The 57671-nt window shown below is 63.2% G+C and carries 43 protein-coding genes (1 of these 43 running past the window's edge); 15 read left to right on the plus strand and 28 right to left on the minus strand.

Annotated features, from left to right (window positions below; genetic code table 11):
* Positions 1 to 82: 82 nt before the first annotated feature.
* A complete protein-coding gene (locus ACOVRJ_RS15820; RefSeq protein ID WP_422044793.1) occupies positions 83 to 844 on the plus strand; it encodes a DUF4145 domain-containing protein in 762 nt (253 codons plus the stop codon).
* 199 nt (positions 845 to 1043) lie between these two features.
* Positions 1044 to 1805 carry a hypothetical protein gene (locus ACOVRJ_RS15825; protein WP_422044794.1) on the plus strand — a complete coding sequence of 254 codons (762 nt, stop codon included), beginning with the start codon at positions 1044 to 1046 and terminating at the stop codon, positions 1803 to 1805.
* A gap of 333 nt (positions 1806 to 2138) precedes the next feature.
* Here ACOVRJ_RS15825 and ACOVRJ_RS15830 read toward each other — a convergent pair whose 3' ends face one another.
* Positions 2139 to 3164 carry a zinc-binding alcohol dehydrogenase family protein gene (locus ACOVRJ_RS15830; RefSeq protein ID WP_422044795.1) on the minus strand — a complete coding sequence of 342 codons (1026 nt, stop codon included), beginning with the start codon at positions 3162 to 3164 and terminating at the stop codon, positions 2139 to 2141.
* Positions 3165 to 3330: 166 nt separating this feature from the next.
* On the opposite strand from ACOVRJ_RS15830, the gene ACOVRJ_RS15835 reads away from it, so the two are divergent.
* Positions 3331 to 4242 carry a LysR substrate-binding domain-containing protein gene (locus tag ACOVRJ_RS15835; protein WP_422044796.1) on the plus strand — a complete coding sequence of 304 codons (912 nt, stop codon included), beginning with the start codon at positions 3331 to 3333 and terminating at the stop codon, positions 4240 to 4242.
* Here the strand turns inward: ACOVRJ_RS15835 and ACOVRJ_RS15840 are convergent.
* From ACOVRJ_RS15840 to ACOVRJ_RS15850, 3 genes are all read right to left on the minus strand, one after another.
* Positions 4239 to 7988 (minus strand): hydantoinase B/oxoprolinase family protein, encoded by a 3750-nt coding sequence (locus ACOVRJ_RS15840; protein WP_422044797.1) that lies wholly within the window; start codon positions 7986 to 7988, stop codon positions 4239 to 4241. The two genes, ACOVRJ_RS15835 and ACOVRJ_RS15840, sit on opposite strands and share 4 nt — an antisense overlap.
* A gap of 122 nt (positions 7989 to 8110) precedes the next feature.
* A complete protein-coding gene (locus tag ACOVRJ_RS15845) occupies positions 8111 to 9046 on the minus strand; it encodes a LysR family transcriptional regulator (RefSeq protein ID WP_422044798.1) in 936 nt (311 codons plus the stop codon).
* Positions 9047 to 9188: 142 nt separating this feature from the next.
* Complete coding sequence (locus ACOVRJ_RS15850) at positions 9189 to 11597, minus strand: hypothetical protein (protein WP_422044799.1); 2409 nt, start codon at positions 11595 to 11597, stop codon at positions 9189 to 9191.
* A 364-nt stretch (positions 11598 to 11961) separates the two neighbouring features.
* On the opposite strand from ACOVRJ_RS15850, the gene ACOVRJ_RS15855 reads away from it, so the two are divergent.
* The 4 genes from ACOVRJ_RS15855 to ACOVRJ_RS15870 all read left to right on the plus strand — a co-directional run bounded on the left by ACOVRJ_RS15855 (position 11962) and on the right by ACOVRJ_RS15870 (position 15683).
* The gene (locus ACOVRJ_RS15855) at positions 11962 to 12336 is read left to right on the plus strand and encodes a DUF2946 family protein (RefSeq protein ID WP_422044800.1); all 375 of its coding nucleotides are present in this window, start codon (positions 11962 to 11964) and stop codon (positions 12334 to 12336) included.
* Positions 12337 to 12523: 187 nt separating this feature from the next.
* Positions 12524 to 13966: a hypothetical protein gene (locus ACOVRJ_RS15860; RefSeq protein ID WP_422044801.1), complete on the plus strand. Its 1443-nt coding sequence runs from the start codon at positions 12524 to 12526 to the stop codon at positions 13964 to 13966.
* Positions 13967 to 13989: 23 nt separating this feature from the next.
* Positions 13990 to 14934, plus strand: coding sequence for a metal ABC transporter substrate-binding protein (locus tag ACOVRJ_RS15865; RefSeq protein ID WP_422044802.1), 945 nt, complete (start codon positions 13990 to 13992; stop codon positions 14932 to 14934).
* Complete coding sequence (locus tag ACOVRJ_RS15870) at positions 14931 to 15683, plus strand: metal ABC transporter permease (protein WP_422044803.1); 753 nt, start codon at positions 14931 to 14933, stop codon at positions 15681 to 15683. The genes ACOVRJ_RS15865 and ACOVRJ_RS15870 overlap by 4 nt, the downstream gene beginning before the upstream one ends.
* 11 nt (positions 15684 to 15694) lie before the next feature.
* On the opposite strand, the gene ACOVRJ_RS15875 is transcribed toward ACOVRJ_RS15870, so the two are convergent.
* The 8 genes from ACOVRJ_RS15875 to ACOVRJ_RS15910 all read right to left on the minus strand — a co-directional run bounded on the left by ACOVRJ_RS15875 (position 15695) and on the right by ACOVRJ_RS15910 (position 24857).
* Positions 15695 to 16870 (minus strand): patatin-like phospholipase family protein, encoded by a 1176-nt coding sequence (locus ACOVRJ_RS15875; protein WP_422044804.1) that lies wholly within the window; start codon positions 16868 to 16870, stop codon positions 15695 to 15697.
* A gap of 33 nt (positions 16871 to 16903) precedes the next feature.
* Positions 16904 to 18913, minus strand: coding sequence for a tetratricopeptide repeat-containing protein (locus ACOVRJ_RS15880; RefSeq protein ID WP_422044805.1), 2010 nt, complete (start codon positions 18911 to 18913; stop codon positions 16904 to 16906).
* 286 nt (positions 18914 to 19199) lie between these two features.
* Positions 19200 to 19844: a class I SAM-dependent methyltransferase gene (locus ACOVRJ_RS15885; RefSeq protein ID WP_422044806.1), complete on the minus strand. Its 645-nt coding sequence runs from the start codon at positions 19842 to 19844 to the stop codon at positions 19200 to 19202.
* Complete coding sequence (locus tag ACOVRJ_RS15890; protein ID WP_422044807.1) at positions 19841 to 20356, minus strand: methyltransferase domain-containing protein; 516 nt, start codon at positions 20354 to 20356, stop codon at positions 19841 to 19843. Before ACOVRJ_RS15890 ends, ACOVRJ_RS15885 begins: the two co-directional genes overlap by 4 nt.
* Before the next feature lie 27 nt (positions 20357 to 20383).
* On the minus strand, positions 20384 to 21280 hold the full coding sequence (locus tag ACOVRJ_RS15895; protein ID WP_422044808.1) for a glycosyltransferase family 2 protein: 897 nt from the start codon (positions 21278 to 21280) through the stop codon (positions 20384 to 20386).
* 434 nt (positions 21281 to 21714) lie between these two features.
* The gene (locus ACOVRJ_RS15900) at positions 21715 to 22887 is read right to left on the minus strand and encodes a hypothetical protein (protein ID WP_422044809.1); all 1173 of its coding nucleotides are present in this window, start codon (positions 22885 to 22887) and stop codon (positions 21715 to 21717) included.
* 75 nt (positions 22888 to 22962) lie between these two features.
* Positions 22963 to 24177, minus strand: a complete 1215-nt coding sequence (locus ACOVRJ_RS15905) for a methyltransferase (RefSeq protein WP_422044810.1) — start codon at positions 24175 to 24177, stop codon at positions 22963 to 22965.
* A gap of 122 nt (positions 24178 to 24299) precedes the next feature.
* The gene (locus ACOVRJ_RS15910; protein ID WP_422044811.1) at positions 24300 to 24857 is read right to left on the minus strand and encodes a single-stranded DNA-binding protein; all 558 of its coding nucleotides are present in this window, start codon (positions 24855 to 24857) and stop codon (positions 24300 to 24302) included.
* A 184-nt stretch (positions 24858 to 25041) separates the two neighbouring features.
* Between ACOVRJ_RS15910 and ACOVRJ_RS15915 the strand changes: the two genes are divergently transcribed.
* The 4 genes from ACOVRJ_RS15915 (at position 25042) to dgt (ending at position 29353) form a co-directional block, all read left to right on the plus strand.
* On the plus strand, positions 25042 to 26166 hold the full coding sequence (locus tag ACOVRJ_RS15915) for a sensor histidine kinase (protein ID WP_422044812.1): 1125 nt from the start codon (positions 25042 to 25044) through the stop codon (positions 26164 to 26166).
* Positions 26163 to 26939, plus strand: a complete 777-nt coding sequence (locus tag ACOVRJ_RS15920) for a LytR/AlgR family response regulator transcription factor (protein ID WP_422044813.1) — start codon at positions 26163 to 26165, stop codon at positions 26937 to 26939. Before ACOVRJ_RS15915 ends, ACOVRJ_RS15920 begins: the two co-directional genes overlap by 4 nt.
* Positions 26936 to 27799 carry a head GIN domain-containing protein gene (locus tag ACOVRJ_RS15925; protein WP_422044814.1) on the plus strand — a complete coding sequence of 288 codons (864 nt, stop codon included), beginning with the start codon at positions 26936 to 26938 and terminating at the stop codon, positions 27797 to 27799. The genes ACOVRJ_RS15920 and ACOVRJ_RS15925 overlap by 4 nt, the downstream gene beginning before the upstream one ends.
* Positions 27800 to 27991: 192 nt before the next feature.
* The gene (gene dgt / locus ACOVRJ_RS15930; RefSeq protein WP_422044815.1) at positions 27992 to 29353 is read left to right on the plus strand and encodes a dGTP triphosphohydrolase; all 1362 of its coding nucleotides are present in this window, start codon (positions 27992 to 27994) and stop codon (positions 29351 to 29353) included.
* A 116-nt stretch (positions 29354 to 29469) separates the two neighbouring features.
* Here the strand turns inward: dgt and ACOVRJ_RS15935 are convergent, their stop codons facing one another.
* Positions 29470 to 30102 carry a PEP-CTERM sorting domain-containing protein gene (locus ACOVRJ_RS15935; RefSeq protein ID WP_422044816.1) on the minus strand — a complete coding sequence of 211 codons (633 nt, stop codon included), beginning with the start codon at positions 30100 to 30102 and terminating at the stop codon, positions 29470 to 29472.
* A gap of 39 nt (positions 30103 to 30141) precedes the next feature.
* Positions 30142 to 32337 carry a PhoX family protein gene (locus ACOVRJ_RS15940; protein ID WP_422044817.1) on the minus strand — a complete coding sequence of 732 codons (2196 nt, stop codon included), beginning with the start codon at positions 32335 to 32337 and terminating at the stop codon, positions 30142 to 30144.
* A 232-nt stretch (positions 32338 to 32569) separates the two neighbouring features.
* On the opposite strand from ACOVRJ_RS15940, the gene recQ reads away from it, so the two are divergent.
* Positions 32570 to 34453: a DNA helicase RecQ gene (gene recQ, locus ACOVRJ_RS15945; protein ID WP_422044818.1), complete on the plus strand. Its 1884-nt coding sequence runs from the start codon at positions 32570 to 32572 to the stop codon at positions 34451 to 34453.
* Here the strand turns inward: recQ and ACOVRJ_RS15950 are convergent.
* The 9 genes from ACOVRJ_RS15950 to ACOVRJ_RS15990 all read right to left on the minus strand — a co-directional run bounded on the left by ACOVRJ_RS15950 (position 34450) and on the right by ACOVRJ_RS15990 (position 48574).
* Complete coding sequence (locus ACOVRJ_RS15950; protein WP_422044819.1) at positions 34450 to 35991, minus strand: DUF1501 domain-containing protein; 1542 nt, start codon at positions 35989 to 35991, stop codon at positions 34450 to 34452. The genes recQ and ACOVRJ_RS15950 overlap by 4 nt on opposite strands.
* Before the next feature lie 10 nt (positions 35992 to 36001).
* Complete coding sequence (locus ACOVRJ_RS15955; RefSeq protein WP_422044820.1) at positions 36002 to 37801, minus strand: DUF1800 domain-containing protein; 1800 nt, start codon at positions 37799 to 37801, stop codon at positions 36002 to 36004.
* Positions 37802 to 37974: 173 nt separating this feature from the next.
* Positions 37975 to 39975 (minus strand): hypothetical protein, encoded by a 2001-nt coding sequence (locus ACOVRJ_RS15960; RefSeq protein WP_422044821.1) that lies wholly within the window; start codon positions 39973 to 39975, stop codon positions 37975 to 37977.
* A gap of 141 nt (positions 39976 to 40116) precedes the next feature.
* The gene (locus tag ACOVRJ_RS15965) at positions 40117 to 40335 is read right to left on the minus strand and encodes a hypothetical protein (protein WP_422044822.1); all 219 of its coding nucleotides are present in this window, start codon (positions 40333 to 40335) and stop codon (positions 40117 to 40119) included.
* 175 nt (positions 40336 to 40510) lie between these two features.
* Positions 40511 to 41866 carry a Gfo/Idh/MocA family protein gene (locus ACOVRJ_RS15970; protein WP_422044823.1) on the minus strand — a complete coding sequence of 452 codons (1356 nt, stop codon included), beginning with the start codon at positions 41864 to 41866 and terminating at the stop codon, positions 40511 to 40513.
* Between the two features lie 90 nt (positions 41867 to 41956).
* Entirely contained in the window at positions 41957 to 44995 is a 3039-nt protein-coding gene (locus ACOVRJ_RS15975) for an adenylate/guanylate cyclase domain-containing protein (protein WP_422044824.1), read from the minus strand.
* A 64-nt stretch (positions 44996 to 45059) separates the two neighbouring features.
* Positions 45060 to 46280 carry a hypothetical protein gene (locus ACOVRJ_RS15980; RefSeq protein ID WP_422044825.1) on the minus strand — a complete coding sequence of 407 codons (1221 nt, stop codon included), beginning with the start codon at positions 46278 to 46280 and terminating at the stop codon, positions 45060 to 45062.
* A gap of 239 nt (positions 46281 to 46519) precedes the next feature.
* Positions 46520 to 46774, minus strand: a complete 255-nt coding sequence (locus tag ACOVRJ_RS15985; RefSeq protein WP_422044826.1) for a hypothetical protein — start codon at positions 46772 to 46774, stop codon at positions 46520 to 46522.
* Positions 46775 to 46930: 156 nt separating this feature from the next.
* On the minus strand, positions 46931 to 48574 hold the full coding sequence (locus tag ACOVRJ_RS15990; protein ID WP_422044827.1) for a hybrid sensor histidine kinase/response regulator: 1644 nt from the start codon (positions 48572 to 48574) through the stop codon (positions 46931 to 46933).
* 178 nt (positions 48575 to 48752) lie between these two features.
* Here ACOVRJ_RS15990 and uvrA point away from each other — a divergent pair, with 178 nt between their 5' ends.
* Positions 48753 to 51671, plus strand: a complete 2919-nt coding sequence (uvrA, locus tag ACOVRJ_RS15995) for an excinuclease ABC subunit UvrA (RefSeq protein ID WP_422044828.1) — start codon at positions 48753 to 48755, stop codon at positions 51669 to 51671.
* Positions 51672 to 51745: 74 nt separating this feature from the next.
* Here the strand turns inward: uvrA and ACOVRJ_RS16000 are convergent, their stop codons facing one another.
* Entirely contained in the window at positions 51746 to 52549 is an 804-nt protein-coding gene (locus ACOVRJ_RS16000) for an MHFG family PEP-CTERM protein (RefSeq protein ID WP_422044829.1), read from the minus strand.
* Positions 52550 to 52924: 375 nt separating this feature from the next.
* Here ACOVRJ_RS16000 and ACOVRJ_RS16005 point away from each other — a divergent pair, with 375 nt between their 5' ends.
* Positions 52925 to 53317 (plus strand): response regulator, encoded by a 393-nt coding sequence (locus tag ACOVRJ_RS16005; protein ID WP_422044830.1) that lies wholly within the window; start codon positions 52925 to 52927, stop codon positions 53315 to 53317.
* A gap of 112 nt (positions 53318 to 53429) precedes the next feature.
* On the opposite strand, the gene ACOVRJ_RS16010 is transcribed toward ACOVRJ_RS16005, so the two are convergent.
* From ACOVRJ_RS16010 to ACOVRJ_RS16020, 3 genes are all read right to left on the minus strand, one after another.
* On the minus strand, positions 53430 to 53852 hold the full coding sequence (locus ACOVRJ_RS16010; protein WP_422044831.1) for an SWIB/MDM2 domain-containing protein: 423 nt from the start codon (positions 53850 to 53852) through the stop codon (positions 53430 to 53432).
* Between the two features lie 339 nt (positions 53853 to 54191).
* Positions 54192 to 54725 carry an energy transducer TonB gene (locus ACOVRJ_RS16015; protein WP_422044832.1) on the minus strand — a complete coding sequence of 178 codons (534 nt, stop codon included), beginning with the start codon at positions 54723 to 54725 and terminating at the stop codon, positions 54192 to 54194.
* 609 nt (positions 54726 to 55334) lie between these two features.
* A complete protein-coding gene (locus ACOVRJ_RS16020) occupies positions 55335 to 56309 on the minus strand; it encodes a TerC family protein (RefSeq protein ID WP_422044833.1) in 975 nt (324 codons plus the stop codon).
* 319 nt (positions 56310 to 56628) lie between these two features.
* Here ACOVRJ_RS16020 and ACOVRJ_RS16025 point away from each other — a divergent pair, with 319 nt between their 5' ends.
* Positions 56629 to 56985 carry a phage holin family protein gene (locus ACOVRJ_RS16025; protein ID WP_422044834.1) on the plus strand — a complete coding sequence of 119 codons (357 nt, stop codon included), beginning with the start codon at positions 56629 to 56631 and terminating at the stop codon, positions 56983 to 56985.
* Positions 56986 to 56992: 7 nt separating this feature from the next.
* Here the strand turns inward: ACOVRJ_RS16025 and ACOVRJ_RS16030 are convergent, their stop codons facing one another.
* Positions 56993 to 57671: the final stretch of a M48 family metalloprotease gene (locus ACOVRJ_RS16030; RefSeq protein WP_422044835.1), read on the minus strand. 932 nt of this gene lie beyond the right edge of the window; the window shows 679 of its 1611 coding nt (coding positions 933-1611); its start codon lies beyond the right edge, outside the window; its stop codon occupies positions 56993 to 56995.

Consider the following 57671-nt stretch of genomic DNA (forward strand, 5'->3'; position numbering starts at 1 on the left):
CCGCATTGGGCTGTTCGGCCACCGCCGTGCGGCGGCAGATAAACGCTAACTGTTATGCAGTAAACCATTGAAGGAGTGCTCCTTGGATAGAAAACTACTCAAACTCCCATTTCGCAAGGAAAACAGCCCGGACTGGGTATGCCCCACTTGCAATAAAGGTATTCTGCGAATCAAAGAAGGAACTTTTCACGAAGCAGAACTACGCAACTCGCGCGAAGCTCACTCGCACGAAGCATGGGAGCCTGAGTGGATTAATTATGTTTACACATGCATGCTTGTTTGCTCGAATGACAAATGCAAAGAGATTGTCGTCGGTAGTGGAACCGGGTCGGTAGATTGGGACATAGTTGAGGATGAGAACGGCGTGCCAGATCAGGTGTACGAGGACTATTTTCGCCCCAAGCACTTTGAACCACACTTACGTCTAATTCATATACCTGACGACTGCCCTGAAACAGTTACCTCGCTGCTGAACGAGTCGTTCAAACTATTCTTCTCAAGCCCGAGTGCGGCTGCAAATAATGTTCGCGCAGCTATAGAAGAGTTGCTAACCGAGTTAAATATAAAAAGGTTTTCCACATCCAACGGCAAACGTAGATTCATAAACCTTCACCAGCGAATCGGTCTACTTCCACCAAAGTATGCGCCATTTAAAGACATGATTCTGGCAATAAAGTGGCTTGGAAACGCAGGAAGCCATGGCCATAGCGAGGTCACCATGGATGATGTAATGGATGCATATGAGCTAACCGAACATATTCTTCAAGAAATTTACGAACCAAAACTCAAGAAGCTCAAAGCCATTGCAAAGAAAGTCAACAAGAAAAAAGGGCCGGCCAAATAGTGCATAACAAGTCCGTCAAGCGGACCGTCGGCAAGCGGTGCTTTCTGACTTCCGGTTTCGTCCAACGATAGGTTTTCAGACAAACGCTGTGCTCTCCCAAACGATCGCCTCCTCACCACTGCTAAAGCGCCTACTTGGCGTGTGCCTAGTGCTTGCCTATCCGGTTAAGTTGCTAGTTAGCACGTCGTTCGGCTGGCTCTTGAGTTCTATTGCGATCTACTTCGCCACGCCCCTTCTCACAACCGTCCAGCCTTGGTCGTTCGGTCAACTCATTCTGTGGTTTGAAGAACTTGACGTCGAAGCCAAGGTGGGAATTTCAAGCAGCCTAGTGACAGTGCTAGGTTTCTTTGTCGCTCTGCATACGACCATGCATAGTTGGCAGCGACAGACGACAGCGTCAATGCGTATGTCAGCAGCGGATTCTGTAGATCGGCTGATCAGCGAAGTCAACGCCATCATCCTTCAGATTGAGATGTTTGCTGAAGCTCTGGCCAGAGAAGTCTCAACCGTTCGTGCACAACGAATTCCACCCGAAGCCGCTCCAATCTTGTCTCCGCTTTCGGAAGACGTCATCGCATTCCGAGCCAACCGTCAACGCTTGCTCCAGCTAGAGCAAGAACTTCTAGCGCTACCAGGAAGATACGCGCTCCTCTTCATGCCACTGTCAGACGTTCCAGCCGCACTTGACGCGATTACAAAGCAAGTTAGCAGTGTCACCAAGAAAGTCTGGATCAGCACTCCGATCGGAGGGACTGAACATCCTGAACATCGCAGCCTGCTCGCGGAAGTAGTTGATCCCGTCAAGTTTGATGAACTCGCCAGCGTGTGCAGTTCAGCACATGGCGCTATTGCCCGACTTCATGGTTCTGCGAGAGGTGTTCTCCTTGGTCCGATCATCGAAATGAACCCCAGAGCCTTTGTCCGTACCTTACAGGTCCTCTTTGGCAAAGATGGTGACTGAAGTCGCGCATTGCGCGCAGGGAGGCGTGCCGCATCTACAAGGACTTCCCACCATTTCAAGCCCCAATAGCAAGACCTGACCCTTAGGGGCCTTTTTCCTTTCTAGACCTGTGTTCTGAACAGCGGCAACGCAAAGAGGTACAGACTGAACTTCTGCAAACGGCCCTGCAGGTCGCGGCAAGCCAGAGCCTTGCCCTTTCGCTAGGCACAGACCGTCATCAAGACTCCCTGTGTCCGGGCTCAGCTTGATGCGGAGGACAGTGCCGCTGCCCTATGGCCGCCGCCCCGCCCGTCGATAGAATCGCAAGCACATCGCCGCAAGCCTTAAAACCCCTCAAAACCCCTCCAACACGATCTTCCCCCTTGCCTTGCCGCTCTCCAACAAGGCATGCGCGCGGCGCAGGTTCTCGGCCGTGATGCGGCCGAAGTGTTCGCCCTGGGTGCTGCGCAGCAGGCCGGCGTCGACCAGCCTTGATACTTCGCTGAGCAGGCGGTGTTGTTCGATCTGGTCGGGGGTGTCAAACAGCGAGCGGGTGAACATCAGCTCCCAGTGCAGAGAGACGCTCTTGCGCTTCAGCTTGCCGATGTCGATGCTGCCTGGAGCGGGGTCGTCAATCAGGCCGAAGCGGCCTTGCGGGGCGATCAGCTCGGCGATTTGATCGAAGTGTTGGTCGGTCTGCGTCAAGCTGACCACATAGTTCGGCGCGGGCAGGCCGGCGTCTTTCAGCGCTTGAGCCAGAGGCTGGCTGTGGTCCAGCACCTGGTGGGCGCCCAAGTCACGCACCCATTGCGCCGTCTCGGGCCGCGAGGCGGTGGCGATGACTTGCAGGTCCGTCAGCTGACGGGCCAGTTGGGTCATGATGGAACCCACACCACCGGCTGCGCCGATGATGAGCAGGCTTTCTTTGCCGCGAGTCGCCTCGCCCGCGCGAGGCACACCCAGGCGCTCGAACAGCATTTCCCAAGCGGTGATGGCGGTCAGCGGCAAGGCAGCGGCCTCGGCATCCGACAAGGACTGCGGGGCCAGGGCCACGATACGCTCGTCCACCACATGCAACTCGGCATTCGCGCCGGCGCGATGCAAAGCGCCTGCGTACCAAACCCGGTCGCCCGGCTTGAACAGGCTGACTTGCGCGCCGACGCTCTTGACGATGCCCACCGCATCCCAACCCAAGATCTTCCACTGACCGGGCTCGACGCTCACGCCCTTGCGGACCTTGGTGTCCACCGGATTGACGGCAATGGCTTTCACCTCGACCAGCAGATCACGCGGGCCGGGCTGCGGCGCCGGCAGCTCCACCTCTTGCAGAGCCAGCGGGTCGCTGATGGGCAGGGCGTTTTGATAGGCAATGGCTTTCATGGCGTGGTTTCCTGAAAAATTGAATGAGGGCGCTAAGGGTGTTGAGGGCGATCTGTGTGCCGCCTTTCGGCAGGCAAGCCGCTGAATGGCATGCCGCCAGTGTGCGCAAAAAAGCTCGCGCAATACAGGCCGATCGGCGCGATTCACTTTCAATGAAAATCGAACGATGAGTCGAATTGCTGATCTGGAATTGCTGCTGCGCACTGCCGAGCTGGGCAGCCTCACCGCGGCGGCCAAGGCCATGGACCTGTCGCCGGCCGGGGCCAGCGCCGCCATCAAGCGGCTGGAAGCGCAGTGGGGCGTGGCCTTGTTTGTGCGCAGCACCCGCAGCCTGCGGCTTTCGGCCGAGGGCGAGCGCCTGCTGCCGCACTTTCGCCAGGCGCTGGATGCGATTGCCGCTGCCCGCGAGCTGGCCTCGGGCACGCGGCGCGGCGCCGTCTTGCAAGGCGAGCTGCAAGTGGCCCTGCCCTCGGACCTGGGCCGCAATGTGCTGCTGCCGCACTTAGAAGCTTTTCAACAACGCCACCCGCAACTGGCCCTGCGCCTGCACTTGTCCGATCGCAATGCTGATTTGATGCGCGCGCCGGTGGATCTGGCCCTGCGCTATGGCGCGCCCAGCGACTCCGCCCAGGTGGCGCTGCCACTGCTGCCTGGCAACCGCCGTCTGCTGGTGGCCTCGCCGGCCTACATCGCCCGTAACGGGCTGCCAGCCTCGGCGGCCGAGCTGGTGCAGCATGAGGCGCTGCGATTCATGCTGCGCGATGAACTGCCCAAGACCTGGAGGCTGCAAATCGGCGGCCAATGGCAGGACGTGCCGGTACAAGGCCGCCACTCGGCCAATGACGGCGAGCTGGTGAAGCGCTGGGCCCTGGCCGGCATTGGCATTGCCTACAAATCGCAGCTGGACGTGCACGCTGAGTTGCGCAGCGGCCAGCTGCTGCATCTGCACCCCGACTGGCTGGGCGAGCCCTCGCCGCTGTATTTGGTGGTGCCCGGCCGGCGCCAGCTGACACCGGCTGCGCGTGCGCTGCGCGACTGGCTGCTGCCGCGCTTGGAAGCCCTGCAGATGGCGAGTTAGCGGCTGGCCTTGTCTTGCGCCCGCCCATAGCCGCCCCCGCCCGGGGTGCGAATCGCAAACACATCGCCGGGCTGCATCTCGACCTGGCCCAGATGCGGCAGCGGCTCAAGGCTGCCATCGGCACGCTGCACCCAGTTCAAACCCGGCGCACCGGCTTCGCCGCCGGCCATGCCAAAGGCACCTGACTTGCGACCATTGCTGAGGATGGAGGCGGTCATGGGCTCCAGGAAGCGGATCTTGCGCAGGCCGCCATCGCCGCCGCGCCATTGGCCGGCACCGCCGCTGCCGGCGGCAATCTCATACGACTCCAGCCGCACCGGGAAGCGCCACTCCAGCACCTCGGGGTCGGTCAGGCGTGAGTTGGTCATATGGGTTTGCACGACGCTGGTCCCGTCAAAGCCAGGCCCCGCGCCGGAACCGCCGGAGATGGTTTCGTAGTACTGGTGCTGCGCGTTGCCAAAGGTGAAGTTGTTCATCGTGCACTGGGCCGCCGCCATCACGCCCAAGGCGCCGTAGAGCGCGTTGGTGACACAAGACGAGGTCTCCACATTGCCGGCCACCACCGCCGCAGGGGCGCAAGGGTTGAGCATGCAGCCCGCAGGCACGATCACGCGCAGGGGCTTCAAACAACCGGCATTGAGGGGAATCTGGTCGTCCACCAAGGTGCGGAACACATAAAGCACCGCGGCCATGGTGATGGATCGTGGTGCATTGAAATTATTCGTTAGCTGCTGCGCACTGCTGCCGCTGAAGTCGATGACGGCGCTGCGCTGCGCCTGGTTCACCTGGACCGCCACCTGGATCTGCGCGCCGTTGTCCAACGCCAGCGTGAAGGCGCCGTCCTGCAAACGGGTGATGGCGCGGCGCACCGATTCCTCGGCGTTGTCTTGCACATGCTGCATATAGGCCGCCACGGTGGCGGCGCCATACTGCTCGACCATGGCCTGCAACTCTTGCGCGCCCTTTTTATTCGCAGCAATCTGGGCGCGCAGATCGGCCATGTTCTGCGCTGGGTTACGCGCCGGATAGGGGCCACTGGCGAGCAATGCCAGCATCTCGGCCTCGCGCAGCTGGCCACGATCCACCAGCTTGAAGTTGTCGATCAAGACGCCTTCTTCCTCGATACGGGTCGAGAACGGTGGCATCGAGCCCGGCGTGATACCGCCGATATCGGCATGGTGGCCGCGCGAGGCGACATAGAAGTCGGGCTTGTCCGACAGCACCTCGCCCTCGGCATCGCCGCTGGCCTTGTGCAGGAACACCGGCGTCACCACGGTGATGTCGGGCAGATGGGTGCCGCCCTGGTAGGGGTCGTTCAAGACATACACATCGCCCGGCGCCATCGCCGGGTTTCGCGCCATCACCACCTGGATGGACTCGCTCATTGAGCCCAGATGCACCGGGATGTGCGGCGCATTGGCGATCAACTCGCCGCGCGCGCTGAACAAGGCGCAGGAGAAGTCCAAGCGTTCCTTGATATTGACCGAGTGCGCCGTGTTCTGCAGTCGCAGGCCCATTTGCTCGGCGATGTTCATGAAGAGGTTGTTGAAGACCTCCAACATTACCGGGTCCACCTGGGTGCCGATGGCGTGGCGGCTGCTGCGCGGCAGGACGCGGCGCATCTCCAAGCCGCCGTCGCTCAGTAGCCGCGCTTGCCAGCCGAGGTCCACCACGGTGGTGGCGTTCTGCTCGGCCAGGATGGCGGGGCCGTCGATCAAGGCGCCGGGGCGCAGGTGTTCGCGGCGATGCAAGGCCGCAGGCCGCCAGCCGGCCGGGCCGGCGTCATCGGCCGGGCAGTACATGCGGCGCAGCGCGGCGGGCTCAGGCTGGTAGGGCTCCGCCTTGGAAGCCGCGTCCACATGAGCGCTTGCATGCGGCGTCGGGTCGATCGCTGTGCACTCCAGCGCCACCGCCTCGATCACCAGGGCGCGGCCCGGCATCAGGAAGGCAAAGCGTTGCCGATAGGCGGCTTCAAACGCAGCCCTCAGCTCATCCACCCCGGTCTGCGGCAGCAACTCGCAAGGCAAAGCGGTGTCGGTGCCCTGGTAGCGCAGCAGCAAGCGGGCTAGGCTGCGCAAGGCTGGGGCCGGCGCGCCCTGTGCCAGCAACTCCGCTTGCGCCTCTTGATCCAGCAGCGTCGACTGCGCGCGAGCCGCCGCGAGGCCGGCCTCGTCCAGCGGCCGCTCTACCGAGGCTTCGCGCAGCGCGCCTTGCTCGGCCAGGCCCATGCCATAGGCGCTCAAGACACCAGCGAGTGGATGCGCCAACACCCGGCTCATGCCCAAAGCATCGGCCACCAAGCAGGCCGCCTGGCCGCCCGCGCCGCCAAAGCACTGCAAGGTGTAGGCCGTCACGTCATAGCCACGCGCCACCGAGATGCGCTTGACCGCATTGGCCATGCTGCCCACGGCAATTTGCAACGCGCCGCTGGCCAGCTCTTCGGCCGAACTGGGGCCACCCACCGAACTGCTCGCCTGGGCCAGCTCGGCAAAGCGCGCTGCCACGGTGTCGCGGTCCAAGGGCTGATCGGCCGCCGGGCCGAAGAGTGCCGGGAAGAAGTCAGGCTGGATGCGGCCCAGCATCACATTCGCATCGGTCAGCGCCAGCGGCCCGCCGCGCCGGTAACTGGCCGGGCCGGGGTTGGCGCCGGCGGACTCAGGGCCAACGCGCAGGCGTGCACCGTCAAAACGGATGATGCTGCCGCCGCCGGCCGCCACCGTGTGGATGCTCATCATCGGCGCACGCATGCGCACGCCGGCCACCTCGGTGTCAAAGGCGCGCTCATAACTGGCCGGATCGGCGGTGATATCGCCTTCGTGTTTGTAATGGCTGACGTCGGTGGAGGTGCCACCCATATCGAAGCCGATCAGCTTGGCCTGCCCCGCCGCCAGCCCGGTGCGAACCATGCCGACAATGCCGCCGGCCGGGCCGGACAAAATCGCGTCCTTGCCTTGGAAGCGGTGCGCCTCGGTCAAAGCGCCCGAGCTTTGCATGAAGAACAGCGGCACACCCGGCATCTGCTCGGCCACCTGCTCGACATAACGCCGCAGGATAGGGGACAGATAGGCGTCCACCACCGTGGTGTCACCACGCGGCACCAGCTTCATCAGCGGGCTGACCCGGTGCGAAACCGAAACCTGGGTGAAGCCGATCTCGCGGGCCAGCGCCTCGGCGCGCAACTCGTGCACCGGGAAGCGGTAGGCATGCATGAAGACGATGGCGCAGGCGCGCAGGCCGGCATCAAAAGCAGCCCGCAGCTCGCAGCGCAGCGCCGCCTCATCCAACGCTGTCAAGCATTCGCCCTGGGCGCTCAAGCGCTCCTGGGCTTCGATGACACGGCTGTAGAGCAACTCGGGCGGCACGATCTTGCGATCGAACAAGCGCGGCCGTGCCTGGGTGGCGATGCGCAGCGCATCGCGAAAGCCGCGGGTGGTAATCAGCAGCGTGGCGTCGCCCTTGCGCTCCAGCAAGGCGTTGGTGGCCACCGTGGTGCCCATCTTCACGCACTCCACCTGCTGCGGCGTGATCGCTTCGCCGGGCCTCAAGCCCAGCAAACGGCGAATGCCCTCGACGGCCGCGTCGCGGTATTGCTCGGGGTTCTCAGACAGCAGCTTGAGGGTGCGCAGCGCGCCATCGGGCGCGCGGCCGACCAAGTCGGTGAAGGTGCCGCCACGGTCGATCCAGAACTGCCAGCGCTGGGCGGCAATAGGCGTGGAGATGTCAGAGTTGGCGTCGGCAGGGCACATGGGCGAAGGCCTCAGATAAAGGCATCAAATCGGTTTCGACAGCCATTGTGCGAGCCGATGGCGCGGCAATCAAACAACAAAAATTCTGTTGGACTGATCGAGTTTTTTGATGACTCAGCCGTTCAGCCTTGCTCCGCAAAAGGCAGCGCCGAGGCCAGCAGCTCCTCAATCAAGCCCGAGGCTGGGTCCGGGCGGTAGCTGGCATGCATCAGCAAAGGCGCCAACTCAAAATTGCAGGGCAGGATCTGCAGCGCCACCGCAGGCATCTGCTGCTGCACGACCCGCTGCGCCACCGCCAGCGGCAAGGTCGCAATGCCAAAGCCGGCCTGTACCAGCTGCAGCATGGCCGCAATCGAGGAGATGGTGTGAATGCGCGGCGGCTCCAACGCCGCGTCTTGGAACAGCTGCAGCAAGGCTTGGTGCGGCTGCGAACCGCGCTGAAAGGTCAGCAACTCCTGGCCAGCCAGGTCTTTCAGACGGTAGCGGCGGCGCCGCCCCGGCAAGGGCGGCAGACTTTGCGGCCCCAGGCAAGCCATGGGCATGCTGGGCAGCGGCCGGCTGCGCAGCGCGGCGGTATCGGCGGCAGGCAAGGAGGCGAACACCAGGTCGAGCTGCCCGCGCCGCAGCTGTTCCACCAGCTCCAGCGAGGTCTCCACCGTCAGCGCCAACTCAAAATCGGGCAAGGTCTCGCGCACGCTCAGCAGCCAGTCGCTCAGCCAGCTGTGCAGCACCGACTCGATGGCGCCAATGCGCAGTGGCACCGGGCGGCGCGGGCCGGCCTCCTTGTCGGCGCCCTCGCCATGGCGGCCCATTTCTTCCTTCACCTGGCGTTGCAAGCGCAGCATCTGTTGCGCCAAGCCATGAAAGCGCTGCCCGGCCTGGGTCAGGCGGAACTGCTGCTTGTCGCGCCGGTCCAGCAAGACCACGCCCAACTCCTGCTCCAGCGCCGCAATCCGCGCCGACAAGGCCGACTGGGTGAGGTGCAAGCGCTCGGCAGCGCGCGTCACGCTTTGCAAGGACACGGCCCAGTGGAAGGCTTCGAGAAAACGGAGGTTCATGGCGATGGGATTGTGGCGGAACCCACACTGTCCATCCGCTCCTCGCTCCCTCGTCCATCAGACCAAATTCACGGCACTCAAAACCGCCTCATGAACCAGATGTGACTCGCAGCTTTTGAAGGCAACACGTGGGCAAAACGGCTCAAGGGCTCGAGGTGACAGAGTTCCATCGCCCAACCCGAACGACAAAACCGTTGACCAGCAAAGTCGAGTCATCCAAGAACCGAGGACTTCTGAGAATCGAGTTTGAAATCCTGAAGTCTGGATTCGATTGCGACCAACTGCGCAAATAAGAGCCGAGGCCCGCCTTGCCCTGCACAGACAAGGTGTCAATATCTATTTTGACAAGCTGATCTTCCCCCGAGTCCACACACACGAGCACAGCCTTACCCACAGCACATTCGTCCATTTTGTACGGCAGTTTGGGCCCCGGGCTGCCATCACTGACGCGAACGGTACTACCGTCATTCAGATGGAGGAAGTTTTTGCTTGCGAACCAAAAGTTCGAGAAGAAGCGACCCGAGCGAATCGTGCGAATCGACCGTTGATCGACTCCGTCGGCGGTAGAAAACGACCGAACATACAAGTCCAAGGGATCAACGTTTTGATTCGAATAGAGCTGACCACTGCTCCAATCAACACCCAGCAGGATTTCATTGGCGACCCGAGCCACGGGACTCGCAACTGCGGGCCCAAGCACCTGGATGTATCGGTCAAGCCCAGATGTCGATGAACCGTAGCCCTTTTTGACGTAGGCCGCGATGAAACGTCCGCTGCCATCAGGTGCAGCGAAGAGGGCGGTCAGTGCAGCGGGCCAATACTTTGATGGCTGGGAGACATCGGGGACAGCAGCCAAGCGATAGGTCGCCATATCCGAGAGGTCTTTGGCACTGACCTTGTGAACCAGCTCGCTGAGAGCCAAAGCCGCTGCTTCCGTCTTGGGCCAGGCGTCGCTCGCATCAAGTGGAGATAAATGTTCCGCCGCCAACAAACTCATCTCGTCCCCTGACGGCACCGGGCATGTCGACCTAAAGCCTGAAAAATTCCTTGTCGCGCCAATTTGGAGGCCTGTGTCAATGTCCCACAGCGCCAGCGCCAAGGTGGGCGAACTTTGTACGACGGGGCCATACTCCACCGTCACTGCACGCCGCAAGTTCGAGAAAATAATTGGTAGGCAGTACCAGTTATTCGAAGCCCACGTGCCCTTGCCCGCATTGATTGTCAGTTGGGCAGGCCAAACCGTCTTGTTGGCATATGCGCTTTTCAGTTCCAAGTTCAACGCGCCAGCCTTGTCCTCAATGCCATCGACAAATACCTGATCCCTCTCCTTCAAAATGCCGACGCCAGGTGCGACCCACACCGTCGATCGCAAAACGGTCGTCGAGACGGTGGAGGCGGACTTTGGAAGAACCAATTGCTCCTCTGTCACGATAGGAACCGCTCTGAAGCTGCCTATCCCCAGGGAAATGGTCTCTACCGCGCCAACAATCTGATTCACTGAAAACGCCAAGGGTTGAATGTCAGAACCCCCAGTGAAGTTCAACTTGGTATCCGTGATTCTGCGAGCATCGAGTTGGCGGGCACCCGGTTGAACGGGAAAGCTCTGCGATGGAAATTCTCCGACTACATAGGACACAAGCGCCAATTGCGGGTCTGAGATGGGGAGTCGTTGATAGCCGCGACTTGGGCTGAGTCGCCCCCGTCCGCCGGAACTCGGCACCGCTTGCCATTGCCCATCTTTAAGCACAGATGCAGTGCCGTTGTATTCCCATGTCCCATTGACTGCCATCTGATAGCCGTACTCATCCTTAAGCACCAACTGCAATTGCCGTCCCGTGTCATCCGCAAAGATGGCCGCGTACGTGTTCGACATGGCGTAAAACGCACCGATATCGCCAGTGCCTTCACTTGGTAAGCTGCCGGATTTGCGAAGCGTGCTGGCAACAAAGTCCAATGCGCGGTCGTTTGAAAGCGCGCTCAGCAGTTGATCCGCTGCCGCTCCTAGCGCCAGTGAGGCGCGTTGATCGCCGGTGGCATCGGCGATCAAACCGAAGGCAGCTGCGATCTGACTCACGACGGACAGATTCGCATCGGGGAAGGCCAAGATTCGACCAGCAGCGGCTGCGACTTGGCGAACCCAGGCCTCTGAACTCACGTCCACCCTTACCGAGCCTGGGTAGAGATATGCGCGAAGACCAACGCCGTCAACTTGGGCCACCAACATCCAGCTCCCGTCGGCGGTCGACCCCCCGGTTGGAAGGTCGATTGAAAAGCTACCATCGGCCGCCGTACTCGCAACACCTTTGACAGCACCGAGCGTGCCATCCCCCTGAATGGGCCGCAACTCGACTGACACACCTGCCCTGCGCCCCAAAGGCGCCAAGGTGTCAGCGGCGACTGATACAAAGCCACTGGCTCGACTTTTGTCGATAGATGGCGACACGGGTGCCATCGCTGGCTGGACCAAGGCATAAGGCGTCGGCGTCGGCGTTGGCGCCACCTCACTGCCGCCCCCAGCCCCCCCGCCGCCGCATGCGGCCAGAATCAACATCGAAGCGCAAACGCTTATCCATGATCGCCAGACTCCCATGATCTTTTTCCTTAATTTTTGCTTTGCGCACTTTAGCTTTGTGTTTCAGCTAAGCGATCCCCCCAAAATTGGGGTTAGGGAAAGCGAGAGAGACCAAGATCTTCTCAGGGGAAATCTGCCAGTAGACCTGACGCCGTCTGAAATTCCAGGGGTGCGCACTGGTCCCATTTCAATGAGGATCGAATGCCCCTTTTCTGTCGAGAAAGGAGCCCCTCAGGCTCAACAGCGCAGCGCTCGGCCTTTTGATGCAACAGGCCTCAGTGCTCTCAGGCCGAGCACCCATGAATCGGCCGTCAAGGACCCTGGGCTAAGATCGCGCCCCATCGTGAACGCACGCCACACCCTCCTCGCCAACATCAAGCCCCGCCGCATGGACCGCCGCGTCCTGTGGGTCTTGTGCTTGGCCCTGCTCGTGCCGATGGCACAGGCTTGGTCGGGCTGGCATGCGTTCTCGCACCTGAGTTCCACACAAAGCAAACCCGAAAGCAGCGAACGCGAAAGCCATTCGCCGCACCTGGCGCATTGCGAGTTCTGCTTGGCGGCGGCAGCCATCGACGCGATCGCGCCGCCTGCGGCTGCCCTGCACCTTGCCTCGCCCAGCCTGGGCGAGGCGCAGGCACTGCTCGCCCCCAGCGCCGGCCCGTTCAGCCGGCCGCTGCGTGCTTTTCAAAGCCGCGCCCCCCCCGCTCGTTTCGTCTAAAGCCAATCCTGGGACTCGGCCACACGTGGTCCGCCCAAGCCTTGCATCTGAAGCCGAGGCTTGGCGCGCGCGTGGCCGAGCGCCCACCCTGCTTTTGCGAGCCCAAGCGCAAGCGTCTGGCGGTTGATTCACGATCGACCGCTGGCGCAATTGCCGCTGGGCCGCTGACCCCACGAGATTTCTGAACATGAACAAGCTGATTCCCGCGAGCTTCGCGCTCGCCATGGCCCTGCCTATGGCCGCCACCCACGCCCAAACACCGGCCGCTGCCGAGACCGCCGCCGACATCAAGGCCCTGCGCCAAGAGATGGAAGCCATGCGCGCCGCCTACGAGGCACGCATGCAAGCGCTGGAGCAACGCCTGCGCTCGGCTGAAGCCAGCGCAACTGCGGCGGCCAAGCCGGCTACAGCGGCGAACACGAGCCCCGCACCTGCAGCAGCCACAGCGACGGCACCCACCGCTGTTGCCACAGCTGCCCCCGGCAACAACAAGACAGCCGGCGCCAATGCCTTCAACCCGGCCATCTCGCTGATCCTCTCGGGCACCTATGCCAACACCTCGCAAGACCCCGAGAACTACGGCATCACCGGCTTTCACCTGCCCACCGACGGCGAGTTCGGCCCCGGCACGCGCGGCCTGAGCCTGGCCGAATCGGAGCTGGGCATCTCGGCCCAAATCGACCCCTTCTGGCGCGGTTCGCTGAAATTGGCGCTGCACCCTGACAACCAAGTCTCGGTGGAAGAGGCCTATGTGCAGACCACGTCGCTGGGCCATGGGCTGACGGCCAAGGCTGGCCGTTTCTTGTCCGGCATCGGCTATCTCAATTCGCAGCATGCCCATAGCTGGGACTTCATCGACAACGCCCTGGCCTACCAAGCGCTGACCGGCGGCCAGTACGGTGACGACGGCCTGCAGCTGAAATGGCTGGCGCCGCTGGACCAGTACCTGGAGCTGGGCGCCGAGATCGGCCGCGGCCGCAGCCACCCCGGCACCGACACCTCGCGCAACAAGCCCGGCATGTGGGCGCTATCCGCCAAGACCGGCGGCGATATCGGCGAGAGCCACAGCTGGCGCCTGGGCGCTTCGCTGCTGAACGCCAAGGCCAACGCGCAAGAGCTGGTCGGCCTGAATGCAGCGGGCGAATCGGTGCACAGCGCCTTCGATGGCGACACCCAGGTCTGGGTGCTGGACGCGATCTGGAAATGGGCACCGAACGGCAACGCCACCCGCACCAACTTCAAGCTGCAAGGTGAGTATCTGCAAAGCCGCCGCAAGGGCAGCCTGCTCTATGCCGCCGACAGTGACGCCGCCAGCAGCGGCGACTACCGCGCGACCTTGTCGGGCTGGTATGTGCAAGGGGTCTATCAGTTCATGCCCGCCTGGCGCGTCGGCCTGCGCACCGAGCGCCTGGACGCTGGCCGGCCCGACTACGGTCTGAACAGCGATCTGTACGCGCAAAGCCGCTACAAGCCCGCCAAGCATTCGCTGATGCTGGACTACAGTCCCAGCGAGTTCTCGCGCATTCGCCTGCAGCTGGCGCAAGATCGCTCGCGTGAAGGCGTCAATGATCGCCAGCTGATGCTGCAGTATCAAATGAGCTTGGGCGCCCACGGCGCTCACAGCTACTGAGCGCGCCTCAGGAGAAGCTTGTGATGAACCTTACGAAGTCCCCACTTCGGCCGCGTCTCTCGATGCTGCTGGCCGGGCTTTGCCTGGCCGCCCTGCCATTCAGTGCAGCCCATGCCGCGCTGCGCGTGCTGGCTTGCGAGCCCGAATGGGCGGCGCTCACGCAAGAGCTGGGCGGATCGCTGGTGGAGGTCAACTCGGCCACCACCGCGCTGCAAGACCCGCATCAGATCCAGGCCAAGCCCAGCCTGATCGTGCGGGCGCGCAATGCCGATCTGCTGGTCTGCACCGGCGCCGAGCTGGAGGTGGGCTGGCTGCCCATCCTCTTGCAGCAATCGGGCAATGCCAAGATCCAAGAGGGTCAGCCCGGCCACTTTGCCGCCGCCGACCATGTGCGCAAGCTGGAAGTGCCCACTCAGCTGGACCGCTCGCACGGCGATGTGCATGCCAGCGGCAACCCGCATATCCAGACCGACCCACGCCAGATTGCGGCCGTGGCCAAGGCCTTGAGTGCGCGCTTGCAGCAGGTGGATCCGGCCAACGCGGGCGCCTACGCCAAGGCATACAGCGACTTCAGCAAGCGCTGGGAGCAGGCCATGGTCCGCTGGAGCGCCCAGGCCGCGCCGCTGAAGGGCGCCTCGGTGGTCTCGCAGCACAAGGCCTTTGTCTACTTGTATGACTGGTTGGGCCTGAACGAGGTGGCGGTGCTGGAGCCCAAGCCCGGCGTCGAGCCCAGCGCCTCGCACTTGCAGGGCGTGTTGGCGCGACTGAAGGCCAAGCCGGCCAGCCTGGTGGTCTACGCGGCCTATCAAGACGGCAAGCCGTCTGAATGGTTGAGCAAGAACGCCGGCCTGCCGGCGGTGAAGATCCCCTTCACCGTGGGCGGCAGCGAAGGTGCGAAAGACTTGTTCGGCCTGTTCGACGACACGCTGGCGCGTTTGCTGGCAGCACAGAGCGGAGCCAAGAAATGAACTGGGCGGCCATGGACTGGGCCATCCTCGGCCCAGCATTGATTGCGGGGCTCTTGGTCTTGTCCACCCATGTGCCGCTAGGTGCCAAGGTCTTGGACCGCGGCATCGTCTTCATCGACCTGGCGATAGCGCAAATCGCCGGCCTGGGCGTCATTGCTGCCGATGCCTTGGGGCTGCCGGAAGGCGGCCCCGCGGTGCAGGCCGCGGCCGTCAGCGCCGCGCTCTTGGGCGCCTGGCTGCTGACCTGGACCGAGCGCAAAGCGCCCAAGCATCAAGAGGCCTTGATCGGCGTGATGTTCATCCTGGCGGCTTGCGCCGGCCTTTTGATCCTGGCCGGCAACCCACATGGCGGCGAGCATCTGAAGGACTTGCTGGTCGGCCAGATCCTCTGGGTCAACCACACCCAACTGCTTTGGCTGGGCGGCGTCTCGGCCGCCTTGCTGCTGGCCATGCGCCTGGGCTGGGTGGACCGACTGGGGCGCTTTGGCTTCTACGCCGTCTTCGCCTTGGCCGTCACCGCCTCGGTGCAGTTGGTGGGCGTCTATCTGGTCTTTGCCAGCTTGATCATCCCGGCCCTGGGCACCGTCAAGCTGCAGGGTTCGGCGCGCTTGCTGGCCGGCTACGGCATTGGCATCGTCGCCTACGGCCTGGGCCTGGCCTTGTCGGCGTTGCTGGACCTGCCTTCGGGCGCGGTGATTGTGTGGGCCTTGGCGATCTGCAGCTTGGGCGCATCGTTGATCAGGCGCTGATCCGGCGTTGATCAAACAAAGCCGCGCAGATGCGCCAGGCCGACATGCCGCTGTGCATAGGCCTGGCCAACTTGCTGGATGGCGGGGATGTGCTTGACCGAATCCATCAGTTGCACATCCTTGGCGCGGATGCCGTCCAGGCCCAGCTGATCCAAGCCGGCCTGTGAGACATTGGGGTCGTAGCGCACATAGGCGAACTGCTTGTGGCCGCTCCAGTTGCTTGAGGTGGCATCGGGCGCCAGCACCATATCGCCGATCTCGCGGTCGATGAGCCCGCCATGCCGGCATTCGCCCAGGGTTCGGCAGGCCATGTCCCAGCCGGCCGCCGCCGCGTTCATCAAGGCGCCAGGGATGTTCTTGGCATGGTCCAGCAGCCACAAGTCATCGGCCTCCAAATCGGGCCGAGCATTCGCCACCTGGCCGGTGCCGACAGAGACGATCAAGAGCTGATCCACCCCGGTTTGCCATCCGACCTGGTAGGGCGCGGCCGTGGCCATCTGGAAGGCCAAGAAAGCGGCGTTGTTGTAGGTGGTGACGCCACCATCGACAAAGACGAACTGGTACTCGTTCGGCGTGCCCGGCGCAAAAGTGACCACCTCGGGCGGGAAGAAGGTGGGCGCTGCCGTGCTGGCCCTCACCAATTGCCACAGCGGCAGGTTCAGATTGCAGTCAATGCGAGCCTTTTGGTTGTACTTGGCGAAAGGGTTGTTGCTGACCGGCCAGGGCGAATCGGTCGTGTGATTGCGCATCACCATCATCAAGAGACAGCGCAGCTGCTCGTCGCCCAGCGTAGCGGGCGCGGCATCTGCCTTGTAGCCCAGCGCTTGGTTCAGCTGGGTGCGCAGCAGCTGGGCCAGCGGCTCGTCGTTGTAGTTGTAGCGCAGGCGCTTGAGCAGGGACGCCTTGTCGAACATCTGCTCGCCGCTGCCGACGTAGAACTGGCGCAGCGTGGCGGTGTCCATGCCGGTGGCGATGCAGGCGGCAATGATGGCGCCGGTGCTGGTGCCACAAACAAAGTCGAAATAGTCGGCCAAGACCAGCTTGGGATTTTGGGTCTGCTGGCGCAGATCGGCCTCCAGCTTGGCCAGAATCTCCACGCTCATCAAGCCCAAGATGCCGCCGCCATCGCAGCTGAGGATCTTCTTGGCGCCTGGGGACTTGATGCGATCAATGACTCGTTGACTCATGACGTAGACCTCACGGGTTAGACAATTCTTGACTCACCACAGCTTGCGCGGATCAATCCAGCTGACCCGCCCGGTGTGGCGCCGCACCTCTTGCACCATGTGCGCCGTGCCGCCGGGGCCATCGCCGCCACCACCATTCCAAAAGGTGAGCAGGTTCAGCTTGGCCAAGCCCCAAGACATGGCCGAGTACAGCAGCCAGAGATTGCAGCGTTCATAGGCGTTGACGCCCTTGGGCAAGGGGCCTAGCGCATCCGGCATCAGGCGCAGCGGCTGGTCCGGCCGCAAGCCCTGCACCACTTGGTAGTAGAGGTCTCGCCAAGCGGCGCTGCTGCTGTTACTGCTGCGCGAATCGATGGAGCGCTGAATGAACTCGGCCTCGCCAAAAGGCAAGAGGATCTGGCAGCGCAGGCCGCGCGCCTGCGCCGCCTGCAAGAACAAAAGATCGCTGCCCGCCGAGGCTTGGCAGAGCGCCAGATCCTCGGGGCCGGCGCCCATCTCATCCAGGGCCGCTTCAATCGCCTGCGCCACCCGAGCTTGCTTGTCGGCCGGAAAGCGCGGCTCCAGTCGCCCCGGCTCGTCCACCATATGGCCGCTGAACAGAATCACCTTGCGCGGCTGCCAGGGCCCGGCGGGCGCTTGCAGCTTGGCCAAAGCCTTGTCGAACACTGCCAGAGCGGCCGCCACCGACTCGGGCCTGAAACCCAATTCGGCCAGCAACTGCAGCTGCGCCCGGCTGGACTTGAGCGCAAAGCCATCGCCATCATGCTTGGCCACCGCCTCGCGGTAGGCGGCCCGCACCCGCTCCAGCGAGCCACCCTGCAGCAACTCAACATCCGCCAGGGTGACCTGCGCCCAAAAAGCCTGTGCCGCAAGGGGCTCGTTGGAAGCTGCGAACTGCACCGCGCCTTGCAGGGCAGGCAGCTGGGCCGCGTAGCGCTGATCGGCGCACAAATGCTCATGCAAATGCATCAAGCTCAGGGCATTGATGCCGGAGAAGTAATGACCCGGATGTTTGCGATAAGCCTGGGCATAACTGTCAATCGCTGCGCGCAGCAAGGCGGCTTGCTCGCTGGCCTCCTCGCGCCTTTGCTCGGGCGACAACTCGGCCCGCAGCCAGCTCTCGGTCCAGGCGTCTTTATCAACACGGCCCAGCAAGGCCAGGGTTTCGGCATCTGCCGGGAAGTCCTTCAACACTGCGAGGTAATGGGCTCGTGTCCGCGCGAGGGAGTGCCCTTCTTGCTGAGCTTGCGCCAGGCGCTGAAGGCAAATGCCCTTCTCGCGCAGGCCGACTAAGTTCTTAGGCTCGATGGCCAGGCCCAACTCCAGCTGCTCCAGCGCAAAGCGATAACGTTCGGCCTTGCGCAGAGCGATGCCGGCCTTGATCCAAGCCTCAGCGCGAAATGCCGCCACCGGCGCCTCATCGGCCAGCACCAATAAATCACCGATCAGGCCCTGCTTGCGCGCCAGGTCGATGCGCCTTTCCCATTCCTCATGCTGCACCCAAAACTCCTGCGCACCCGCCACGCGCACCGACTTCCAATCCGGCTCTTGCAAATAGGGCAGCAAAGAATAAACGGGGCTGATCTTGCGGCCCGTCCAGGACTGCATCGTCGCCTGGATCATCTGGCTGAGCTTGACGATATCGCCGGCCAGCGTGGCCGGGTCGGGTGCACCGTCCTTCAGGCCATAACGCAGCTTGCGATCGGTATAAACATTAAAAGCCGTGGTGGCTCGCCCGCCCATCACCAGCACCACACCACGGGCCCGCAAGGCATGGCGCACACCCAGCTCGTACCAGACATTGGGGTTGTCGATGCTGAGGTCGGCCACCACCAGGTCGGCGATCAGCAGCTCCTGAAACATATCGGCGCGGATGTCGCCGGCCTGCTGCTCTTGATCGGCCCGAAAGGCGCTCAAGCCAGCCGCTTCGATCGCCGGCGCGATGTATTCCGTGTAGACGCGATTGAAGTCGATCAGCTGTCCGTCCGGGCCCGGCTTGCTGCCGAAAGGCATGGCGACAAAGGCATGCGGGCGAATGCTCATGGCGGGCGGCGTCTCCGGGCTGACGAGGGGTGCGCCAGCGTAGTTGGCGGCGCATGAGCGCGTCAAGGCTAGAGCTTGTTCATTTAGGGGATGCCGGTGCTGCTGGCGGCCCCGGCTTCGGCCTGCTTGTGACACTCAAGCCTTGAGGCAGCCGCATGAGGCCCCTGTGATGGACAGGCGGCCTCTCTTGTCAGGCTTCGCTCGCGCCATCACCGGCTTGCGGGCGCTGTCGCAAAGCGCTGCGCGGGCCGCTGCCTCAGCCCACGCGGTAGCCAGCTAGGGCGATTCAGCCGTGACCGGTGGTCGGCGCGGCCCTGACCGGAATGGTGCCACGCTCGAACACGATGACGCTGTCGTAGAACGAGATGCCAAAGGTGTGCCGAGCGAAGAAATCCGACTCGACATGACCGCGCGAATGCTCGGCATTGAGCTTGTCCACCAAGGACTTGCTGATGTTCACGAACGAGTCGGGCTGGTCCAAGCCGCCGCCGTATTCGGGCCAGTAGCAGGTGTGCAGGTCTTCCGCGATGTACAGCCCGTTCTTGGCGATACGGGGATACAGGAACTCGAACGTCTTTTGCAGATGCAGCATGCGGTGGCTACCATCGTCGATGACGATGTCGAAGGTGCCAAACTCATCGATCAAGGACTGCAGGAACTGTGGATCGGATTGGTCGCCTATGCGCACGTGGATGCCCGGCTCCTCATGCTGCTTGCATTCGGGGTTAATGTCGATGCCCACGATGGTGGCCAGCGGGCCGAGAAAGCGCTGCCACATCTGCAGCGACCCGCCCTTGAAGACGCCGATCTCTAGCACCGTGATGGTCCGGTTGCGGAACGGAGCCAAATGCCGTTCGTAGATCGGGAAGTAGTGCATCCACTTGTGGATCAGCTTCTTGTCATTGGTCTTGAAGTCTTGCCAGAGGTTCATGCGGCGTCATCCTGGTCAGGGGTGAGGGGGCGGCGCAGTTCGGAAAACAGCACGTGGGCGCGCTGCTCCTGCTTCACCATATCGAAACGGCCTTGGAAGCCGTAGATGCGGGCGGTCGGGTCGAGCCCGGCGAAGTACATCGGAAAGGTTTCCGGCGTGATGATATTGACGTGGGTCGGGTCTTGCCAGGCCTGCGGGTGCGGGAAGCTGGGCGTGGCGGAAAGAAATACCCCGCCCGGCTTGAGCTTGCGGTAGATCTCGCTCATCAGACGCACAAAGGGAAAGATGGTGCGGCCGTCCACATAGAGCACGCGCGGCATGTGTTCAATGAAGTGGAAGGCGGTGATGAAGTCGAACTCGCCGTCGGGTCCCGGAATGGGTTGCACGAACAAGTCGGCCGAGCGGATGCGCGGGTTGTCGAGCTGGCGGATGTCCAGACCGTAGACCTCGTCGGCGTTGTAGGGGTTCTGCGGGTTAGGGCCGCAGCCGAGATCCAATGTGGTTGTTGCCATCAGGGTCGGGATGTGAGGATTGAAACGTCAGTGCGGTCCGGCGAGGAACTGCCGCGCACCGTCTAGGAAGTAAGGCAGGAGCTCCGGACGTTCTTCCGAGAGGCCGTTGCCCAGGGTGCGGAACAACTGCTGGCGGTGGAACTCATGAATCTGCTCCCGGGCAAGCTGGAAGGACTCGGCCGTGCTCAAGCTGCGCAGCGCGGCGATGTAGCCATCCAAGAACGTGAACTGCTGCCAGCGCGACGCCAACGTGCTGTAGCCGGCAATACCCGAGGGAAGGTCGCGACCGGTGCGAACCGGCTCTGCCGGGTGGTACAGGCATGGCGCGCCCAGTAGCAGCAAAGCCAGACTGAAACAAGCCTGCGGGTAGACGTTGTCGCGGCGGTTGGCGACGGGCTCGATCAGCGGCAGCAAGCGCTGGGCCCAGAAGCGATTCATCGTGATACCGGGTAGGTGGTTACAGCAGTTGCGGTAGTCGTGGGCGGCAATCGGGCTGACGGCCTCGCGGCCGCGGTACACACCACCCTCGGCATTGCGGAACACCGGCGTGATCCAGGCAGGCGCCGTCTCCGCCTCTGCCAGGTCCAGTGCCATGCGCAGCACCTCGTCGGCCTGCACCCAGTCATCGTCGGTGCTCACCAACAGATAGTCGCTACGGCAGTGGCGGATCAGGTTGAAGAAGTTGCCACAGAAGCCGGCGCGCTCCTCGTTCTTCATGACCCGCAACCAGTCGCCATCACGAGCGCAGGGCAGGGCGCGCACGGCATCGAAGGCGCCGTCAGGGGAGTCGTCATCGATGATCAGCACATCCATGCGTTCCCGGTGAGCCGGCGTGCAGGCTTCGTCCAGCCGGGTCAGGACCTCAAGCAGCGCGTCCTTGCGGTTGTAGCTAGGGATTCCGATGGTGATGCGCGGTGGCGTCATGTGAGTGACTGTCGCCTGACTGGGTCGAGTTCTTGAGGGCCGGCGCGCAGATCCGCATCAGCCCGAAAGACCTGATCGGCGCCAAAGTGCAGGCCAACATGACCGATGGGCGTGCAGACCCAAGCATCTTCAGCATCAAGGAAAATCGACGGCATGAGCGTTAGTATGTCACGGTTTTTGGATCCCCCTGGGCCTCTGAACTGATTCGCTTTGAGCTGTCCTTGTGAGCCGTTAGGCAATGGGTTTTCGGTCCCCCGGCGCATCAGCGGCGGCAGGTTTTTCTTTCCCGCAGCGGTGGCTGAAGCACGGTCTTGCTGGGCTGCGGCTGATGCGCTGATTGAATTGGCAGTTCGGCGCCGCTGGTGCGACCGAGCCTCGACGGCAGCACTCACCCATCGCACTGAGGTCAGCCGCGCACTGACTACACAGCACGACTAGGGTTCGCCAGAACTCTCGGCCTCGGCTTGGATGCTGCGCACAATCCTCGCGCGCGCCTGCGCATGTTGAAGCAGCAAGTCGCGTTGGCCGGAGCGGTCCAGCCAGTCAAAGAAGCGCTGCACCGCATAACGGGTACTGCCATCGTCACGGCAATTGGCCAGCAAGACCAATTGGATGCGCTGCACCGGGTCGGCCACATAAACGCCAAAACCGGTGGACACCACGGTGGCATCCGGGAAGCCCAGCAGATCGGTGGCCTGCTTCTCGGTGGCCGTGCGGTGGCAGGCGATCAGATGCACCGGGCCGGCCGCATCGGGCAAGGCCTCGGCCGAGGGCAGCTGCAGATGGTCCGCCAAGAAAGGCCGGCCGACCATTTCGCGCGCCGCTGCAGTGGAGGTGGCGGCGGGAATGGCATGCACGCAGATCAGCAGGTCCGCCGCACCTTCTTCGCGCAGCAAGACTTGATTTGGACTGTCCACCACCGGCCGTGCCGCTGTTCGGTCCAAGAGCGCCGCGCTGCAGCTGGCCTCCATGGCGGCCTTGCGGCCCGAAAAGGACAAGCGACTCCAGGCCAGAGCCTCGCCGAGCGCATAGCTGTCCTTGCTCAAGACGGCGCTACCGCCGCGCACCAAGGCCGCCACCGCTTGGCCCAGGCTCTGCCGCGCCAGCGCCAAGGCCTGGTCCTCGGTCTCAACCGGCGCGCCACTGAACAAAGCCTCTTGGGCCAGCAACTCCGCAAAGCGCTCGTCGCGCCGAATGCTTTTGGCCGAACTCAGCGGCAGCTGGATGACCCGAACTCGCTCGCGGCCTGATTGCAATCCCGCCATCAGCTCCGCATGGCAGATGCCCACATCGGCCGGGCTCTTGGACCAACCGGCCGAGCCGTTGTAGAGCGCAATCACGATCTGCGCTCGGCGGGCTTCCTTCAAGCAGACGTCCCACAAATCCAGGGCGGCCGATTTGGCGGGTTCCTCTTCGTTGATGAAACACTCGAAGATGGCCTCGCCGAAGAGCTTGGTGTCCTCAATCTCCTGCTTCAGGTCTTTACGCAGCTTTGCGAGTTTGAAGAGCTTGCCGTCCGGACCTTTGTAGTCCTTACAACGGCTAGAAATCATCACGCGAATCTTGTCGACCGGCATCTCCGCCTCCCAGGCTTGGCTTATGGGCATCAGCGTTAGTTACCAGCCTGAAGCTCAGGCTCAAAGCCGCTGTGATGGCAGATTATGGGCGGCTTTGATGACGCCTCAGGCGGCCAAGGCACCCAGGCGCCACAACGAAGTCAGCTCGGCCGAGCGCGCCGCGAACAGCGGGTCACTTTCATCGCTGGCGCGGGCATGCTGAGGCTTGGCGTCACTGCGGCCCAGCACTTGCAAACCGGCTTCGCGTATCCAGCCCAGCAGCTCTTCGCGGCTGCGCAAGTCCAGATGCTCGGCCAGGTCCGACAGAATCAACCAGCCCTCGCCGCCCGGCGACAGATGTGCAGCCAAGCCGCTCAAGAAACCGCGCAGCATGCGGCTGTCGGGGTCATACACCGCATGTTCCAGCGATGACTCGGCCGGCCAGGGCAGCCAGGGCGGGTTGCAGACAATCAGCTGCGCCAAGCCCTCGGGAAACAAATCAACGCTCAGCAGCTGCACCCGCGAGCTGAGTTTGAGCAAGGCCAGGTTGTCGCTGGCGCAAGCCAGAGCGCGGTCTTGCTGATCGGTGCCCACCACCTGGCGCACCCCGCGTTGCGCCAAGACTGCGGCCAGCACGCCGCTGCCGGTGCCAATATCAAAAGCCACGCCGGCCTTGCCGCTGCTTTTCAAACTGGCCGGCAAAGCGGTGTCCGCCACCAGATCCACATACTCGCCGCGCACCGGCGAGAACACGCCGTAATGCGGCGAAATGGCGGCTTTCAGGGCGGGGATGTAGACGCCCTTCTTGCGCCACTGATGCGCCCCGATCAAACCCTGCAACTCGCGCAGCGAAGCCACATAGTGCTCACCGATGGCACCACGCGCCTGCGCGCCGGCCTCGCGCACATCGGCCGCGCGCGGCAGCGGCACGCTGTGGTCGGCATCAAAAGGCAGCAGCAACAAGCCCAGCAACCGCGCCCGCTGCGCCTGCGTCTTGCGCTGCTGCACAAAGGCGGCGTGCATGCTTTCCGGACTGGACGAGTCCGCCTTAGGTTTGGGCTTCTTGCTCGATTGACGTCGCGCTTGTGCATCCAATCGCCGCACCAAGGCCTGCATCATCAGCCGGGCGTTTTGATAGTCACCGCACCAGAGCAGGCCCACACCCTCGCTGGCGAGCCGAAACGCGGTATCGGCGCTCAGGCCATCGTCCACCATCTGCACCCGCTGCGGCGGCGGGCTGTCAGCCAAGGAGCACCAACGCGCCTGCTGGAGGCAATCGTCGGCGTCGCGCCATTGCAAGAAAGGATGGGTGACGGCGCCGAGGCTGGAAGATTCATTCATCCCGCATTCTCGGGCCGAAACAAGGGCCAGGGGTTTGAATGAACGAAGGAAACACTAGAAACGAAAGAGCCCGACTCCTCACGGAGACGGGCTCTTGCTCAAGAAAACCTACAAGGTGCTATTTAAAACGGGATGTCATCATCCATATCGTCAAAGCCGGTCGCCGACTTTGGCGCTGGAGCCGGGCGAGCTGCCGGTGGGCGCGCTGCCGCCGGGCGAGCGGCAGGCGCGCGGGCCGGGGCGCTGTACTCGTCGTCACCGCCACCATAGCCACCACCGCCGCCGCCACGGGCTTCACCACGGCCGCCGCCGTAGCCGCCACCGCCGCCGCCTTCGTCACCGCTGTCGCGGCCGCCGAGCAGCTGCATTTCGGTGGCGATGATTTCGGTCGTGTAGACCTCTTTGCCTTCCTTGTCGGTCCACTTGCGGGTGCGCAGGCGTCCTTCGACATAGAGCGGGCGGCCCTTCTTGCAGTATTGGCCGACGATTTCAGCCAACTTGTCGTTGAAGACGACGCGGTGCCATTCGGTCTCTTCCTGCTTCTCGCCCGACTCGCGGTTCTTCCAGCTGCGGGTGGTGGCCAGGCTGAGGGTGCAAAACGCCACGCCGCTGGGGTTGTAGCGCAGCTCGGGGTCGCGCCCCAGATTGCCGATGAGAATGACTTTATTGACCGAGGCCATGATGGAGCTTTCCGCTGACTGATTCCGACCCGGGATTATGCCGCCAGCCGCCTGACTCCCGGTCCAAGGGCTTGCCCGATGCTCGTCGCCCCCTCCATCCCCAAGCTTCGCAGATCACGGCTCGCTTCCCGCACTTGAGCGCATGGGCTGCAAAGCGCTGCACCGCCTTGCCTAAGATGCCGGCATGGATCAGAGAATCGTCATCAACAAGGCCCCGTACAAGCCCAGCTCGCCGCAGCGACGCTTTTGGCTCGCCTATACCGGCATCTGCCTGCTGACTTGGTCGCTCTACATCCTGGCCGGCACCGACCACCAACGCGGCCCCTGGTTGCTGTGGTCGGCGGTGTACGAGGCCACGCTGACACTGTGGGCGCCGATGTTGCTCGGCACCCTGGTCTGGCCTTGGATGGGCTGGCTGCAGGGCCGGGCCCTGGGCATCACGGGCCAGCTGGCCTTGCACAGTCTGGCTGCCCTGCTGTTCAGTGCCTGCTGGCTGGGCGCCGATGTCGCTTTGGCCGGTTTGCTGTTTGGCAAAGAGCATGCGCGGGCCACGCTGGAGCAAGCCGCTGCTTGGCGCTTGATCACCGGTTTGTTCGTCTATGTGCCCTTGGCCACCGGCTTTGCCGCTGTGCTGAACGCCCGCCAAGCGCGCGCCAGTGCCATCGCCGCGGCCCAGGCCGAGAGCGCGCTGGCGCGGGCGGAGCTGGCGGCCATCAGCGGCAAGCTCAACCCGCACTTCTTGTTCAACACCCTGAACTCGCTGATTGCCCTGACCCGCAAGGACGCCAAAGCCGCCGAGCAGGCCTTGATGCGCTTTTCGGACATGCTGCGCTATGTGTTGGCCAGCAAGCGCAGCAGCACCGAGCGGGTGAGCTTGCGCGAGGAGCTTGACTTTGTGCGCGACTTTCTGGCGCTGGAATCGCTGCGCTTGGGCGCCCGCTTGAAGCTGAGCTGGGAGATCGCCGAGGAGACGCTGGACGACGAGTTGCCGCCGCTGACACTGCAGCCGCTGGTGGAGAACAGCATTGTTCACGGCATCGCCCCACGCCTGCAAGGCGGCACCATCAGCATCAGCGCCCGCCGCGATGCCTTGTCACACGACCTGAACCTGAGCGTGGGCGACGACGGCGCGGGCTGCGACCCACTCAGCCTGGAAGGGCCGCCGTCCGAGGCCAAGCTGGGCGGCATCGGTCTCGGGACCCTGCGGCGCCGCTTTCAACTGGACTACGAAGGCCGCGCACGGCTGCAGATTCACACCGCCCCCGGCGCCGGCTTTCGCGTCGATTTGAGAATCCCCCAAACCCTATGAACACCCCCGCACGCATCAGCACCCTGATCGCCGAAGACGAACCCTTGGCCAGCGAAGCCTTGGCCGACTGGGTCAAGCAGCAGCCGCAACTGGAGCTGGTGGCCTGCTGCGCCGATGGTGTCAGCGCCTTGGCCGAGATTCGCCGCCTCCAGCCGGCCTTGGTCTTCATGGATATTCAAATGCCCGGCCTGACCGGCTTGCAGGTTTTGCGCGCGCTGGCCGAGGCCAGCGACCCGGAGAACCGGACGCAGCCGCGCGTCATCTTCACCACCGCTTACGACGAACATGCACTGACCGCGTTTGAGTTGCATGCGGCGGACTACCTGCTCAAGCCTTTTTCGCAAGAGCGTTTCAATGAGGCGGTGGAACACGCTTTGCGCTCGCTGCCGTCCGCCCCCGGCCTGGACGCCTCGCTGGACGTGGCCTCGGCCATGAGCGACCACTCGCCGCTGAGCCGCATCTTGGTGCGCGACCAAGGCAAGATTTTTCCGCTGCAGGTGGACGCCATCGAGTACCTGCGCTCTGACGTCAAATACACCGCCGTCGCCAGTGCCGGCAAGCAGTTTTTGGTGCGCCTGCCGATCGCTGCCTTTGAGCAGCGCCTGGATTCGCAGCGCTTTTTGAAGCTGCAGCGCAGTTGCATCGTCAATCTGGACTTTGTGGTCTCGATGACGCCGGATGAGAACTCGCAGCTGATCGTGCAGATGCAAGACGGCAGCCGCTTCACCGCCAATCGTGAAGTTTCAAAGATGTTGAGGGAGCAATCGATATGAATTGGCAGCAGCATCCTCATTGGCGCGCCGTCGCCCTGGGCCTATTGGGCACCCTGCTGGGGGGAGCCAGTTGGAGCCAAACGCCTGCCGAGGTGCCACCGGTGCCGCCGGTGCCGAGCAGGGCCACCCCATCACCCGCACCGCCGGCCGAAGGGCGGCTGTACGCATCGCGTCCCTTCGAGCGGGTGGAGCTGTCGGGCTCGGCCAATGTGCGGCTGTTCCAAGGGGATCGTGACCAGGTCTTTGTGCTCGGCGATGCCGAGGCGCAAAAGGCCGTCGAGCTGGACTTCAGCGGCGACCGTTTGCAGATTCGCTCCGTCGATGGTTGGAAGATGTGGCGCAACCAACGCCCGCAGGTTGAGGTCACGGTGCGCCGCCTGAATCAACTGGTGCTCTCCGGCGCCTGCGACCTGTATGCACCGGGTGCGTTCAAGGCCGTCAATCTGGTGCTGAACATCTCGGGGGCCGGCGCAGCGCGCTTTGATGACTTGAACGCCGAGCGCCTGGCCTTTGGCATCTCAGGCGCCGGCGAAGGCCGCATCAGCGGCCAGGTGCATGAGTTGGTGCTGCGCATCTCCGGCAAAGGCCGGCTGCAAGCCGAGAACCTGCAAGCATCACGTGTCGCGGTCAACATCAGCGGCATCGGCAATGCCGATGTCTGGGCCACCGAATTGCTGGACATGAAGATCTCTGGCTTCGGCCAAATCGACTATTGGGGCCGCCCCGAAGTGCACCGGCAATCCATCGGTGGTGGATTTTTCAACGCCCGCGGCGAAAAACCCACGGCCCGCCCGAACGCCGCCAACCCCGCCGGCGCCAGCGATGCGCGCGCGCCGCATCCAGAACGCGCCACGCCGTGAACGCCGCCCAACTCAGGCCAACCAGGGCCTGGCGCATGCTGTCCTGAGTCAATCCCGGTCAAACTGCACGAAGCCTGCTTGCCGGGCACTGTTCAAACCCGGGGGCAAGGGCCTATCGTGCACGGACAAGCATCCGGCACCGCAGACCGCCACAGTCGCTGACGGACCGATGGCCGGACGGAAGGAGATGCCATGAGCTCCACGCCCGACACCCCGTCCCTGAGTGAACAGCTCAGCCAACTTCGCGGCGATATTCAATGGTTGGTGCGGCGTTCCGGCTCGGAGCTGCTGCGCGCCCGCGGTGGCTACCGCAACCCCTTTGCCCGAGACCGCGCCCGTGTGCTGCACTGCCGTTCGTTCCGGCGCTTGCAGGGCAAGCTCAGCTGGCCCAGTCTGGACGAGGGCGAAGTCATGCGCTCGCGACTGACCCATGTGCTGGAAACCGCCCAGCTGGCGCGGGGCCTGCTGCGCGCATTGGAGGGCTTGCACTCGCGCTCGGAGCCCTGGGTGGCCTTGCTGCCGGACCCGAACTTGCTGGAATCGATTGCCTTCGCACGGGAGCTGGGCGCGGCCCCCTTTGGTCGCGGCGGGGAGATCATGCTCAACTGCCTGATGCACGAGCATGGTGGCTTCGAGACCCGCGCGCAGAGCATTCGACTGCTGGCACGCCAGGAGCCTTATTCCGAGGGCTTCGGCCTCGACCCCTCACGCCGCCTCTTGCTTGGCATGCTGGACCGGCCCTGCCCCTGGTCGCGCCTGATGTCGACCCGCCAGCGGCAACAGCCCGGGCCCGGCATGGTGCCGCTGCGCGAACACTGGTCCCCGCCGCAGGGCTTTTACGACGAAGACCAAGACCTCGTCGACTGGGTTCTCATGCCCCTGGAGGGCCCTGAAGCAGACCGCCTGCTGATGCCAAAACAGCAGGCCAGCGCGCTACAGCATGGCCGCGCCGGCCCCGGCAGCCTGGATGCCAGCCTGGTTCAGCTGGCGGCCGGGATTGCACTGGGCGTGCATGAGTTCGAAGACGGCCTGAACCTCGGCGAGATCGTGCGAGAGGACTGGGAGGCCATCGAGTTCGACCGCGGCTGGGCCGATGCGGTGGACCTGGGCGATATCGAGGGCATTGGTCAAGCCCTGTTCGGCAACTCAAGCGCCGCACGCAAGCGCGCCATCGGCACGCTGGTGAATGCCTTGGTGGTGTCCGCCGAAGTGGAACCCCTGCCCGGCCACGAGGAGGCCTTGCTGGCCTGGCAGGTGCAGTTGCTGCCGCAGGCGCAGGTCTTTCTGGATCGTTTGCAGGCCTTGGTGCAGCGCCGCCTCTACGACCGCGCCCAGGTCCAGGTGCAAGAACACCGCGGACAAATCGTCTTGCGCGAACTCTTCGAGGCCTGCGTCACCAGCCCCAAGCGCTTGCTGCGGGACGAGGCCCTCACGGCCTATGCGGCGGCGGAGGGTGAGGCCGCAAAAATGCGCATCATTGCGGACAGCCTGGCCGGCTTGTCCGACGCCCATGCCACCCGTTTGCACGACAAGCTGTTGCGAGGTGTTGACTGAATTGAGGCGCGGGGCCGACTCGGACCAGCGCTAGTAGCTGCAACTGGCGGCCACAAAAAAGCCCGCGCGACAGCGTCGCACGGGCTTTCTCGTTCAAGCCCTCAATCGATCATCAATCAGGCACGGCGACGCTTGGCCACGGCAGCCAGCAGACCCAGACCCAGGGCCATCAGCGCATAGCTCTGTGGCTCGGGGACGGCAGTGGTGAATTGCATATCATCAACGACCACGCCCAAGCCCTTGAAGGAGATCGAGCGGATATCAGCGCTGTTGCGCGTGATGCCGAGGAACTGGCCTTCGTTGTAGCTGTCGAAGCCGGTGGAGACGCTGAAGTTATGGGTTTCGATGATCAGGTTGTTGTCACCATAGACCGACACCGACATGTTCAGCGGGAAGTTCTCAATCGCGTAGTGATTGACGAAGGCGCCGGCGCCAGAAGTCAACTCCGCGAATGTGAAACGCAGCTCACCGAAGCCTGCAGCAGCGACGAAAAAGCCTTTGGCACCCCACATACCGTTCTCGCCGAGGACGCGGTTGTTGGCGCCCAGCTCGGAGCCCGAATCGCCGGTGAAGATCACGCCGGGTGCGACGGTCACGGGGCCGCTGCTCAGCAAGCTGTCAAAGTTGTCAAAGCCCACCAAGGCGGTGTAGGGGTTTGCCAGCGTGGCCGAGTCGGTGATCAACGCCGCGTGAGCGGGAGCCAAGGCAGCCGCAGCCAAACCCAGGGCTGCAAAAATTTGCTTGTTCATGAGAATGAATGTCCTGTAATTGAAGGGTCAAGGCGGCGATCAGCTGCCGATGATGCCACCGTCGTCCTTGGTGATGACCACCACAGACGAACGGGGACGGCCGAAGGGCAGCGAGGTCACGCCGTCGGACTCAACACCCCACTGATTGGCGGGCCAGCGCGAAGTCTTCTCGGGGTTGGCGGCCGTGGCGTCTTCGCCGGGGTGCTGCACACCGACCCACATGGTCTTGCCGTCCGGGCTCATCGCGATGCCGGTGACTTCGCAGCCGTTGGGCGAGGTCAGGAAGCGACGGGTGATACCGGTGTTCGGGTCGGCGCAGACCATGGTGTTGGCGCCAATATTGTTCCAAACGCCGGAGGCATCGCCGACCTGGTCGGTCTGCACCCACAGGCGGCCGAAGTGGTCGAACCACAAACCGTCCGGGGCACCGTAGTCGGCGCTGCCAAACGGGTCGGCAACGATATTGCCCTTGTAGTTATTGGTCGGCTTCGGTGCGCGGGTGGTCTTGGTGTCACCGGCTTGCGCGAACAAGTTCCAGCTGAAGCTGGTGGCCTTGACGGTGTCGCCATCTTCTTGCCAGCGGATGATGTGGCCGTAGATATTGTCTTCGCGCGGGTTGGCGGCGTCGACCGGTGGGCGCGCCGAGCCGGCCGTGGTGAAGCCGTCTGCCCTGTTGCTGGAGGCGGTGTTGGTGCCACGGCGGTTGTTGTTGGTCAGCGTGCAGTAGACCTCGATCTTGTTGAAGCCACCGATACGGGGGCGAGCACCGGTCCACTCCGGACGATCCATCATGGTGGCGCCAACGGCGTCGGCGGCCATGCGGGTCTTGATCAGGATCTTGGCCAGCACTTCGGCATCGTCCGCTCCGACGAAGTTGGGGTTGTTGCGCAGAGCCACGCCATCAACACCGATGGTGCCGGGCAGCAGGGCGATCCACTGGCCGGTCATATTGGACGCGAACTTGGCAACATACAGCACGCCGCTGTCCAGCAGATCGCGGTTGGCGGCACGGTTGGCGGGGTTGTACTTGCCGGTGCTGACGAACTTGTAGATGTACTCGTTGCGCTCGTCGTCGCCCATATACATGGCCAGATGGCCTTGGGCGTCCACCACGTATTGCGCGCTCTCGTGCTTGAAGCGACCCAGCGCGGTGCGCTTGACCGGCACGCTCTTCGGATCGTAGGGATCGACCTCGACCACCCAGCCGAACAGATTGGCTTCATTGGGGTTGACGGCCAGATCGAAGCGCGCATCTTGCTTGTGCCAGTCGTAGCCGAAACCTGCAGCGACGACGCCATAGCGGTTGTACAGCTTGCCCAGTTCGCTGGCCGCTGCGCTTGGCAGTGGGGCATTGGCGCCGAAATTGCCGTTGAAGTTTTCTTCGCAAGTCAGGTAGGTGCCCCAGGGGGTCACGCCGTTGGCGCAGTTGTTGATGGTGCCGTAGGCGGTGAAGCCATCGGTCTGCTTGCCGGTGGGGAAGCTGCCGTTCTCGTTGATCAGGTACTCGTTGACCTTCATCAGCGCATGGCCGGCGGCGGGGCCGGAGACGCGGGTCTTGGTGTTGGAGGTCAAACGGCGGCCATAGGGCGAGTTCTTGACCACGGCCCACTTGCCGTTGCGGCGGCGGGCTTCCAGGATGGACACGCCATGAGCGGCCTGCGACTTGCGCACCGCGGCAATGCTGGCGCCAGGAATGCCGGCGGGCGTCAGGATCTCTTCTGGGGTGTACTCGTTGTTGATGGCCAGGATGCCGCGATCCGAAGTGGGCTTGCCATCCACGCCGGTGAAGGGGAAGAAGGCCATGCCGTCGTTGTGGGTGCCGAACTGCTTTTCCTGCTCGGCCGCGGTGTTGCTGGCGTCGGAGGCGAAAGGAACGCCGCCGGGCATGATGGGGTCGCCCCAGGCCACGAACAGCTCGGCCTTGTAGCCGGCGGGCACGGTGATCTTGTCGGCCACGGCCGCAGCCGCAGGCGCCGAAGTGATGGACACGCTGGCGGGCACGCTTTCAAAGCCAATGCCAGGGAAGCCCAGGCTTGCAGGCACAGGGCCGGCTTGCACGGTACCCACCAGACCCGACAGGGTCAGGCCGCCGGCGGCGGCCAGGGCGGTCGTGCCGACCGAGCCCTTGATGAAAGTGCGACGGCTGCTGTCAACGCCGTCGATGATGTCGTAAATGGATGCGTTGCCGGACGGGTTGATCGTCTCGTCGTTGCTGGGGTGCTTGTTGCCCTTCATGCCTGGCTCCTGACTGTTTCGGTGGATGGACGGGGAAATTTGAGGCCGCCATGCGACCGCAGGCTGGACTGTGCCGGTCGCCAAAGTCGCAAAGATGACGGCTGTAGTCCGAACGCCCTACTTCTCCTATGAAACTTGACACCCGACTCAGGGGGGGGCGCACGAAGAATTGGCCTTGCGCTCAGAAGGGTCAGCAGGAATAGAAGGGGTACCATTGCGCGCTTCAATGAGCATGAGCCCCCCCCACCCCACCGCGCCCCAGCCGGCAGCGCGCGCCATTCTTCAAGAAGTCTTTGGCTACAGCGCCTTCCGGGGTGCTCAGGCCGACATCGTCGATCACATGGTGGCCAATGGCGACGCCTTGGTGCTGATGCCCACCGGCGGCGGCAAGAGTCTCTGCTACCAGATTCCCGCGATTGCCCGCCACCGCGCCGGCCAAGGCGTGACCGTGGTGGTCAGCCCCTTGATCGCGCTGATGCATGACCAGGTCGGTGCCTTGGAAGAAGCCGGCGTACATGCCGCCTTTTTGAACTCCACGCTGAGCAGCGAGCAGGCCAGCCATGTAGAGCGCGAAATGATGGGCGGCCGCCTGGTGATGCTGTACGCCGCGCCCGAGCGCATCACCAACCCACGCTTTCTGGCCCAACTGGACTCGCTGTATGAACGCGGCCTGCTGAGCCTCTTTGCCATCGACGAAGCGCATTGCGTCAGCCAGTGGGGGCATGACTTCCGCAGCGAATACCTGGCCCTGTCGCTGCTGCATGAGCGCTACCCCGAGGTGCCGCGCATCGCGCTGACGGCCACCGCCGATGAGCTGACCCGCGCCGACATCATCGAGCGCCTTCGCCTGGAAGAAGCGCGCATCTTCATCAGCAGCTTTGACCGGCCCAATATCCGCTACGCCATCGTCGAAAAAGACAAGCCGCGCGAGCAGCTCTTGCGCTTCATCCAAGACGAGCACGCCGACGACGCCGGCGTCGTCTACTGCCAGAGCCGCAAAAAAGTCGAAGAAACCGCCGCCTGGCTAGAGGCGGAGGGCATCAAAGCCCTGCCCTATCACGCCGGCCTGGACGCCGCCGTGCGCCAGCGCCACCAAGACCGCTTCTTACGCGAAGACAGCATCGTGATGGTGGCCACCATCGCCTTCGGCATGGGCATCGACAAACCCGATGTGCGCTTCGTCGCCCATCTGGACCTGCCCAAAAACATCGAGAGCTATTACCAAGAGACCGGCCGTGCCGGCCGCGACGGCGCGGCGGCCGATGCTTGGATGACCTACGGCCTGGCCGATGTGGTGAACCAACGCCGCATGATCGACGAAAGCCCAGCCGGCGAGGAGTTCAAGAAGGGGCAACGCGGCAAGCTCGATGCGCTCTTGGCGCTGGCCGAAGCGACCGACTGCCGGCGCGTGCGGCTGCTCAGTTACTTCGGCGAAATGAGCACCGCTTGTGGCAATTGCGACAACTGCTTGGTACCTCCCGCCACCTGGGACGGCACCGAAGCCGCGCGCAAGCTGCTCAGCTGCATCTACCGCTTTCATCAAAACGGCGGCCAGCGCTTTGGCGCCGGCCATCTGATCGATGTGCTGCGCGGCAAGCTCACCGACAAGGTCACGCAGTACGGCCACCAAACGCTCAGCACCTGGGCCATCGGCGCCGATCTGCCGGAGACGCAGTGGCGCGCCGTGCTGCGTCAGCTGATCGCCTTAGGCCATGTCTTCACCGAAGGCGAGTACCAAACCCTGGCCTTGGCCGACAGCGCCCGCTCGGTGCTGAAGGGCGAGGTGCAGCTGCTCTTGCGCGTGCCCAGCGTGGCGCCGAAGAAAGGCAAGCTCTCGCGTGGCGGCAGCAAGCCCGGCGGCTCGGGCCGCAGTTCCGCGCCGGTGGACTTGGACGAGTCCGCTCAGGCCCGCTTCGAGCAGCTCAAGGCCTGGCGCGCCGAGGTCGCCAAGGAGCACGGCCTGCCGGCCTATGTGATCTTCCAGAACGTGACCCTGGCCGAAATGGCCCGCCAACAGCCGCAGTCACTCGACGAGCTGGCGCAAATCAGCGGCGTGGGGGCGAAGAAGCTCGAAGCCTATGGCGACGAGATCCTGCGTGTGCTGGATGCCAGTTAGGCCATAAAGCCCAAGTCCCGCTTACTGGCATCAAAGTTCTTCAGATTCGGGAAGATGTCGGCCAGCGAACCCTCGCTGACGCCCATCCAGCGGCCCAGCGTGGCGCCGAGTTGCTCCACCGAGGTCTCGGGCAACAGGCTGCCGTTGCCGAGTTGGTTCGGACTGCTGTCAAAGTCATTGTTTTTGCTGTTCTTCAGCCCGACGATGGGGAAGTTGCCATAGAACTCGCGGCCCTTGACCGCGCCACCCATGACGAAGTGATGACTGCCCCAGCCGTGGTCGGTGCCGTCGCCATTGCTGGTGAAGGTGCGGCCGAAATCACTGGCGGTGAAGGTGGTGACATTGTTGCGCAAGCCCATGGCACCCAAGGTGTTGTCAAAGTAAGCCAAGGCATGGGATAGCCTGGCCATCAGGTCGGCCTGGGCGCGGTTTTGCCCGTCATGGGTGTCGAAGCCGCCCATGCTGACGAAGAAGACCTGCCGGCCGGCGCCCAGCGCGCTGCGCGCTCCCATGGTGCGCGCCACCACTTGCAACTGCTGGGCCAGGCCGTTGTTGGACTTGGCCCCGGTCAGCGGGTTGTCATATTGCAGCAGCGGATCGGCCGCGCCATTGGTCAGGCCCGGTGTGCCGTAGGGGGCCAGATTGGCCGCGGGCAGGGCCGCGGCAATCAAGGCCTCGGCGGAGAGTGAACGGCTGACGACGGCCGCATGGTCGCGCCCAATCACATCGCTGTTGCGGCCGCCGCGCATGACGGTGCGCATGCGATCGAGCGCGGTGGTGGAGCCGAACAAGCTGGTGTCGCTGCCGCCAATGCGCACCGCACCGCGGGTGCTGATTTGGTACTGCAGCGCCTGCTTGCCGCTCAGGAACACCGCATTGCCCCCGGCCGAGATGGCGCTGAAGATGGGCTGGCTGTTGCCCGCCATCAGCAGGTCGGCGAAGCGGCCGCCCCAGCCGACGGTGGCGCCCTCCGGCGTCAAGGACTGCCAGGTGGATTGCTGGTCGTTGTGCGAGAACAGGCCGGCCGGGCGCGCAAAGCTGGCGATCTTCAGATCGGCCTTGGTGGTGGGGCGCACCAGCGGGCCGATATTCGGCAGCACCGCCAGGCGGCCTGCGGCGAAGAGATCGCGCACGCCCGTCATGCTGGGATGCAGGGCAAAGCTGCGGCCTTGATTGCTGATGGGGCTGATGGGCAACACGCCGCCCAGACGCTCGGGCGAGCCGGCGCCTGCCCCGGCTTGCGGGGCCGTGCCCGGCGCCAGCAAGGCAATCGATTCGGGCGCCTGGTTGCGCACCTGGCTGTAGGCCGACCAGGAGGCCGCATCTGTGGGCAACACCATATTGAAGGCGTCATTGCCACCAAACAAAAAGACGCAGACCAGGGCCTTGTAGTCCCCGGCGGTTTGCGCGTTAGCGCTGCCAAGTGCGGCCAGATTCAGAGCCATCGGTGCGGCGGCACCCAGGCCGGCGAAGCCTGCGGCCTGCCGCAAGAAGGCACGCCGCGAGGCCGGGGAGTTGAATACGTTGTTTGTGCTCATGGCGCAGCCCTCACTTTTGAACCAGGTATTCCGGCGACACCAGCGCCAGATAAACAGCCAGCTTGGCGCGGTTGCGCGTCTGGTCATCGACGGTTTTCTGGTTGCTGGCATCGGCCTTCAGCGCATCCAGCTTGACCGACTCCACCGCTGCCACCATCTCCGCCTTCAAGGCCGCATTGGCGCGCGCGCCCAGCAGCTGCTTGCAGACCTGCTCGACCAGCTCGGCCGGCTTGGGCACCAGCGGCAACAGCGCCGTCAGATCGAACTGCACATCGTTGCGCGTCCCCTTGAAGTCCAGGCCACGCTGGCCAAAGCCATTCGCCACGCCGTTCCGGATGTAGTTGGCATAGCCGGCCACCGAAGTCTCGTGCACCAGTTGCAGCTCGGGCATGGTCAGCTTGGCCGCACCGGATTCGCTGCCCGGCAAGACAAAGCCCGGCCGGTAGAAATTGAACACCGAGGGTGAGCGCATCGGTGACTGGCCCAGCTGGCTGCTGGGGTCATCGGTGCTGCCGATCAACCAGGCGCCGCTGTCGCTGGTGGCGCCCAGGCCGCGCAGCGCCGAGATCAGGCGCAGCACCGGCTCTTGCAACTTGCCGTAGCTGGGCTGGCCGGCCAGCGTGGCATCACGCGCCTCGGCATCCAGCAACACCGCCTTGACCATGGCCTTCATATCACCGCCGCCAAAGGCCTTGCTGACCCGAGCTACATAAGCCGGGCTGGGATTGCTGGTGACCAGGCGCTGAATCATCTGGCGTCCGATGAAAGGCCCCACATTCGGATGCGTGGCCAAGGTGTCCAGACCCAGCTTCAAGCTGGCGGCCGGGTCGGCCTTGTCTTGTGCCGGCAGCACCTTGCCGAGAAAGCGCTTCTCGCTGATCGAATGGAACTGGCTGTAGCCCTGCATGGGTTTGATCAGCCGGTCGGCCGCGCAGTAGTCCGGGCACCAACCCCAGAAACGCCCGTCGGCGGTGTCGGCACCATCCCAGCTGAAGCCGGTGAAAACCTTGGCCATACCGGAGATGTCCTCGGCCCCATAGCTCGGCTTCGGAGCACCGCCCTCCAGCTTGGGGCTGCCATCGGCGTTCAGCTCGATCAGACCGATGGAGAAAAGCTGCATCACCTCGCGGGCGAAGTTTTCATCCGGTACGCGGCCGGTCTTGGCGTCTTCCTTCTGGTTCTTCAGGTGCGAGAGATACAAGCCCATGGCCGGATGGCGAGCCACCTGCTCCAGCAAGTCGCGGTAATTGCCAAAGGCGTTGGCCGACAGCACATCCATGTACGACGCCACACTGCGCGGCTGATTGCCCACATTGTCTTGCGCCATCGAGACCACCATGATCTGCGACAGCGCATAAGCCACCCGCTGGCGCAGCTGGTCTTCGCCGGTGATGGCTACCTTGTAAAAAGAGTCCAAGACCTCGCGGGTCCCGGCCGAGCTGGATGGCGCGCTCGCCTTGATGGCCGCGTCGGCGGCGTCCCAGTTGAGGCGGTGCGCGCTGGCCGGCTTGGCCAGCTGTTCATCCAGCCAAGGCTCATAACCCTTGTCCATGACGGCAGCAATGCTGGCCTCGGTGGGGCCGAAGCTGGCCTGCATCAAGAATCGCATGGCCTCGTCGCGGCTGCTGGGCTTGGCGATCACTGGTGGCGCGGGGGTGCTGGGCGTGCTTGGGGTCGACGGCGTCGCGCTGCCCGTGTCGCCGCCCCCGCCTCCTCCGCCGCAACCAATCAAGGCTGCACCCAGCAGGCCGGCCAAGGCCAACCCGCGCAGGCTTCGACCGGGGCCATCGAGGTTTAAGTTGTGCCGCATACCACTCGCTCCAAACTGCAGCGCAAGCGGGGAGCGAGCGCCATGGGCGGCACTCTAAAGACCGATTGCCTTGAAGCCGCCGTGAAGCGGGCAACAGTTGTAAGCGACTGTTGCCGGGCGGGGCGGCGCGCAGCCGCCCGCCCCTTCAGCGTGAAAAACTACCGACCTGGGGTTCAGCGGGAACGCAATTCGCGCGTGGTCTGCTCCTGCTCGTTGAAGCGCTGCTGCGCGCTCAGCGGCCGGATGCGGCCTGCCGCCAGCGCCGTCTGATCCAAGTTGGCACCCCAGCTCAGGCCGCTGCGCAACTGCAGCGGCGCGGCCAAGCCGTCCACCAGATTGGGGCTCACCCAAGGCATGGCCTCGGCCAGCACCAGCTTGACGCGCGGCTTGATGGCCGCCTCGCCGATGCGGCCACGCTGGCCCCAGTTGACGATCAGGTCGGCGCTGAGCGCGCCATCTTGCAACTTGTTGGTGACAGCATAGTCACGCAGCACGCCATAGCGCAGCTGCATCATGGCCTCTTCCAACAGCATGGCCGCGTCTTCGCGCGAGAAGTTGGCACCGTCAGGCACGGAATAAGCGTAGTCGTCACTGACCCGGTCACGGCTGAAGAAGCCGGCAATATCGCTCGGGGTGTAGGACTGCTGCAGCGCCGTGGCCGTGGCGCCGAAGGACAAGACCTTGGCCAGCCCCTGCATCTCGCTGGAATAAAACGGCAGCTGCTCGTACAGGTTTTGCGACAGACTGCGCGCCGGGCCGGCCTCATAGACCCGCTTGTTGCTGGGCAGGCTGGCGTGCGTCAACGGCGGCATGAAGTCGGCCGCATGGGTCAGCTCGTGATACAGCAAACTGCCCAGCGGGTAGGCCAAATCGCTGAGCGGGCGGCTCAGGCGGGGTTCGCGCGCCAGGCTCGCATAGGCATGGTTGTTGTTCTTCACATAACGCCAAGGTGAAGCGTAGTTGAGCGCTGCGCCGAAGTTGCTGCGCGGATCGGGAGATTCGCTGACCGTATCGCGCTGCTCGGGACTGAGCCAGAAGAAACTGCCGTCCAGATAAATAGCGCCGGTGGCACTCCAATAGAAGGACGGCCGCACCCGGCCGCCAATCACGATAGCGGTGACGCTGGACAACATGCGGCGGAAGTCCTGCTGCGGATCTTGCTCGCGCAAGAAGCGCTCAAAGACCGCGCCCATCCAATCATTGGAGACAAGCACCCGCTCCATGACTTGCTCCACCGTCGGCACCGCCCCACCGGTGGCCTGGCCCAGCAGGGGCAAGCGGCCCAAGGTGCAAAGGTTGTTCGGGCTGCTGCGGCTCAGCCGCGGGTTGTAAATGCAGTCATCCAGCGCCGCTGCGTAAGGCCCCTGCGCCAAATAGGGGTAGACGCGGCTGGCGGGGTCTTTGCTTCCAAACAGCGGATCGGCAGGGAGCCTCAAGGGTTGCGCCTGCACCAAGAGGCTGAACTCACCACTGGCTTGGCGGCCCCCGCTCAGCGTCACGGTGGCTCGCAAACGCACGATTGCATCTTGGCTCAGCTGCGGCGCGGTCAGCAGCAAGCGCCAGGCGCCGCGCTCACCCAGGTCGAGGCTGGGACCGTCCACCTGGGTCCACAGCACGGTCGCAGCCGCCCACTCGGGGCTGGCCATCAAGGGATGGGTGGCCCGCAGCGAAGTCTTGCCGCCGCTCATCACCGAGGGCTCGCCGCGCAGCTGCAGGCTGTTGGCATCGGCCAGCGCCTTGGCCTCCAGCGGCAAGGTCTCACGGAAGCTGCGGCCTTGCTCGTCCAGGTAGCTGAGCTCGAAACGATAGTTTTGGCCCAGCTGCGGGTCGACCGAAATCGCCTGCGAACGCGCCGACAGTGGGTTCAAGGCGGGGCCGGCGGTTTGGGTCCAGCGCAGCTGTCTGAGCTCTTGGCCGGGGCACGCGAGCAGCGCCACTTCGGTATTGCGGCCCTGCTGCGCTGCGCTGTCTTGCACCAGCCGAGCCACCGAGCCGGGCTGGCATTCGGCACTCAAGGGCGGTACCGGCAACACCGCCGGGGGCGGCACTTCTGCGCCACCGCTTCCCCCACCGCCTCCGCAAGCGACCAGCAGCAAAGGCAGCAAGCCGGCCAGCAACAAGCACGGCATGCGCTGCCCATCGAACACGCGGCTTCGCTGACTGATGATTCCCATGCATCCCCTCAAACTGGCTCGGTCTCATATGCGCCAAGCTGCCCGATATTACAAGCGCTGGCGCGCCGACTTGCGCCTGAGGTGATTGGGGTTTCGACTGATTTGGGGGGATTCTCGGGATGCCGGCTCAGGGCGCGCCACTCAGGACTGGCGACGACCTTCGATCACAACCAAGGGGAGTTGCTGCACGGGCAGCGCTTGCGCCTCTGCGGTCGTCACGACGCGCCCCACTTGCTGCTCTTTGCGATGCTGCGACTCGGCCTGATCGGCCAGATTCAGCCCGAGCACGGCGGAGGCCGCGACGGCGCCCAGCGCGGTCAAGAAAGTCGTCAAAAGAGAGAAGTTGAAACGGGTTTTCATGACCGGGCTCCTTGGTGTTGAGGGTGCTCCTCTGTTGCAATGTCTGCAGTGTCACCAAAGCGGCGCGCCGGCGCAGCCGGCAAGCGACGAAACGCAGGCCGGTGCGGGCGAAATGAGATTGGCGGCGATGAACGAAGCGCTCAGACCCGCGCGGCCGGCCGCCTCGGCCCGAAGGTCAATAGCGATCGTCGAAGGCGAAGATGGGTTTGCGCGTCTTCCACTTGCCTTCGGTGAAGTCGGGAAACGGCAGGGTCTTGAAACCCTCGGCAATCGACTGTTCCGACAGCGGCGTGATGGCGCTCCAGGCCACCGCGTCGTAGATGTCGATGGGCATCGGCGCATCGGCCTTCAGCGCCTCGACAAAGGCGTTGATCACAAACCAGTCCATGCCGCCATGGCCGGCACCCGCCGCGCTGGCGGCATGCTTCTTCCACAAGGGGTGTTCGAACTTGTCTTGGTAGGCCTGGAAATCCTCCCACTCGTGCGGCGGGCTGATGCCTTCCACATGCACCGAATGATTCACATCCATCCACAGGCCATTGGTGCCTTGCACGCGGAAGCCCAGCGAGTACGGTCGCGGCAGCGAGGTGTCGTGCTGCAGCAGAATCGTTTCGCCGTTCTCGCAGGCCAAGGTGGTGGTCACGATGTCGCCGAGTTTGAACCTGACCTTGGCGTTCGGATGGGCCTTCGCCCCCTTTTTATTGGCCACATAGTCCTGCAAGCCACGCGCCTTGCTGGCGAATGCGTTGATGTGGGTGAAGCGATTGCCGCGATGGATGTTGGTGTACATCGCACAAGGACCGATGCCGTGACTGGGGTAGAGCTCGCCATTGCGCTGCACCGAGTGCTCGGTGCGCCAACGCGCCTCCGACCAGCCCTTGTCGCCAAACTCGACGCCGCTGCCATAAGGCTCGTTCGGGTGCCCCGAGTTGAACTTGACGGCGCGCAAATCATGCTGATAGCCGCCCTGCAAATGCACCAGCTCACCGAACATCTGCGCCCGCACCATCTGCAGCACCGCCATCACATCGCGTCGGTAGCAGACGTTCTCCAGCAACATATACGGCGTGCCGGTACGCTGCTGCACGCGCAGCACGTTCCAGTGGTCTTGCATCGTGATGCCAGCCACCACCTCGCAGCCCACCGCCACCTTGGCTTCCATGGCGGCAATCGCCATCGGCGCATGCAACTCCCAAGGGGTGGCAATGATGACGCCGTCCAGATTCTTCTGCGCCAGCAACTGCAGATATGCAAGCTTGTCGCCCCCCTCACCGTAGGTCTGGGGCTTGGGCTTCTCGTGCTTGGCCACCATGGCCAGGGCACGGCCCAGCATGATGGGTTCGATATCGCACAGCGCCACCACGTCCACATCGTCGCGGCGCAGCAGCTCCTTCAGCAAGACCTGACCCCGCATGCCGGTGCCGATCATCCCTAAGCGCAAGCGCTCACGCGGGGCCGCCAGGGCGGGGTGTAGCAATCCGCTCGCGCCCAGAGCGGCGGCGGTGCTGGATAGAAAGCTGCGTCTTTTCATCTTCGGCCTCATGGACTCCAAACGGTGTGGAGCGGCCCGGACTTTAACGCTCAACAGCCCCATCCGAGGGGGCAGCACAAACCCTGAGCCTCAGTACTTCGACAGCGCTTGCTGCGCACGGCTCAGATGCCAGGCCATGCCCATGGCTTCAAACGTCCGCGCCGCTTGTGCCAGCGCGCGCTGCGCCGGCTGACCTTGCTGCGCCGCCAGCTCCGCGGTATAGAGCTGATTGTTGGCCGTTTCATGGGCCGAGCCACGCAGCGCGGCCACGCGCTCCGCGGCTGCCAAATAACGGCTGACCGCAGCGGGTCGCCCATCCGCCTGGGCCAGGCGAGCCGCAACCCGGTAAGCCATGGCCACACCAATCCAGTCACTCTGGCGACCACAATGGAGGGCCAAGGCGATTTGATGGCGAGCCGCCGGCCTGTCCCCTTGCTCGGCCAAGACCTCGGCCAACCAGCCATGGATCAAGGAGCAGAACAAACGGCCGCCGCGCGGGTCCAGCCAAGCCAGGGCGTCGCGCAAGTCAGCAGCGGCGCTGCTGCTGCGAGAGGTCACCCAAGCGGCATAGGCGGCGGCAGCATGGCCCATCGCGAAGGTGAACAAGCTGCGCACGCGAGCGCCGATGCGCTTGGACTCCAGGGCGCAGTCGCGTGCCTCGGTCCACCGACCTTGCCACAAAAACACCACGGCACGCCAGCCTTGCACCGAGGCCTCGACCGGCAGATTGCTGCCTCGCACATGGCTCAGCGCTTCATCAAACACCTGATGGGCGGCCTCGAACTGCCCCTGATCCCCCAGCACATAGGCCTTGCACGCGAGCGAGTAGCTGCGTCCGATCGCGGGGCGTCGCATGCCCGAAGTGCTGGCCAGTCCCGAGGCACTGCCACGCGGCCGCTGCGAGGCGAGGGCTTGATCCAACAAACTCAGGGCGGCCGGGTAGTCGCCCATGGCGGCCAACACCTGGCCGAGCGTGCCCCGCAACTGCAGGGCCAGATTCTCATCCCCGGCTTGTTGGGCCGCAAACAGCCCTTGCTGGCAATGCTGCATCGCAAACTTGGCTTCACCCAAGGCATAGCTGACATAAGCCAGCCAGTACTCGGCGCGCGCGAAACGCGCCGTGTCAGCGCTGCTCGCCGCGAGCTTGGCCGCATGCTGCATGACTCGCAGATCGGCGCGCGAGGCATCAAAGACACAAGCCTGACCGAAGCGCTGCGCGATGGCCACCCAGCGCTCATCAATACTCGGATCGGGCGGCAGATGCTCCAAGGCCACCAAGGCGGCGCGGTACTGTTTTTTGGCCCGATCCAAGGCCGATGAGGCCAAGGCCTGGTCGCCCGCGCGCTCGGCATGGAAAGCCGCCTCCGCCCACAAGCCCGCAGCAGCGCCGTGATAGGCCAGCATCTCGTCGGTCGCCTGGCGTGGCGTGTTGACCGGCTGCGCACGCAACTCGGCCGCCACTTGCAGATGCATGGACTGGCGCTCATGCCAGCCTATCGATTCGTACACCACATCGCGGGTGATGCCATGCTTGAAGCGCAAGAAGCCCGCACGCCGATCGGGAAACAGGAAGTCTTCCTCCGCCAGGGCCAGCATGGCCGGATCACGTTCGCCACAGCCGGTCACACGCTGCAGCAACCACGAGGGAATGACGTTGCCGATGACCGCGGCGGCGCGCAAGAGATGGGTCTGCGTCTGCGGCAGTCGAGCCACACGCGACTCGATCAGGGCAGCCAACCAAGCCTGCCCGACCTGCTCCCGACCCAAGGTGGCGGAAGCGGCCTGCTTGAGTGCTTCATGCTTGATGGCGTGGCACAGTTCCTCGATATACAAAGGGTTGCCGCCCGCGTGCCGCTGGATCTCACTGGCCACAAAAGGATCGGTTGCGGGCAGCAGATGAACGACGGCCGCGGCGGCCTCCGCTTCATTGAAAGGCTGCAAATCCAGCACGCTGAGGCCGTCGGCCACGCTGGGCAAGGCCGAAGCGGCCAGAACATCGGCCACCGGCGGCGGCCGCGTTGCCGTCAGCAGCAAGATTGGCAGGCGCTGCTCCAGCGCCAAATGATGCAATCGGTGCAAGAGCGTGAGGCTGGCATCGTCGGCCCATTGCAGGTCGTCCACACAAACGAGTTGAGGCGCCTGACGCGCCAGGCCCTCCAGCAACTGCAGCCAGGCATCGGGTCGCGCGGTCGCAGGGGTCGCCAGCAATTCCCCAGCTTGGCTCAGCCCCTGGGCCTGCAACAAACGGGTCATCTGCAGAAAAGGCTGCAAAGGCTCCGCGCTCAAATAGCTTTCGCAGTAGCCGCGATGCACCTGGCAATTGCGCTCAGCGGCGCGACGCAAGAACTCCTCGGTCAGGCGGGTTTTTCCAAGCCCGGCACTGGCCCGAACACTGAACCAATGCGCTTGCCCTTGCAGGAGTTGATCCAGCGCCGACTCCAAGACCGCGAGTTCACGCACCCGCCCAATGAAAGGCGAGAGCCCTCGCAAGCGACTCGCCTCAAACCGTCGCCCAATGGCGACCCGCCCGAGGATGGAGTACACCGTCAACGGTGTGTTGCGCCCCTTGATATGCACTTCTCGACGCGCACTGGTCCGGAAGTAATGGCTTTGCAGGCCGAGTGTTTCTTCGCTGACCAGAATCTCGTCGGCCTCGGCCTCGTCGGACAAACGCGCCGCGAAATTGGGGGTGTTGCCGAGCAACTCGAAGCGGCCCCGCACCGCATCACCGTCCTCAATCAGGACCAAACCGGCATGAATGCCTGAATGCAAATTCAAGGCGTGGCCATGCGGCCACTGCGCTGCACCGCTGGGAGGCTGCAAAGCGCTCACCCGCTCGTGCAACTCCAGTGCGGCTTCGGTGGCGCGGCGACCGTCATCCTCTCGCAACTCGGGATAGCCAAAAATCGCCAGCATCCCATCGCCCTGAATACGCACCACCGTGCCGCCATGACGCGGCACCACGCTTTGGTAGAGCGCCCGCAGCTCCGTCAACATGGCGGCGTAATGCTCAGTCTCCATGCCATCGGCCAAGCGGGTTGAATCGGACAGATCCGAGAACAACACGGTCAGATTGCGACGCTGCCCCAGCGTCAGCAATCGGGGCGCGTGTGAATTCGGGTCGTTCATGGCCTCAGGCGGTGATCGCGAGTGCGCGCGGCTGTTCATCCTACAAGCAAGGGATGCCCTTAACTCAAGGATTCCTTAAGGGCGCAGAGAAGGCGGGCAAGTCCTCTTCCCTCAGACCCAGAAATATGGTCTGGCCTTCCCGCCGGTGGATATTGATCTTGGCGTTGTAGACCCGATGCGGCAGCCCGTGCTTATCGCTGATCTCGAACTCGCTGATGCCGAATTCACCTTGAGCATCGCGCTGCCCGGTCAAGTAGCAGGCGATCGCATCAATCTCCGCCCCCGCCAAACTCAGACCGTTGAGCTGCTTGAGAGGTCGGCGTGTGCGCTCGACAAACTCGATGCTGTCGATGCGCTGAATCTCGCCGCTGGTTTCGCTGCGCATCAAGGTGTTGAACTTGCCCACCAGAATTTGACCCGGCAAGGCTCGGTCAATCATGCGCGCCAGCTCGATCGTCACCTGACCGACCAAATAGCTGAAGGACGTGGGATTCAAACCCTCGCTTTGGTAGAACTCATAGTGAGAGCCGACATGGAAAGCCGCGCGCAACTGCGGTACTGAATCGGGGCGCTTGGCACGCTCCCGCGCCAGCGCGTTTTCGGCCAGGATGAACTGCAAGAGCTGGTACAGCTCCACATTGGCCTCGACGCCGCGCATGCGGTTCCAGATGTAGAAGCCGTCACCGGTGGTGGTGCGGGCGAAGTTGATATTGATCTCCCGGTCCAGCAGCTTGGCGTAGGCCGCATTGACCGAGCAGGACAGGCTGTTCAGCTGTACCACCTGCTGCAAAGGGCTGAGCAAAGAGAAACCCACCGCATCGAACAAAATCACCGCTCGGTCTTCCACCAGACGGATGCCATAACGGGAAACGATGGCGGCAATCAAACCCAGGCCCAAACCGGACTCGGGGGCAAATGGCAGGTCGATCAGCTGCGGACTCAGGCCCAGTTCGATCGCCGTGGCCTCAAACTGCGCCTCCGGCAAATGCGTCGGATGGGCCAAGAGTTCGTCCAGAACCCGTCGCCGGCGTGCGGACTCTTCGGGGTCGGCACTCGAATGGCTGAACTCGGTCAACAAAGGATGGGGCGCCACCAGCACACGCAGCCCCTGGGGAACCGGCGTCCAGGCAAAAACCAGGTTTTCACCCAGGTCCCAAAGCGCATAGAGCCGCTGATCGAGCACGACGATGTGATCGCGCGCCTGCGCCTCGCTCAAACCGCTGGGCAAGGCATAGGCCATGAAGCCGTCAAGCCACGATCTGCGCTTGCGGATTTCGTCTGTCACTGTTGTTCCCCTGACCGTCTTGTGGGCGGTGCGAGATCAGGACGCCGCAGGCCTGCGGCGCCAACCGGCCTCACCCGCCGTTGCTATCAGGCGGCATTGTCAGGGAAGTTCGATGACAGTTGGATCGGATCAGATCAAACCGAAGCGCAGCAGCAGCGAGTCTGCAGCAGAGCGTGACGCCACTGGTGCTGCGCTTCGGCTCGATCCGAGGAGCAAGAAAGCAAGGCAATCCCGCACGCTCAGACACGACCGGCGCTGTTCTTGGCGGGCTTGGCGGCGGCCAGCATTTGCTGCTGCATTTGGCTGTTGATGCTCAAACCGGTCACCACCACACGCGGCAGTTGCACCACTTGCAGCGTGGGTGCAGCTTTACCGGTGATGACGACGCGGGGCAGTTGGCTCACTTCCGGCTGCGGTGCGGCCTGTGAGAGCGCGGCAAAGCCCAGGGCAGCGGCGGCAAAAAAGGTCTTGGCGAGAATTTGTTGGCTTGACATGATGAGGTTTCCTTCGGGTTGAGTCACTTGGAACAAAACCGCTTTTCGGCTTCGTTGGACTCATTGTGCGAAGTGCCTCGAGTCTTCGCCCTGCAGATGCGACGAACTGCCAGCCCAGACGATTGGCTTGCAGCCTGGCGCGACGAAGGGTTTTCCCTAGGCCAGAAGTTTGGCGATCATGGGCCCAAGTTCTTCAAGACTCATTTCCTTGCGCAGCAGCGCCTTGATGCCGGCCGCCTGGGCCTGGGCCTGCAAGGCATCGGACATATAGCCAGAGCTGAGAATCACCGGCAGGTCCGGCCGAATCTGCTGCAACTGCCGGGCCAAATCGAGGCCGCTCAGATCCGGCATATTGAAGTCCGTCACCACCAGATCAAAGGCTTGCGGCGTGGCCGCGACCGCCGCCAAGGCCTCGCGCCCCTGCTGAAACAAGCTGACCCGGTAGCCCAGGCCTTGCAGCAAGCCTTCAGCGGCCAAACGCATCACCTCATCGTCATCTAGGTACAAAACATGTCGCCCGCGGGCAGGCTCCAGCTGAGCCAGCGCCGGCTGTTCCTGGGCAGGCTCGGGCACTTGCGCCAAAACAGGTAGATAAACTTTGAAGCACGCGCCCTGCCCGGCTTCGCTTTCGACCTCGATGTGGCCGTGATGGGCCAGCACAATGCCATGAACGACCGCCAAGCCCAGGCCCGAGCCCTCGCCCGCCTGCTTGGTCGTAAAAAAGGGCTCGAAGAGATGCATTCGCGTCTCGGCATCCATGCCGCAACCGTCGTCCTGTACTTGCAGCAAGGCTTGTCGCGAATCTCCAGCTGGCTCCGTACTGGCCAGACTCAGGGTCAATTGCACCCGCCCCGGCCGGCCTTTCAGTGCATGAAAAGCATTGGTACAAAGATTGATCAAGACCTGCTTGATCTGGGTTGCGTCGGCCCGCACCCAAACCGATTGCTGCGGCAACTCCCACGTCAGCCGGGCGCTCGGGGGTTTGGCGGTGAGCAACAAATCCAAGGTGTCTTCGATCAGCGCGCGCAAATCCAGTGACACCAAGACGCGCGGCTGACGGCGGCTGAAGGCCAGGATTTGCTGTACCAGATCACGCGCATGATGGGCGCCTCGGGCGATCAGCGCCAGCCGGGGCTGGGCCGCATGGTCGGGCTGCAGTTGCTCGCGCGCGATTGCCAGATTGGCCAGCAAACCGCCCAACACATTGTTGAAATCATGGGCAATGCCGCCAGCGAGGCGGCCCATGGATTCAAGTTTTTGCGCTTCACGCAGCTGCGCCTCCAGCTTCGCGCGTTCACTCAAATCGATGTCCACACAGTACAACTCCGGCTCGCCGTGACTGTTGATTTGCATGGTGTGGCTGGAATAGACCTGCACGGGTCTGCCGTCCTTGCCTTGCAAGACCAACTCTTCGGCAGGCATGGTGACCGCGCCCGAGGCCAACCAACTGTTGACGCCGGCGATCACCGCCTCGCGCATGGGCGCCGGAATGATCAGGTCTTCCAGTCGCTGGCCCAGCGCCTCTGCTCGGCTGTAGCCATAGAGCGCCTCACTGCCGGAGTTCCAGGCCACCACCCGGCGCTCGCGGTCATAGCCTTGCACTGCAACTTTTCTCAGGCCCTCGATCATCACGTGAAAGCGCATCTCGCTGATCTGCAGGGCGCGCTCGGCACGCTCGGCGCGCTGCTCAGCCAGCATCAGCGCCGCCTCAAGCGCCGGCCTGAAGTCCGCGCGGGGTGCCCCAGCAGCAAGGCCTTCTGCATCGCTCTGCCCCTCGAAGGGGTCGTTCGGACAGTCCATGGCGTCTCCCTGTCATGGCCCGGAACGCGTTCAGCGGGCCACGCAATTGGCTGCATCCAGGTGCAGGGTAGCGCGTTCGGCCCTTGTTTTCCATCCGCAGGCCCCGGTCGACAACGGCTGCTGGAGCCTTTGAAGCACAGCGCCCTATGATGGCGGGTTGCCTCGCCATTTGCTGACCATGACCGACCCCACACCTTTGCCGTTTGAAGTGCCGATGATCCGCGTGCGGGGGGCGCGCACCCACAATCTGAAGAACATCGACGTCGACCTGCCGCGCAACAAACTGGTGGTGATCACCGGTTTGTCGGGTTCGGGCAAGTCCAGCCTGGCCTTTGACACGCTGTATGCCGAGGGCCAGCGCCGCTACGTCGAGAGTTTGTCGGCCTATGCGCGCCAGTTCTTGCAGCTGATGGACAAACCGGATGTGGACGTCATTGAAGGTTTGTCGCCGGCCATCTCGATCGAGCAAAAAGCCACCAGCCACAACCCACGCTCGACGGTCGGCACCGTCACCGAAATCCACGACTACCTGCGCCTGCTCTACGCCCGCGCCGGCACGCCCTTCTGCCCCGACCACCATTTGCCGCTGGAGGCACAAAGCATCAGCCAGATGGTCGATGCGGTCTTGTCCATGCCGGAAGACAGCAAGCTGATGCTGCTGGCCCCGGTGGTGCGTGACCGCAAGGGCGAGTTCCTGGACCTGTTCGAGGCCATGCAGGCGCAAGGCTATGTGCGCTTTCGAGTCGACGGCGTGACCGTCGACGCACCCGACTTCCCAGCGCTGAAAAAGGCCGAGAAGCACGATATCGACGTGGTCATCGACCGGGTCAAGATCAAGGCCGAAAGCGCCGACTCGCTGCGCCAGCGCCTGGCCGAGAGCTTCGAGGCCGCGCTGCGTTTGGCCGAAGGCCGTGCGCTGGTGCTGAATATGGACAGCGGTAAGGAGCAGATTTTCTCCAGCAAGTTCGCCTGCCCGATCTGCAGCTATTCGCTGCAGGAGCTGGAGCCGCGCCTGTTCTCCTTCAACTCGCCGGTGGGCGCTTGCCCCTCATGCGAGGGCCTGGGCCAGATGACGGTATTCGACCCGGAGCGCGTGGTCGCCTTCCCCAGCTTGAGCCTGGCCAGCGGCGCGGTGAAGGGCTGGGACCGGCGCAATGCCTACACCTTCTCGATGCTGGAGGCGGTGGCGGCGCATTACCAGTTCGACATCGACCTGCCCTTTGAGGAACTGCCCGAAACGGCACGCCAGGCGCTTTTGTATGGCTCCGGCACGGACGAGATTCAGTTTGTCTACCAGGCCGAAAGTGCGGCCGCCGGTGGCGGCACCAAAAAGCGCGCGGTGAAACGCTCGCATCCCTTTGAAGGCATCCTGCCGAATCTGCAGCGCCGCTTCAAGGAAACGGATTCCAGCGCGGTGCGTGAAGACCTGGCCCGCTATATGGCGCCTAAGAAGTGCCCGCATTGCGAGGGCTCACGGCTGCGCCGCGAGGCCCGCCATGTCTTGCTGCAACCGGCCGATGCGGCGGCGGGCGAGTTGGGTCGGCCGATCTATGAGGTTGAGCATTCGACCCTGCGCGACTGTCTGCACTATTTTGAAGGCCTGAAGCTCAAGGGCGCCAAGGCCGAAATCGGCGACAAAGTGGTGCGCGAGATCACCTCGCGGCTGCGCTTCTTGAACGATGTGGGTCTGAACTACCTGAGCCTGGACCGCAGCGCCGACACCTTGTCGGGCGGCGAAGCGCAGCGCATTCGCCTGGCCTCGCAGATCGGCTCCGGCCTGACCGGGGTGATGTATGTGCTGGACGAACCGTCCATCGGCCTGCACCAGCGCGACAACGACCGCCTGATCGCCACCCTGCGCCGCTTGCGCGACCTGGGCAATTCGGTGCTGGTGGTGGAGCACGATGAAGACGCGATCCGCGCCGCCGACTATGTGCTGGACCTGGGCCCCGGCGCCGGTGTGCATGGCGGCCACATCATTGCGCAGGGCACGCCGGCCGAGGTGGCTGCCAACCCAGCCTCCCTGACCGGTCGCTACCTTTCGGGATCGGCCAAGATCGAAGTGCCACGCGAGCGTCACCGCGTGCCGGCCGATGCCGAGCACAAGTCCCTGAAGATCATCAACGCACGCGGCAATAATTTGAAGGGCGTGACGGTCGAGATCCCGGTGGGCCTCTTGACCTGCGTAACCGGGGTATCCGGCTCGGGCAAGAGCACCTTGGTCAACGACACGCTCTACACGGCGGTGGCCAAGAAGATTTATCAAAGCCATGCCGACCCCGCGCCGCATGATGAGATCGAAGGGCTGGACGCCTTCGACAAGGTCATCAACGTCGACCAGTCGCCGATCGGCCGCACGCCACGCTCGAATCCCGCCACCTACACCGGCTTGTTCACCCCGATTCGTGAGCTGTTCGCCGAGATGAACACCGCGCGCGAACGCGGTTACGGACCGGGTCGCTTCTCCTTCAATGTGGCCGGCGGCCGCTGCGAGGCCTGCCAGGGCGACGGCGTGCTGAAGGTGGAGATGCACTTCCTGCCGGATGTTTACGTGCCCTGCGACACCTGCCACGGCAAGCGCTACAACCGCGAAACGCTGGAGGTGCTCTACAAGGGAAAGAACATCACCGAAGTGCTGGCGATGACCATCGAGGACGCGCACCAGTTCTTCAGCGCGGTGCCCACGCTGGCGCGCAAGCTGCAAACGTTGCTGGATGTGGGCCTGGGCTATGTGAAGCTGGGACAAAGCGCCACCACGCTCTCGGGCGGCGAGGCGCAACGGGTCAAGCTGGCGCTGGAGTTGAGCAAGCGCGACACCGGTCGCACGCTCTACATCCTGGACGAGCCCACCACCGGCCTGCACTTTGCCGACATCGCCTTGCTGCTGAAAGTCTTGCACCAACTGCGCGATGCGGGCAACACCATCGTGGTGATCGAGCACAACCTGGATGTCATCAAGACGGCCGACTGGTTGATCGATATGGGCCCCGAAGGTGGCTCAGGCGGCGGGCAACTGCTGCTGGCCGGCACACCGGAAGAATTGGCCGCCCATGAGGACAGCCACACCGGGCGCTACTTGAAGGCTTTGCTGCGCTGAGTGCGTGAGGCTGCGCGCAGCGAGAAGGGTTGAATAAACCGAGGGGCCTCCATGAGGCCCCTCCTTGTTGGTACTTACTGGCTGCGACGACGGGCGACGAAGCCGACGGCGAAAAGGCCGGCCAGCAACATGGCCCAAGTGCCGGGCTCGGGGATGCCAGGTACAACCGGCGGCAAGGTGGAGCCAGTCGGCGGCGGGATCGAAGTACCTGGCGGCAAAGAGGGAATCGAAATGCCACCAAATCCAGGACTCGGAGCGGCGAAGCCTGCACCCGTGGGTGGCAAAGAGCTGATGTCGAAGCCCTCGTTATTGCCACTGGCGATCTGCGAAAAACTATTGGCCGGCGTCGGTGCTGCGGTCGCCATCGGTCCAGCGGAAGGCGGATCCATTTCCAGCGGTGTCTGCGGATCGACAATTTCTTGCGCCGCCGAGGCGACCGTGCTGCCACCGGCCGCCGCCTTGGGGCTCATTCGCTGGATGCGGCTGACGTTGCGGCAGACGGTGGGCACCAAGATGCAATGCCCTTCCTCGCAATACACCAGGCCGCGTTCTTCAAACTGCTGCGTCCACTTGGCCCGGCTGACGGTTTTACAGACGCTGTTGGCACCGAAGTGCATATCTCGGATCTCGCTGCCGTACTGGGCTTGACCCTTGATGGCATCGCGCTGAATCGTCACCAGCTCGTCATAGTCTCGCTTGACCATGCGGGCCTTGAGGCGCGCCCGGGTCGCTGCAGGAATATCTTGATAGCGATCCACGGCCGCAACCACGTCTCCCATAAAGGGATTCACGCCTGGCCTGTCCCAAGAACAGTGCGGCAAGACATTGCCGGAGGCTGCGCCGGCAGCCGCTAAAGCAATAGATGCAAGCAAGGACATGGATGACTTTCGATTCACTGCAACAACCCGCGGAAGAACCACTCACGCTGCATGCGGGAAAGCTAGCGTGAAAGCAAGGCGGGAAAAGCCCTGCTTTTTCCACGATGCGCAATAGTGACAGTGTAATAAGCCTCGCTCTTGATTCCTCGTGCGCGTCTAAGGCGGCCGCCCTATGTCGGTGCGGTATTCACGGTTTTGCCTGCCTTGTGGCCTCATTTCGACACGGCCAGATACCCAAGCTCAATCGCTCTCCTGCCGGCCATGGCTGAACCGGATCGGCTTTTTTTGCTTTCACCGCTTGCCGCTCACCTGCACGCTTTGAATTCGCTGCTATCGTGCCAGGGCTTCGCAAAGACCGCTCCCACACCTGACCCCATGCTTCCGGCACTTGCTCCTTATGTTCTTTACGTCGAAGACGACAGAATCAACATCGTCTTGATGGAGGAAGTTTTCCGGCAACTGCCAGGCTGGCGTCTGGAGTGCGCCGAAGATGGGGCTCAAGCACTGAACTTGCTGAGCGAAGGTCCGCCAGACCTGATGCTGATCGACATGAATCTGCCCGATATGAGTGGCCTGGATCTGCTGCAGAAAGTGTTGGCCCGTACTGACGCGGCCGCATTTCCATGCATCGCCTTGTCGGCTGACGATTGGGCCGAGCAAGTGGAGACCGCTCTGCAAGCGGGTTTCAAGGACTATTGGCTCAAGCCCATTGATGTGACGCAACTGGCCGCTAGGTTGAAATCAAGCATCGCGACCGACGCCGTCTGAGCACCGCTGCGCCGTAAAAGGTTCGGCAAAAGTGCGGACAAAAAAAGGCTCGGATTCACCGAGCCTTTGGATTCGAGGGCGGGCAAACCAGTTGCCCAAGCCAGCCGAGCCTTTACTTCAGATGGCTGTTGATCAGCTTGGTCATCTCGAACATATCGGCCTTGGCCTTGCCGAAGATCTCCTTCAGAGCGGCGTCGGCAACGATGATGCGCTTTTGGACTTCGTCTTGAAGCTTGTGCTTCTTGATGTACTCCCACACCTTCTTGGTGACATCGGTGCGCGGCAGCGGCGCTGCGCCCACGATGGCGGCCAAGGCAGCGCTCGGCGTCAGCGCCTTCATGAAGGCCGCGTTAGGCGTGCGCTTCTTGGCCGGTGCTGCTGCCTTCTTGGCGGCGGGTGCCTTCTTCGCTGGAGCCGCCTTCTTGGCCGGCACGGCAGCCTTTTTGGCCGGAGCCGCAGCTACTTTCTTTGCCGGAGCAGCCTTCTTGGCCGGAGCCGCTTTCTTCGCGGGTGCGGCCTTCTTTGCAGTTGCCATTTCAATTCACTCCATCAAAAGTTGTTGATGTGCCGGGCCCGGGCGAAGGCCGCATAAGCCTTCAATTCTCTCTAGCACCCAGCAGCGTGAATGGTACTGCTCACCTATGGCATTGAGAAGCCATAGATCGGCAAAGAAGGCGCTATCGCAGCGGGAAATACCCGCTGTTTACCCTTGGTGTCGCGCACTTGCATCACTTCTATGCGCTTTGATTGCACCCAGCACAGGGTCAGTGGCGATAAGCGGGCAGCTGAGGCAAGCGCTCTCCGAGCAAGAATCCGATTGAATTAAGAGTTATGAACTGCTGCCGGCGCAAAGCCTGCAGCCTCAGCTGGCTCCTTACTTTTCAGATTCGTAAGACAGCAGCGCAGTGGTTTCCCATTCAATCGCCCGACCATTTTCCAAATAGGGGGCGAAGCGTGCCGTGCGGATGTCATGCAAGGCCTGCTGATCCAAGCGAGCAAAGCCGGCAGACTTTTTCAGGCTGACTTCTTTCAGTTGGCCATGAACATCCACAACGATGCGCAAATGAACCACCCCTGACTCCCCCAAGCGCCGCGACTGCAAAGGCACCGTCAAGGCCGGCTCGCGCAGGTAACGCACCGCACTGGGCGCCAATTGCTTGGGTGCGGACTGCGACGCGGGTTCAGCAAGAGCCACGGCGACCGGCGCCGCAGCATGGAGCACTGGTGCGGCGCGCGAGGGCTCGGCAGAGGTCTGCGTCGCGGTGACGGCCACGGCTTCGGAAGGGATCACCACCGCCTCCACCACCATCACCGGCGGAAGCTTGGGCGCGTAAAGCGCCGATGTGGGCTGCGCCTGCGGTACTTGGGGCTTGTTCGGCACCACGGGTGCTGGAGGCGAAGTAATCAAGCGGACTTGAATCGGCTTTGCTTTCACTGGCGCATGGTGCAGAGGGCCCCAAAACATCACCGCAGCCGCCAAGGCGAGATGCAAACCCGCAACCCCAGCGATCAGGCCTGGACGCGAAGGCGAGCGCAAGGGCTCGACCGATCGCAAGGGCACAAAAACCGTCTCGCTCGCAGCCGGCGCGGCAGGCGATGGCGATGGCGATGGCGATGGCGATGGCATCGTCGATCGGGCGGGCAAGCGCCATGGTGATGGCATCGAGGATGAAACTGCAGCGGTAGTGGAGGTCACAGCAATAGCTCGGTCAGCAAGAACAAACGAACAGCAGAGCCGGCACCTGCAGACGCGATCAACGATGCGATCGCGCATGTGGAAAAGCCCACGCTCCCTTGTTTTCCGATCGTAACACTAATGCGAACGATTGTTATTTGCAATGTTTGACCACATACAAACGCATGACCGGCGCGGAGATCAGCCGCCTCCATTTTTTTCTCTCCCGTGCGAGCACACAAAGAAAAAACCCCACTCACCGATGAAGGTGAGTGGGGTCAGAACAGCGCTTCGACGGGGCCGAAACCCCGACTCCATCAGCTTCGACAGTCCGTCACTGAATCAATTGCGGTGACTTGCGTCGCTGGCAATCTTCGGGGCGGTACGCAGGCTCAGCACCATGGTCACAGCCAAGACGGCAACCACCACACCCAAGGAGATCAGGACCGGGATCTTGATGATGTCGATCAACATCATCTTCGTGCCGATGAAGGCCAGCACCACGGCCAGACCATAGCTGAGCAAGTGGAACTTGGAGGCCATTGCCGCCAGCAGGAAGTACATCGCACGCAGACCCAGGATGGCGAAGATATTGGAGGTCAACACAATGAACGGGTCACTGGTGATCGCGAAGATCGCCGGGATCGAGTCCACCGCAAAGATCACATCGGTCATGCCGACCAGTGCAATCACCAGCAGCAGCGGAGTTGCAACACGCTTGCCATTCTCGACCGTGAAGAAACGCTCGCCGTCAAAGTTCTTGCTGACCGGCATGACGCGGCGCAACAGCTTCAGCGCAGGATTGGATTCCATATCCGGTTCCTGACCTGCCGCCCACCACATCTTGATACCGGTGATCAGCAAGAAGGCGCCGAACAGATACAAGACCCAATGGAACTCGGCGATCAGCCAGCCACCGACCAAAATCATCGCCGTGCGCAGCACGATGGCGCCGATGATGCCGTACATCAACACCCGCTTCTGGTACGCCGCCGGCACCGAGAAGTAAGTGAAGATCATCAAGAAGACGAAGATGTTATCGACGGCCAGTGACTTCTCAATCAGATAGCCCGTCAAAAACTCCAGGGCCTTGGTGTTGGCCATCGCCACGTCACCGGTGGTGTCCTTGATGGCCCACCAGAACAGGCCGTTGAAAGCCAGACTCAGTGCCACCCAGACCAAAGACCAGTTGATGGCCTCCTTGACGGAAACCTCATGCGCGCCTTGCTTGCGCAAAACCACGAAGTCGACAAACAGGGCGACCACCACGGAGCCGGCGAAGAAAAACCACAGCCAAAGCGGTGCGATCGTATCCATTGAATTCCTTCAAACAAAGACCAGACAAAAAAGGGCGCGGCAGCATCTGAACACAGCCGCGGCCACTTGTCGAAAGGTCTTGCGGGACGGCTTGACATCTGCGCTTCTGACAACAAAGCACACCATGAGCCGGCTGCGGCACCCGGGTGTCTTCACAGACACCGTACTGACGGGCCACCGCCACGGCTTGCACCGCGTAGCTACTCCCCTTTCGGAATCGCGCATTGTGCCATCTCGCGCAAGACCTGCCCCAATCTAGGGAAAAGCCAGCATTCTTGGTGGCGGCAATTGTTCACACAGCGCCTGTATGCTTGCGCGCATGAAGATTCTCGTGCGTTGGCTCCTGCTGGCCGCAGCCTTGCTGCTGGTGGCGCATCTCTACCCAGGAGTGGAGGTGAAGTCCTTCACCTCGGCCCTGATTGCGGCCCTGGTATTGGGCTTGCTCAACACCTTGTTGCGCCCCATCCTGGTCTTGCTCACGCTGCCGGTCACGGTGCTGAGCCTGGGCCTCTTTCTGTTCGTGATCAATGCGCTGATGTTTTGGGCCGCAGCCCATTTGCTGAGCGGCTTCGCTGTGACCGGTTTCTGGGCCGCCTTGATCGGCTCCCTGATCTACAGCCTTTGCGGCATGCTGATCGACGTTGTCATGGAACGCCTGTTCCCTCCGTTGGACTGAAGCCCAGTCAGTTGGGCAACTCCGCGCCGGGCGGCACCCCGCGCGGATACATGTCTTCCAACATCTGGCGACGCTGGTAGGTCAGGGTGCGCAAGCGAGAGTCGATCACCGCCGCCTCGATCTGATCGGCATCGCGGCCGCGGGACTGACGCAAACCGGAGCGCAAACGGTCAATCGCACCATTCAGGTCGCCCATCGCGGCCCGAGCCTCGCCCTGCGCACGCAGCGAACGCAAGGGTTGATCCAAGCGTGTCCACAACTGACCCAGATGCGTCCAGGCCGAGACATCCATCGGATGGATGCTGACAAAGGTCTGCAAGGCTTCCGCCGCCTCACGCGCCGAGGCGGGGCTCGAATCAACCAGCGCCAACTGAGCCTGCTGCATCAACAAGGCACGCGACTTCTCCGTCGCCAAAGGTCGCAAGGCTGCAAAACCGTCGGCCGCCTGAGCGCGCGCCTGCGCCAATTCGGCCCGCAGGTAGTGCAACAAGCGCTCGGACGCTGCATCTCGACCGATCAGTTGCAAGGTCAGCTCGGCGCTGCGCAAGGCATTCTCGGCGCGTGCAAAATCGCGCATCTTGATCGAAGCCAGGGCGCTGGCATAACGCGCGCCCAGTTGCTCCAGGCCTTTGCTAGCGCCGCCCGACCGAGAGCGCAACTCGCGGGCACCGGCGTCATAGTTCTGC

The sequence above is a fragment of the Roseateles sp. genome, from assembly GCF_049240545.1.
Lineage (GTDB): Bacteria > Pseudomonadota > Gammaproteobacteria > Burkholderiales > Burkholderiaceae_C > Paucibacter_A.

Excerpts from the sequence above, each read along its gene's own strand:
- ACOVRJ_RS16020 (WP_422044833.1), bottom strand. The coding sequence starts at position 56,309 with ATGGATACGATCGCACCGCTTTGGCTGTGGTTTTTCTTCGCCGGCTCC.
- uvrA (WP_422044828.1), top strand. The coding sequence starts at position 48,753 with ATGACCGACCCCACACCTTTGCCGTTTGAAGTGCCGATGATCCGCGTG.
- ACOVRJ_RS15905 (WP_422044810.1), bottom strand. The coding sequence starts at position 24,177 with ATGAATGAATCTTCCAGCCTCGGCGCCGTCACCCATCCTTTCTTGCAA.
- ACOVRJ_RS15920 (WP_422044813.1), top strand. The coding sequence starts at position 26,163 with ATGAACACCCCCGCACGCATCAGCACCCTGATCGCCGAAGACGAACCC.
- dgt (WP_422044815.1), top strand. The coding sequence starts at position 27,992 with ATGAGCTCCACGCCCGACACCCCGTCCCTGAGTGAACAGCTCAGCCAA.
- ACOVRJ_RS16000 (WP_422044829.1), bottom strand. The coding sequence starts at position 52,549 with ATGTCCTTGCTTGCATCTATTGCTTTAGCGGCTGCCGGCGCAGCCTCC.
- ACOVRJ_RS15970 (WP_422044823.1), bottom strand. The coding sequence starts at position 41,866 with ATGAAAAGACGCAGCTTTCTATCCAGCACCGCCGCCGCTCTGGGCGCG.
- ACOVRJ_RS15965 (WP_422044822.1), bottom strand. The coding sequence starts at position 40,335 with ATGAAAACCCGTTTCAACTTCTCTCTTTTGACGACTTTCTTGACCGCG.
- ACOVRJ_RS15875 (WP_422044804.1), bottom strand. The coding sequence starts at position 16,870 with ATGAGTCAACGAGTCATTGATCGCATCAAGTCCCCAGGCGCCAAGAAG.
- ACOVRJ_RS15975 (WP_422044824.1), bottom strand. The coding sequence starts at position 44,995 with ATGAACGACCCGAATTCACACGCGCCCCGATTGCTGACGCTGGGGCAG.
- ACOVRJ_RS15990 (WP_422044827.1), bottom strand. The coding sequence starts at position 48,574 with ATGGACTGTCCGAACGACCCCTTCGAGGGGCAGAGCGATGCAGAAGGC.
- ACOVRJ_RS15835 (WP_422044796.1), top strand. The coding sequence starts at position 3,331 with ATGAGTCGAATTGCTGATCTGGAATTGCTGCTGCGCACTGCCGAGCTG.
- ACOVRJ_RS15910 (WP_422044811.1), bottom strand. The coding sequence starts at position 24,857 with ATGGCCTCGGTCAATAAAGTCATTCTCATCGGCAATCTGGGGCGCGAC.
- recQ (WP_422044818.1), top strand. The coding sequence starts at position 32,570 with ATGAGCCCCCCCCACCCCACCGCGCCCCAGCCGGCAGCGCGCGCCATT.
- ACOVRJ_RS15880 (WP_422044805.1), bottom strand. The coding sequence starts at position 18,913 with ATGAGCATTCGCCCGCATGCCTTTGTCGCCATGCCTTTCGGCAGCAAG.
- ACOVRJ_RS15850 (WP_422044799.1), bottom strand. The coding sequence starts at position 11,597 with ATGTTGATTCTGGCCGCATGCGGCGGCGGGGGGGCTGGGGGCGGCAGT.
- ACOVRJ_RS16010 (WP_422044831.1), bottom strand. The coding sequence starts at position 53,852 with ATGGCAACTGCAAAGAAGGCCGCACCCGCGAAGAAAGCGGCTCCGGCC.
- ACOVRJ_RS15985 (WP_422044826.1), bottom strand. The coding sequence starts at position 46,774 with ATGTCAAGCCAACAAATTCTCGCCAAGACCTTTTTTGCCGCCGCTGCC.
- ACOVRJ_RS15870 (WP_422044803.1), top strand. The coding sequence starts at position 14,931 with ATGAACTGGGCGGCCATGGACTGGGCCATCCTCGGCCCAGCATTGATT.
- ACOVRJ_RS15960 (WP_422044821.1), bottom strand. The coding sequence starts at position 39,975 with ATGGGAATCATCAGTCAGCGAAGCCGCGTGTTCGATGGGCAGCGCATG.
- ACOVRJ_RS15900 (WP_422044809.1), bottom strand. The coding sequence starts at position 22,887 with ATGCCCATAAGCCAAGCCTGGGAGGCGGAGATGCCGGTCGACAAGATT.
- ACOVRJ_RS15865 (WP_422044802.1), top strand. The coding sequence starts at position 13,990 with ATGAACCTTACGAAGTCCCCACTTCGGCCGCGTCTCTCGATGCTGCTG.
- ACOVRJ_RS15940 (WP_422044817.1), bottom strand. The coding sequence starts at position 32,337 with ATGAAGGGCAACAAGCACCCCAGCAACGACGAGACGATCAACCCGTCC.
- ACOVRJ_RS15915 (WP_422044812.1), top strand. The coding sequence starts at position 25,042 with ATGGATCAGAGAATCGTCATCAACAAGGCCCCGTACAAGCCCAGCTCG.
- ACOVRJ_RS15830 (WP_422044795.1), bottom strand. The coding sequence starts at position 3,164 with ATGAAAGCCATTGCCTATCAAAACGCCCTGCCCATCAGCGACCCGCTG.
- ACOVRJ_RS15860 (WP_422044801.1), top strand. The coding sequence starts at position 12,524 with ATGAACAAGCTGATTCCCGCGAGCTTCGCGCTCGCCATGGCCCTGCCT.
- ACOVRJ_RS15925 (WP_422044814.1), top strand. The coding sequence starts at position 26,936 with ATGAATTGGCAGCAGCATCCTCATTGGCGCGCCGTCGCCCTGGGCCTA.
- ACOVRJ_RS15890 (WP_422044807.1), bottom strand. The coding sequence starts at position 20,356 with ATGGCAACAACCACATTGGATCTCGGCTGCGGCCCTAACCCGCAGAAC.
- ACOVRJ_RS15895 (WP_422044808.1), bottom strand. The coding sequence starts at position 21,280 with ATGACGCCACCGCGCATCACCATCGGAATCCCTAGCTACAACCGCAAG.
- ACOVRJ_RS15935 (WP_422044816.1), bottom strand. The coding sequence starts at position 30,102 with ATGAACAAGCAAATTTTTGCAGCCCTGGGTTTGGCTGCGGCTGCCTTG.
- ACOVRJ_RS15885 (WP_422044806.1), bottom strand. The coding sequence starts at position 19,844 with ATGAACCTCTGGCAAGACTTCAAGACCAATGACAAGAAGCTGATCCAC.
- ACOVRJ_RS15840 (WP_422044797.1), bottom strand. The coding sequence starts at position 7,988 with ATGTGCCCTGCCGACGCCAACTCTGACATCTCCACGCCTATTGCCGCC.
- ACOVRJ_RS15950 (WP_422044819.1), bottom strand. The coding sequence starts at position 35,991 with ATGAGCACAAACAACGTATTCAACTCCCCGGCCTCGCGGCGTGCCTTC.
- ACOVRJ_RS16005 (WP_422044830.1), top strand. The coding sequence starts at position 52,925 with ATGCTTCCGGCACTTGCTCCTTATGTTCTTTACGTCGAAGACGACAGA.
- ACOVRJ_RS16025 (WP_422044834.1), top strand. The coding sequence starts at position 56,629 with ATGAAGATTCTCGTGCGTTGGCTCCTGCTGGCCGCAGCCTTGCTGCTG.
- ACOVRJ_RS15955 (WP_422044820.1), bottom strand. The coding sequence starts at position 37,801 with ATGCGGCACAACTTAAACCTCGATGGCCCCGGTCGAAGCCTGCGCGGG.
- ACOVRJ_RS15845 (WP_422044798.1), bottom strand. The coding sequence starts at position 9,046 with ATGAACCTCCGTTTTCTCGAAGCCTTCCACTGGGCCGTGTCCTTGCAA.